This is a genomic window from Kitasatospora sp. NPDC024654, assembly GCF_055559155.1.
This window is the reverse complement of the sequence record NZ_JBVHLF010000041.1, coordinates 1-55,497: the sequence shown is the minus strand read 5'-3', so window position 1 is coordinate 55,497 and position 55,497 is coordinate 1. Positions and strand designations below refer to the sequence as shown.

53 protein-coding genes and 5 pseudogenes (1 of these 58 only partly in view) are annotated in these 55,497 nt (G+C 72.8%); 30 read left to right on the top strand and 28 right to left on the bottom strand.

Annotated elements, in window-relative coordinates:
- From ACZ38L_RS23435 to ACZ38L_RS23415, 5 genes and pseudogenes are all read left to right on the top strand, one after another.
- Positions 1-116 carry the end of an adenylosuccinate synthase gene (locus tag ACZ38L_RS23435; RefSeq protein WP_396557082.1) on the top strand. The gene continues 1,168 nt to the left of window position 1, outside the view, so only the last 116 of its 1,284 coding nucleotides appear in the window; its start codon lies off the left edge, out of view; the stop codon is at positions 114-116.
- Between the two features lie 125 nt (positions 117-241).
- Positions 242-853: a GNAT family N-acetyltransferase gene (locus ACZ38L_RS23430; protein WP_465696695.1), complete on the top strand. Its 612-nt coding sequence runs from the start codon at positions 242-244 to the stop codon at positions 851-853.
- Positions 854-977: 124 nt separating this feature from the next.
- Positions 978-1,844: pseudogene (locus ACZ38L_RS23425) on the top strand (helix-turn-helix domain-containing protein); the annotation flags it as partial.
- Between the two features lie 56 nt (positions 1,845-1,900).
- Entirely contained in the window at positions 1,901-2,029 is a 129-nt protein-coding gene (locus tag ACZ38L_RS23420; protein ID WP_465696693.1) for a hypothetical protein, read from the top strand.
- A gap of 69 nt (positions 2,030-2,098) precedes the next feature.
- The gene (locus tag ACZ38L_RS23415) at positions 2,099-3,925 is read left to right on the top strand and encodes an NHL domain-containing thioredoxin family protein (RefSeq protein WP_465696691.1); all 1,827 of its coding nucleotides are present in this window, start codon (positions 2,099-2,101) and stop codon (positions 3,923-3,925) included.
- Between the two features lie 44 nt (positions 3,926-3,969).
- On the opposite strand, the gene ACZ38L_RS23410 is transcribed toward ACZ38L_RS23415, so the two are convergent.
- Positions 3,970-5,274 (bottom strand): M18 family aminopeptidase, encoded by a 1,305-nt coding sequence (locus ACZ38L_RS23410; protein WP_465696689.1) that lies wholly within the window; start codon positions 5,272-5,274, stop codon positions 3,970-3,972.
- Between the two features lie 340 nt (positions 5,275-5,614).
- Positions 5,615-7,444 carry an acyl-CoA dehydrogenase gene (locus ACZ38L_RS23405; protein WP_465696687.1) on the bottom strand — a complete coding sequence of 610 codons (1,830 nt, stop codon included), beginning with the start codon at positions 7,442-7,444 and terminating at the stop codon, positions 5,615-5,617.
- Between the two features lie 405 nt (positions 7,445-7,849).
- Here ACZ38L_RS23405 and ACZ38L_RS23400 point away from each other — a divergent pair, with 405 nt between their 5' ends.
- Both ACZ38L_RS23400 and ACZ38L_RS23395 read left to right on the top strand, forming a co-directional pair.
- The gene (locus ACZ38L_RS23400; protein WP_465696685.1) at positions 7,850-8,389 is read left to right on the top strand and encodes an SseB family protein; all 540 of its coding nucleotides are present in this window, start codon (positions 7,850-7,852) and stop codon (positions 8,387-8,389) included.
- Positions 8,390-8,760: 371 nt separating this feature from the next.
- Positions 8,761-9,711, top strand: coding sequence for a pirin family protein (locus tag ACZ38L_RS23395; RefSeq protein WP_465696683.1), 951 nt, complete (start codon positions 8,761-8,763; stop codon positions 9,709-9,711).
- Positions 9,712-9,851: 140 nt separating this feature from the next.
- On the opposite strand, the gene ACZ38L_RS23390 is transcribed toward ACZ38L_RS23395, so the two are convergent.
- Positions 9,852-10,673 (bottom strand): protein phosphatase 2C domain-containing protein, encoded by an 822-nt coding sequence (locus ACZ38L_RS23390; RefSeq protein WP_465696681.1) that lies wholly within the window; start codon positions 10,671-10,673, stop codon positions 9,852-9,854.
- A gap of 376 nt (positions 10,674-11,049) precedes the next feature.
- On the opposite strand from ACZ38L_RS23390, the gene ACZ38L_RS23385 reads away from it, so the two are divergent.
- Positions 11,050-11,280 (top strand): DUF5302 domain-containing protein, encoded by a 231-nt coding sequence (locus ACZ38L_RS23385; RefSeq protein WP_465696679.1) that lies wholly within the window; start codon positions 11,050-11,052, stop codon positions 11,278-11,280.
- A gap of 46 nt (positions 11,281-11,326) precedes the next feature.
- On the opposite strand, the gene ACZ38L_RS23380 is transcribed toward ACZ38L_RS23385, so the two are convergent.
- Entirely contained in the window at positions 11,327-11,968 is a 642-nt protein-coding gene (locus tag ACZ38L_RS23380; protein ID WP_465696677.1) for a TetR family transcriptional regulator C-terminal domain-containing protein, read from the bottom strand.
- A 99-nt stretch (positions 11,969-12,067) separates the two neighbouring features.
- On the opposite strand from ACZ38L_RS23380, the gene ACZ38L_RS23375 reads away from it, so the two are divergent.
- Positions 12,068-13,255, top strand: a complete 1,188-nt coding sequence (locus tag ACZ38L_RS23375) for an acyl-CoA dehydrogenase family protein (protein ID WP_465696675.1) — start codon at positions 12,068-12,070, stop codon at positions 13,253-13,255.
- A gap of 50 nt (positions 13,256-13,305) precedes the next feature.
- Here the strand turns inward: ACZ38L_RS23375 and ACZ38L_RS23370 are convergent, their stop codons facing one another.
- From ACZ38L_RS23370 to ACZ38L_RS23360, 3 genes and pseudogenes are all read right to left on the bottom strand, one after another.
- Positions 13,306-13,554: a hypothetical protein gene (locus tag ACZ38L_RS23370; protein ID WP_465696673.1), complete on the bottom strand. Its 249-nt coding sequence runs from the start codon at positions 13,552-13,554 to the stop codon at positions 13,306-13,308.
- Positions 13,555-13,586: 32 nt separating this feature from the next.
- Positions 13,587-14,409 (bottom strand): annotated as a pseudogene (gene alc / locus ACZ38L_RS23365) (allantoicase); the annotation flags it as partial.
- Positions 14,410-14,417: 8 nt separating this feature from the next.
- Positions 14,418-15,071 (bottom strand): ATP-binding protein, encoded by a 654-nt coding sequence (locus ACZ38L_RS23360; RefSeq protein WP_465696671.1) that lies wholly within the window; start codon positions 15,069-15,071, stop codon positions 14,418-14,420.
- A gap of 244 nt (positions 15,072-15,315) precedes the next feature.
- On the opposite strand from ACZ38L_RS23360, the gene ACZ38L_RS23355 reads away from it, so the two are divergent.
- From ACZ38L_RS23355 to ACZ38L_RS23315, 9 genes are all read left to right on the top strand, one after another.
- Positions 15,316-16,107 (top strand): hypothetical protein, encoded by a 792-nt coding sequence (locus tag ACZ38L_RS23355; protein WP_465696669.1) that lies wholly within the window; start codon positions 15,316-15,318, stop codon positions 16,105-16,107.
- Positions 16,108-16,228: 121 nt separating this feature from the next.
- Positions 16,229-16,936 carry a YcnI family copper-binding membrane protein gene (locus tag ACZ38L_RS23350; protein ID WP_465696667.1) on the top strand — a complete coding sequence of 236 codons (708 nt, stop codon included), beginning with the start codon at positions 16,229-16,231 and terminating at the stop codon, positions 16,934-16,936.
- A 98-nt stretch (positions 16,937-17,034) separates the two neighbouring features.
- A complete protein-coding gene (locus ACZ38L_RS23345) occupies positions 17,035-17,700 on the top strand; it encodes an SCO family protein (RefSeq protein WP_465696665.1) in 666 nt (221 codons plus the stop codon).
- A complete protein-coding gene (locus tag ACZ38L_RS23340; protein ID WP_465696663.1) occupies positions 17,697-18,167 on the top strand; it encodes a copper chaperone PCu(A)C in 471 nt (156 codons plus the stop codon). Before ACZ38L_RS23345 ends, ACZ38L_RS23340 begins: the two co-directional genes overlap by 4 nt.
- 6 nt (positions 18,168-18,173) lie before the next feature.
- On the top strand, positions 18,174-20,120 hold the full coding sequence (locus ACZ38L_RS23335; protein WP_465696661.1) for a copper resistance protein CopC: 1,947 nt from the start codon (positions 18,174-18,176) through the stop codon (positions 20,118-20,120).
- A gap of 9 nt (positions 20,121-20,129) precedes the next feature.
- The gene (gene efeB / locus ACZ38L_RS23330; protein WP_465696658.1) at positions 20,130-21,353 is read left to right on the top strand and encodes an iron uptake transporter deferrochelatase/peroxidase subunit; all 1,224 of its coding nucleotides are present in this window, start codon (positions 20,130-20,132) and stop codon (positions 21,351-21,353) included.
- Positions 21,354-21,443: 90 nt separating this feature from the next.
- The gene (gene pheA, locus ACZ38L_RS23325) at positions 21,444-22,379 is read left to right on the top strand and encodes a prephenate dehydratase (RefSeq protein ID WP_396557041.1); all 936 of its coding nucleotides are present in this window, start codon (positions 21,444-21,446) and stop codon (positions 22,377-22,379) included.
- A 503-nt stretch (positions 22,380-22,882) separates the two neighbouring features.
- Entirely contained in the window at positions 22,883-24,157 is a 1,275-nt protein-coding gene (gene serS / locus ACZ38L_RS23320; RefSeq protein WP_465696655.1) for a serine--tRNA ligase, read from the top strand.
- Positions 24,154-24,960 (top strand): HAD family hydrolase, encoded by an 807-nt coding sequence (locus ACZ38L_RS23315; RefSeq protein ID WP_465696653.1) that lies wholly within the window; start codon positions 24,154-24,156, stop codon positions 24,958-24,960. Before serS ends, ACZ38L_RS23315 begins: the two co-directional genes overlap by 4 nt.
- 35 nt (positions 24,961-24,995) lie before the next feature.
- On the opposite strand, the gene ACZ38L_RS23310 is transcribed toward ACZ38L_RS23315, so the two are convergent.
- Both ACZ38L_RS23310 and ACZ38L_RS23305 read right to left on the bottom strand, forming a co-directional pair.
- Positions 24,996-26,618: an LCP family protein gene (locus tag ACZ38L_RS23310; RefSeq protein WP_465696651.1), complete on the bottom strand. Its 1,623-nt coding sequence runs from the start codon at positions 26,616-26,618 to the stop codon at positions 24,996-24,998.
- A gap of 194 nt (positions 26,619-26,812) precedes the next feature.
- Positions 26,813-27,646, bottom strand: coding sequence for a sulfurtransferase (locus ACZ38L_RS23305; protein ID WP_465696649.1), 834 nt, complete (start codon positions 27,644-27,646; stop codon positions 26,813-26,815).
- 160 nt (positions 27,647-27,806) lie between these two features.
- Between ACZ38L_RS23305 and ACZ38L_RS23300 the strand changes: the two genes are divergently transcribed.
- Both ACZ38L_RS23300 and ACZ38L_RS23295 read left to right on the top strand, forming a co-directional pair.
- On the top strand, positions 27,807-28,532 hold the full coding sequence (locus tag ACZ38L_RS23300; RefSeq protein ID WP_465696647.1) for a FadR/GntR family transcriptional regulator: 726 nt from the start codon (positions 27,807-27,809) through the stop codon (positions 28,530-28,532).
- Positions 28,533-28,590: 58 nt separating this feature from the next.
- A complete protein-coding gene (locus ACZ38L_RS23295; RefSeq protein ID WP_465696645.1) occupies positions 28,591-29,835 on the top strand; it encodes a CynX/NimT family MFS transporter in 1,245 nt (414 codons plus the stop codon).
- 71 nt (positions 29,836-29,906) lie between these two features.
- On the opposite strand, the gene ACZ38L_RS23290 is transcribed toward ACZ38L_RS23295, so the two are convergent.
- The 4 genes from ACZ38L_RS23290 to ACZ38L_RS23275 all read right to left on the bottom strand — a co-directional run bounded on the left by ACZ38L_RS23290 (position 29,907) and on the right by ACZ38L_RS23275 (position 33,503).
- On the bottom strand, positions 29,907-30,626 hold the full coding sequence (locus ACZ38L_RS23290) for an ABC transporter permease (RefSeq protein WP_465696724.1): 720 nt from the start codon (positions 30,624-30,626) through the stop codon (positions 29,907-29,909).
- A 77-nt stretch (positions 30,627-30,703) separates the two neighbouring features.
- A complete protein-coding gene (locus tag ACZ38L_RS23285; RefSeq protein WP_465696642.1) occupies positions 30,704-31,621 on the bottom strand; it encodes an ABC transporter ATP-binding protein in 918 nt (305 codons plus the stop codon).
- A 9-nt stretch (positions 31,622-31,630) separates the two neighbouring features.
- Positions 31,631-32,554 (bottom strand): ABC transporter permease, encoded by a 924-nt coding sequence (locus tag ACZ38L_RS23280; RefSeq protein ID WP_465696640.1) that lies wholly within the window; start codon positions 32,552-32,554, stop codon positions 31,631-31,633.
- A complete protein-coding gene (locus ACZ38L_RS23275; protein ID WP_465696638.1) occupies positions 32,538-33,503 on the bottom strand; it encodes an ABC transporter ATP-binding protein in 966 nt (321 codons plus the stop codon). The genes ACZ38L_RS23280 and ACZ38L_RS23275 overlap by 17 nt, the downstream gene beginning before the upstream one ends.
- A gap of 251 nt (positions 33,504-33,754) precedes the next feature.
- Between ACZ38L_RS23275 and ACZ38L_RS23270 the strand changes: the two genes are divergently transcribed.
- A complete protein-coding gene (locus ACZ38L_RS23270; protein ID WP_465696636.1) occupies positions 33,755-34,339 on the top strand; it encodes a hypothetical protein in 585 nt (194 codons plus the stop codon).
- Positions 34,340-34,537: 198 nt separating this feature from the next.
- Positions 34,538-34,774 (top strand): annotated as a pseudogene (locus ACZ38L_RS23265) (LLM class flavin-dependent oxidoreductase); the annotation flags it as partial.
- A gap of 50 nt (positions 34,775-34,824) precedes the next feature.
- Here ACZ38L_RS23265 and ACZ38L_RS23260 read toward each other — a convergent pair.
- Both ACZ38L_RS23260 and ACZ38L_RS23255 read right to left on the bottom strand, forming a co-directional pair.
- Positions 34,825-35,226: a DNA-binding protein gene (locus ACZ38L_RS23260; protein WP_465696634.1), complete on the bottom strand. Its 402-nt coding sequence runs from the start codon at positions 35,224-35,226 to the stop codon at positions 34,825-34,827.
- Positions 35,223-35,471, bottom strand: a complete 249-nt coding sequence (locus ACZ38L_RS23255; protein WP_465696632.1) for a hypothetical protein — start codon at positions 35,469-35,471, stop codon at positions 35,223-35,225. The genes ACZ38L_RS23260 and ACZ38L_RS23255 overlap by 4 nt, the downstream gene beginning before the upstream one ends.
- Here ACZ38L_RS23255 and ACZ38L_RS23250 point away from each other — a divergent pair.
- The gene (locus ACZ38L_RS23250; RefSeq protein ID WP_465696721.1) at positions 35,465-36,421 is read left to right on the top strand and encodes an LLM class flavin-dependent oxidoreductase; all 957 of its coding nucleotides are present in this window, start codon (positions 35,465-35,467) and stop codon (positions 36,419-36,421) included. The genes ACZ38L_RS23255 and ACZ38L_RS23250 overlap by 7 nt on opposite strands.
- Positions 36,422-36,583: 162 nt before the next feature.
- Positions 36,584-36,883 (top strand): hypothetical protein, encoded by a 300-nt coding sequence (locus ACZ38L_RS23245; RefSeq protein WP_465696719.1) that lies wholly within the window; start codon positions 36,584-36,586, stop codon positions 36,881-36,883.
- A 15-nt stretch (positions 36,884-36,898) separates the two neighbouring features.
- On the opposite strand, the gene ACZ38L_RS23240 is transcribed toward ACZ38L_RS23245, so the two are convergent.
- From ACZ38L_RS23240 to ACZ38L_RS23225, 4 genes are all read right to left on the bottom strand, one after another.
- Positions 36,899-37,510 carry a hypothetical protein gene (locus ACZ38L_RS23240; protein ID WP_465696629.1) on the bottom strand — a complete coding sequence of 204 codons (612 nt, stop codon included), beginning with the start codon at positions 37,508-37,510 and terminating at the stop codon, positions 36,899-36,901.
- Entirely contained in the window at positions 37,507-38,676 is a 1,170-nt protein-coding gene (locus tag ACZ38L_RS23235) for an MAB_1171c family putative transporter (protein WP_465696627.1), read from the bottom strand. The genes ACZ38L_RS23240 and ACZ38L_RS23235 overlap by 4 nt, the downstream gene beginning before the upstream one ends.
- Positions 38,673-39,299, bottom strand: a complete 627-nt coding sequence (locus tag ACZ38L_RS23230; RefSeq protein WP_465696625.1) for a hypothetical protein — start codon at positions 39,297-39,299, stop codon at positions 38,673-38,675. Before ACZ38L_RS23230 ends, ACZ38L_RS23235 begins: the two co-directional genes overlap by 4 nt.
- A gap of 143 nt (positions 39,300-39,442) precedes the next feature.
- Positions 39,443-40,078, bottom strand: coding sequence for a helix-turn-helix domain-containing protein (locus ACZ38L_RS23225; protein WP_465696623.1), 636 nt, complete (start codon positions 40,076-40,078; stop codon positions 39,443-39,445).
- Between the two features lie 291 nt (positions 40,079-40,369).
- On the opposite strand from ACZ38L_RS23225, the gene ACZ38L_RS23220 reads away from it, so the two are divergent.
- Positions 40,370-41,200: an HAD family hydrolase gene (locus ACZ38L_RS23220; RefSeq protein WP_465696621.1), complete on the top strand. Its 831-nt coding sequence runs from the start codon at positions 40,370-40,372 to the stop codon at positions 41,198-41,200.
- A gap of 73 nt (positions 41,201-41,273) precedes the next feature.
- On the opposite strand, the pseudogene ACZ38L_RS23215 reads toward ACZ38L_RS23220, so the two are convergent.
- From ACZ38L_RS23215 to ACZ38L_RS23190, 6 genes and pseudogenes are all read right to left on the bottom strand, one after another.
- Positions 41,274-42,056 (bottom strand): annotated as a pseudogene (locus ACZ38L_RS23215) (phosphate ABC transporter ATP-binding protein).
- Positions 42,041-42,232, bottom strand: coding sequence for a hypothetical protein (locus tag ACZ38L_RS23210; protein ID WP_465696726.1), 192 nt, complete (start codon positions 42,230-42,232; stop codon positions 42,041-42,043). Before ACZ38L_RS23210 ends, ACZ38L_RS23215 begins: the two are co-directional and overlap by 16 nt.
- Before the next feature lie 150 nt (positions 42,233-42,382).
- A complete protein-coding gene (locus tag ACZ38L_RS23205; RefSeq protein ID WP_465696619.1) occupies positions 42,383-42,658 on the bottom strand; it encodes a hypothetical protein in 276 nt (91 codons plus the stop codon).
- A gap of 146 nt (positions 42,659-42,804) precedes the next feature.
- A pseudogene (locus tag ACZ38L_RS23200) lies at positions 42,805-42,894 on the bottom strand (hypothetical protein); the annotation flags it as partial.
- A 312-nt stretch (positions 42,895-43,206) separates the two neighbouring features.
- Positions 43,207-44,349, bottom strand: a complete 1,143-nt coding sequence (pstA, locus tag ACZ38L_RS23195) for a phosphate ABC transporter permease PstA (RefSeq protein ID WP_465696617.1) — start codon at positions 44,347-44,349, stop codon at positions 43,207-43,209.
- A 124-nt stretch (positions 44,350-44,473) separates the two neighbouring features.
- Complete coding sequence (locus tag ACZ38L_RS23190; protein WP_465696615.1) at positions 44,474-44,794, bottom strand: hypothetical protein; 321 nt, start codon at positions 44,792-44,794, stop codon at positions 44,474-44,476.
- Between the two features lie 1,563 nt (positions 44,795-46,357).
- On the opposite strand from ACZ38L_RS23190, the gene ACZ38L_RS23185 reads away from it, so the two are divergent.
- A complete protein-coding gene (locus ACZ38L_RS23185; RefSeq protein WP_465696612.1) occupies positions 46,358-47,107 on the top strand; it encodes a class I SAM-dependent methyltransferase in 750 nt (249 codons plus the stop codon).
- A gap of 173 nt (positions 47,108-47,280) precedes the next feature.
- Here ACZ38L_RS23185 and ACZ38L_RS23180 read toward each other — a convergent pair whose 3' ends face one another.
- Positions 47,281-47,871: a hypothetical protein gene (locus ACZ38L_RS23180; RefSeq protein WP_465696610.1), complete on the bottom strand. Its 591-nt coding sequence runs from the start codon at positions 47,869-47,871 to the stop codon at positions 47,281-47,283.
- 1,305 nt (positions 47,872-49,176) lie between these two features.
- Between ACZ38L_RS23180 and ACZ38L_RS23175 the strand changes: the two genes are divergently transcribed.
- Positions 49,177-50,349, top strand: a complete 1,173-nt coding sequence (locus ACZ38L_RS23175) for a TolB family protein (protein WP_465696608.1) — start codon at positions 49,177-49,179, stop codon at positions 50,347-50,349.
- Between the two features lie 86 nt (positions 50,350-50,435).
- Here ACZ38L_RS23175 and ACZ38L_RS23170 read toward each other — a convergent pair whose 3' ends face one another.
- Positions 50,436-51,020, bottom strand: a complete 585-nt coding sequence (locus ACZ38L_RS23170) for a hypothetical protein (protein WP_465696606.1) — start codon at positions 51,018-51,020, stop codon at positions 50,436-50,438.
- A 209-nt stretch (positions 51,021-51,229) separates the two neighbouring features.
- On the opposite strand from ACZ38L_RS23170, the gene ACZ38L_RS23165 reads away from it, so the two are divergent.
- The 3 genes from ACZ38L_RS23165 (at position 51,230) to ACZ38L_RS23155 (ending at position 53,455) form a co-directional block, all read left to right on the top strand.
- The gene (locus tag ACZ38L_RS23165; RefSeq protein ID WP_465696604.1) at positions 51,230-51,658 is read left to right on the top strand and encodes a GntR family transcriptional regulator; all 429 of its coding nucleotides are present in this window, start codon (positions 51,230-51,232) and stop codon (positions 51,656-51,658) included.
- Positions 51,655-52,764 (top strand): DUF1648 domain-containing protein, encoded by a 1,110-nt coding sequence (locus ACZ38L_RS23160; RefSeq protein ID WP_465696601.1) that lies wholly within the window; start codon positions 51,655-51,657, stop codon positions 52,762-52,764. The genes ACZ38L_RS23165 and ACZ38L_RS23160 overlap by 4 nt, the downstream gene beginning before the upstream one ends.
- A gap of 175 nt (positions 52,765-52,939) precedes the next feature.
- Positions 52,940-53,455, top strand: coding sequence for a hypothetical protein (locus tag ACZ38L_RS23155; protein WP_465696599.1), 516 nt, complete (start codon positions 52,940-52,942; stop codon positions 53,453-53,455).
- Positions 53,456-53,501: 46 nt separating this feature from the next.
- Here ACZ38L_RS23155 and ACZ38L_RS23150 read toward each other — a convergent pair whose 3' ends face one another.
- Complete coding sequence (locus ACZ38L_RS23150; RefSeq protein ID WP_465696597.1) at positions 53,502-55,316, bottom strand: GAF domain-containing sensor histidine kinase; 1,815 nt, start codon at positions 55,314-55,316, stop codon at positions 53,502-53,504.
- Between the last annotated feature and the right edge of the window lie 181 nt (positions 55,317-55,497).

The window sequence follows — 55,497 nt, the reverse complement described above, 5'->3', positions numbered from 1 at the left end:
CGAAGAACGCCCAGGCCTACGTGAAGGCGCTGGAGGAGATGTCGGGCGCGCCGATCTCGGCGATCGGCGTCGGCCCGGGCCGGACCGAGACCATCCAGATCAACTCCTTCATCTGACAGCCGAGTTGAGGCACTGAAAGGGCCCCACCCGCTCGGGTGGGGCCCTTTCCCATGCCCTCTTCCATTTGCACTAGAACATAAAACACTTGCCACTAGTCCAATACACGGCTAGTTTTCCCGGCATGACCGCGAAGCAGCCCGTTCCCGTCGTACTCTCCGGCCGGCACGTCCGGCTGGAGCCGCTCTCCCGCGCCCACCTGGCCGACCTCTTCGCCGCCGGCGGCGGGGACGAGGAGGTCTGGCGCTGGATGCCGATACCCGCGCCGCGGACCGCCGAGGAGCTCGGCGCGGTGCTGGACGCCCGGCTGGCCGAGGTCGAGCGGGGCAGCGGCGTCGCCTTCGCCGTCATCCGGCTCGCCACCGGCCGCGCCGTCGGCTGGACCACGTACTACGACATCAGCACCACCGACGAGCGCCTGGAGATCGGCTGGACCTGGTACGGCCGCTCCGCCTGGCGCACCGAGGTCAACACCGAGGCCAAGTGGCTGCTGCTGGTCCACGCCTTCGAGGAGCTGGGCATGGGCCGGGTCTCCTGGCGCACCGACCACCTCAACGAGCGCTCGCAGAACGCCATCCGCCGCCTGGGCGCCCGGTACGAGGGCACCTTCCGCCGCCACCGCCGGCGCCCCGACGGCACCTGGCGGGACACCGTCTACTTCTCCCTACTGGCCGAGGAGTGGCCGGCCGCCAAGCAGCGCCTGACCGACCGCTTGGCGGCCAGGCCCGCCGCGTAGACGAGCACCCGCCGGAACCTCTCGTCCGGACTCATCGGTCAGCCCCCGTACGGCACCCCTGACAGCCCAGGCGTACGGATCGCGTCCCCGGTCGGCGTGCGCCGGGCGTACCGTCGGTGTCACGGCGAGCGAACACCTCGGCGACCGACTGGCGCGACTTCGCCGACTGGCCGACCTGACACAGGAAGGCCTCTCGGAAAAATCGGTCGTATCCGTTGACGTCGTACGGAAGTTGGAGCAGAAGCGCAAGCACTCAGCCCGCCTGCCGACGCTGCATGCGCTTGCCAAAGGCCTTGGCGTTGAGGTGACTTCACTGTTGGGCGACCCTCCGGCCGTGCCGTCCACCGGAGACAGCGAGCCACCGGAGCTGGTGGCCGTACGCCGGGCGATCATGCCGCCCCTGTTCGCTCCGCCACCGGTCACGGACGGGGCTGACAGGCTGTCCCTGCCGCTACTCCGCGCAGAGATCGCCGACGCCTGGACGCTGTACCACGCTGCGGAGTTCGGCCGGGTCATGGCACTGCTACCAGGGATCATCTCCGACGCACGGCCGGCTGCTGCCGTGGGCGGAGGGCAGGATCGTGCGGCCGGTCAGCACGCGCTCGGCAAGGCGCTACAACTGGGCGGTCACCTGGCTATCCGCTTGGGCAAGACAGACCTGGGATCGTCCAGCCTGGAACGCGCCACAGCCGCCGCCGATGCCTCAGAAGACCCCCTGCTGCCCGCCGTGATCTGTAACTCCGCGGCCTGGGCGTACCAGCGGCAGAACCGACTGAACGACGCGCAGGCGCTTGCCGTGCACGCCGCCGACGGCGTGGAGCGGCAGCACGCAACCAGCGCTGAGGGAATCCGCGTGTGGGGTGGGTTGCTCATGTCGGCAGCCACTAGCACGGCCCGGAGCGGGAACTACGACGGCGCATCCGACATGACGCTCACCGCCGAGAAGGCGACGGCCCGACTTTCCAACCTTCCCGCCCCGACGGACGGCCGGCCGTCGGTGAGACCGCCTACGACAGGCGCGGTGGCAGGGCCGTCAGGGTCATGGCCGTGCACTCGTTCGGAGTGTTCGTCCGACCGGTCAAGGGCGGCGGGGAGAGCATCACGAAGTTCCGCGACCTGATCCCGCCCGACGACGCCCCAGGCGGCTTCCAGGGCTGGCAGGCTTCGCGCGGTTGACGGGCGGGCTTGAGCTGCCCGCAGACCGTACCCGGAATGCGGAACCTGACCATGCGGTTGGATGTCCACATGGCTTCTCGTGCACGAGTTCGCGCCCCTGAGCTGGTCGGGGCGGGCGGTTGGTTGAACACCGGTGGCAAGGATCTCTCCCTGGCGGATTTCCGGGGCAAGATCGTCATCGCCGACTTCTGGACCTTCTGCTGCATCAACTGTCTCCATGTCCTCGACGAGCTACGGGAGTTGGAGGAGCGGCACCGCGACACCGTGGTGATCGTCGGGGTCCACTCGCCGAAGTTCGTGCACGAGGCGGACCACCAGGCCGTGGTGGACGCGGTTGCCCGGTACGAGGTGGCGCACCCGGTGCTGGACGACCCCGCGCTGGTGACCTGGAAGCAGTACGCGGTACGGGCCTGGCCGACCCTGGTGGTGATCGACCCCGAGGGGTACGTGGTCGCGCAGCACGCCGGGGAGGGGCACGCGCACGCGATCGAGCGGCTGGTCGAGGAGCTGGAGGCCGAGCACGAGGCCAAGGGCACGCTGCGGCGGGGCGACGGCCCGTACGTTCCGCCGGAGCCGGCGGCCGGGGTGCTGAAGTTCCCCGGCAAGGCGATCCGGCTGCCCGGCGGCGGCTTCCTGGTCGCGGACTCCGGCCACCACTCGCTGGTCGAGCTGGCCGAGGACGGCGAGACCGTGCTGCGGCGGATCGGCGACGGGGTGCGCGGGCTGGTGGACGGTGGGCCGGCCACCGCCCGGTTCAGCGAGCCGCAGGGGCTGACCCTGCTGCCGGCCGGGCTGGACCTGGACTACGACGTGGTGGTCGCCGACACGGTGAACCACGCGCTGCGCGGCGTGCGGCTGGCGGACGGCGCGGTCCGCACCCTGGCCGGCACCGGCACCCAGTGGTGGCAGGGTTCCGCCACCGAGGGCCCGGCCCGCGAGGTGGACCTCTCCTCGCCGTGGGACGTCGCCTGGTTCGACGACCGGGTCTGGATCGCGATGGCCGGCGTGCACCAGCTGTGGGCCTTCGACCCGCTGGCCGGGACGGTCGCGGTGAGCGCCGGGACCACCAACGAGGGCCTGGTGGACGGCCCGCTCGCCGAGGCCTGGTTCGCCCAGCCGTCCGGGCTGGCGGTCTCGGCGGACGGCGAGCGGCTCTGGGTGGCCGACTCCGAGACCTCCGCGCTGCGCTGGGTTTCACGTGAAACACGGCAGGTGCACACCGCGGTCGGCACCGGCCTCTTCGACTTCGGCCACCGCGACGGCGCCGCCGAGCAGGCGCTGCTCCAGCACCCGCTGGGCGTCATCGTGCTGCCGGACGGCTCGGTGGCCGTCGCCGACACCTACAACCACGCGCTGCGCCGCTTCGACCCGGCCACGGACGAGGTCAGCACGCTCGCCACCGACCTGCGGGAGCCCTCCGGCGCGGTGCTGGTGGACGACGACCTGGTGGTGGTGGAGTCCGCCCGGCACCGGTTGACCAGGCTGCGGCTGCCGGAGGAGGCGGTCCGGGTGGCGGCGGTGGCCCACCGCACCCAGAGGGCGGCGACCGAGGTGGCGCCGGGGACGCTCCGGCTCGACGTGGTCTTCTCGGCGCCCGCCGGGCAGAAGCTGGACGAGCGCTACGGCCCGTCCACCCGGCTGCTGGTCAGCTCGACCCCGCCCGAACTGCTGGTCTCCGGCGCCGGCGCGGACACCGCGCTCTCCCGCGAGCTGGTGCTCTCGGACCAGCTGACCGAGGGCGTGCTGCACGTCTCGGCGATGGCGGCGTCCTGCGACGACGACCCGGCGATCGAGTACCCGGCCTGCCACGTGCACCAGCAGGACTGGGGGGTACCGGTGAAGCTGGTGGCCGGCGGCGCGACCCGGCTGCCGCTGGTGCTGGCCGGGCTGGCGTAGCGAGCGGTCCGTGGGGCGCGGGCCGCGCCCCACGGACCGGGGGTTCAGTCCTCCAGGAACGCCTTGATCGCGGAGGCCAGCAGGTACGGGTCCTCCGCGCCGCACAGCTCGCGCGCCGAGTGCATGGAGAGCGCGGCGATGCCGCAGTCCACCGTGGTGATGCCGAGCCGGGCCGCGGTGATCGGGCCGATCGTGGTGCCGCAGGGCATCGCGTTGTTGGAGACGAAGCTCTGCCACGGCACCCCGGCCCGCTCGCAGGCGGCCGCGAAGACGGCCCGCCCGACGCCGTCGGTGGCGTACCGGTTGTTGACGTTGACCTTGAGGATCGGGCCGCCGTTGGGCAGCGGGTGGTGCCCCGGCTCGTGCCGCTCGGTGTAGTTGGGGTGCACCGCGTGGCCCATGTCGGAGGAGAGGCAGATGGTGCCGGCCAGCGCCCGGGCGCGGTCCTCGGCGCTGCCGCCGCGCGCGTGGATCGTACGGTCCAGCACGTTGCCGAGCAGCGGGCCCTGCGCGCCGGTGTCCGACTCGCTGCCGGTCTCCTCGTGGTCGAAGGCCGCCAGCACCGGGATGTGCCGCAGCTCGCCGTCGCCCGCCGTGACCGCGGCGGCCAGCGCGGCGGTGGCCGCGTGCACCGAGAGCAGGTTGTCCAGGCGCGGCCCGGCCAGCAGCTCGCGGTCCTTGCCGAGGTAGGACGGCGGCTGGACGTCATGGGTCATCAGATCCCAGCCCACCACCTCGGCGGCGTCCACTCCGGCACGCTCCGCGACGTAGGAGATGAGCGCGCCCTCGTCCACCTCGCCCAGGCCCCAGATCGGGGTCAGATGCCGCTGCCGGTCCAGCTTCAGTCCGTCGTTGACCTGCCGGTCGAGGTGGATCGCCAGCTGCGGGACGCGCAGCAGCGGCTCGTCCAGCTGCACCAGCCGCGTCGACCCGTCGCGCAGCACCAGCCGACCGGACAGCCCCAGGTCCCGGTCCAGCCAGGTGTTCAGCGGCACCCCGCCGTAGATCTCCACCGCCACCTGTCGCCAGCCGGCCGAGGCGGTGTCGGGGACCGGCTTCACCCGCAGGTTGGGCGAGTCGGTGTGGGTGCCGACCACCCGGAAGGGCGTCTCCGGGGCGGCCCCCTCCGGCACGTACCACGCGATCAGCGCGCCACCCCTGATGACGTATCGCCCGCCGGACGTGCCCTCCCACGCGTCGGTCTCGGCGACCTGGCGGAACCCTGCCTTCTCCAACCGCTCGGCCGCGCCCGCCACCGCGTGGTACGGCGAGGGGGACGCCGCCAGATAGGCGATCAGATCATCGGTGTGGGTCCGGTCGAAGTAGACCGAGTGGTCGGCGGTCGACATGCTGCTCCTGGGTTGAGGGTGGCGGAGAGCCCGGTGGGGAGGGACTTTCCACCTCGAGCATATGCCCGTACACCGACAGAACGGTCAAGACTTGGTATGGTCCTCGACCCCCACGGGCCCGCTACCAGTACCGTTCGCACACCTTCGTTTACTTGTGTTCACGAGATGAAAACCCGGGCGAAGACTCCACGATAAGGCCGCCCGACGAAGGGCACGCCCGGCGAAAAGCCCACCCGGCGAAAAGCCCGGAGGGGGCCGAGCGCGATGCGCAGGGCCCCCTCCGGGCTGAGGGTGGGTCAGGCGGTACGGGCCGGGCCGACCTCGGGGATCAGCTCGGGGATCAGAAGGCCTCCTCGGCCAGCTCCATGATCTCGTTGTCGATGCCCTCGGCGATCAGGCGCTGCGCGCTGATGGTCGGCAGCACGTTGCGGGCGAAGAAGCGGGCGCCGGCCACCTTGCCCTGGTAGAAGGCGACGTCCTTGCCGGTGGCGCCGGCCTCCAGCTTGGCCAGCGCGACCGCGGCCTGACGGAGCAGCAGCCAGCCGACCACCACGTCGCCGGAGACCAGCAGCAGGCGGGTGCTGTTGAGGCCGACCTTGTACATGTTCTTGACGTCCTGCTCGACCGAGGACAGGTCGGCGAGCAGCTTGCCGACGATGGCCTCCAGGTCGCCGGCCGCCTTGGCGAGCAGCTCACGCTCGGCCGCCAGGGCGTCGCCGCCCTCGTTCGCGGCGAGGAACTTCTGGATCTGCTCGGAGACCGCGGTGAGCGCCTGGCCGCCGTCCTTGACGATCTTCCGGAAGAAGAAGTCCAGGCCCTGGATCGCGGTGGTGCCCTCGTAGAGGGTGTCGATCTTGGCGTCCCGGATGTACTGCTCGATCGGGTACTCCTGCAGGTAGCCGGAGCCGCCGAAGGTCTGCAGCGACTGGGCCAGCTGCTCGTAGGACTTCTCCGAGCCGTAGCCCTTGACGATCGGCAGCAGCAGGTCGTTCAGGCGCTCCGCGGCCTCGTCGCGCTCGCCGCGCAGGCGGGCGGCCTGCATGTCGTCCTGGACCGACGCGGTGTACAGCACCAGCGCGCGCATGCCCTCGGCGTAGGCCTTCTGGGTGAGCAGCGAGCGGCGGACGTCCGGGTGGTTGGTGATGGTGACCCGGGGAGCGGTCTTGTCCAGGAACTGCGAGATGTCGGCGCCCTGCACGCGCTCCTTGGCGTACTCCAGCGCGTTCAGGTAACCGGTGGAGAGGGTGGCGATGGCCTTCGTGCCGACCATCATCCGGGCGAACTCGATGATCTTGAACATCTGGCGAATGCCGTCCACGGTCTCGCCGAGCAGCCAGCCCTTGGCCGGGTGCTTGGCACCGAAGGTCATCTCGCAGGTGTTGGAGGCCTTGAGGCCCATCTTGTGCTCGACGTTGGTGGCGTAGACACCGTTGCGCTCGCCGAGCTCGCCGGTCTCCCAGTCGAAGTCGAACTTCGGGACGATGTAGAGGCCCAGGCCCTTGGTGCCCGGCTTGCCGCCCTCGGGGCGGGCCAGCACCAGGTGGATGATGTTCTCGGACATGTCGTGCTCGCCCGAGGTGATGAAGCGCTTCACACCCTCGATGTGCCAGGAGCCGTCCTCCTGCTTGATCGCCTTGGTGCGGCCGGCGCCCACGTCGGAGCCCGCGTCGGGCTCGGTGAGCACCATGGTGGCGCCCCACAGGCGATCGGTCATCCGCTTGGCGACCTTCTGCTGCTCCTCGGTGCCCTCGTCGAAGACGACGCCGGCGAAGGCCGGGCCGGAGGAGTACATCCAGATGGCCGGGTTGGAGCCGAGGATCTGCTCGGCGTAGGCCCAGATCAGCGAGGACGGGGTGACCTGGCCGCCGATCTCCTCCGGGATGCCCAGACGCCACCACTCGGCGCCCATGTAGGCGTCGTAGCTCTTCTTGAAGGTGGCCGGGACCGGAGCGGTGTTGGTCTCCGGGTCGAAGACCGGCGGGTTGCGGTCGGCGTCGGCGAAGGAGGCGGCGAGCTCGTTCTCGGCCAGACGCGAGATCTCGCTCAGGATGTTCTTCGCGGTCTCGACGTCCATGTCGGCGAACGGACCGGTGCCGTACACCTGGTCGCGGCCGAGCACCTCGAAGAGGTTGAACTCCACGTCCCGCAGGTTGGACTTGTAGTGACCCATGACCGTTTCTCCGGTTCGTCGCTTCCGGGCGCGCCTTCCGATGCCGGACGCCCCTACCCGCCAGTAGACCCCATGATGCTACCGGTTAGTAACTTCTTCAAGCCCTCCACGGGCAACCGGACGGTAAATCCGACGTGAAGGTAGTCACGTCGGTCGGCACGGTCCGGTCGCCGCGGCTTGACCCTCGCCATGCGGCGGCCATCGCCTTCCGACTCCGGCCGTCACGTTCCACTGGTCACGGTCTCGGCGCCACGGTCTCGGCATCGCACCCTCGCCGTCCCGGTTTCGCCGTCGCACCCTCGCCGTCACGGTCTGTCGGTAGTCGCCTCCCGACAGCTCCATCCCAGTACGACTTGTCCGGATCAGCCGCCGCGGCAAGTGGGTCGGGACCGCTAGCCTGTCCGTGTGTACGGCTACGAGCAGAGCGCACCCGGCGCTGGCGGCTACCCCGGTGGCTCCTACCAGGCGGCGGGGCAGCAGGGCATGAACGGCATGTACGGCCAGCCCGGGTACGACGGCCAGGCCGGCGGTGCCGGGTACGGCGAGCAACCGCCGTCCGCAGGGCAGTCGCTCTACCCGGAGCCGTCCCCGCCGTCGCTGGCGGACGCCGTGCGGGCGTTCACCACCGGCTCGATGGTGGTGGAGGACTTCCAGGCCATCTTCATCACCTCGAAGGTCCACTGCCCGCGCGGCGAGCGCCCCGGGTTCCTGGCGCTGCACAACACGCCCACCCCGGTGATTCCGATGTTCAGCTCGCTCAAGGAGCTGCGCCGCTACGCGGGCAAGGAGTCCAAGTACTTCACGGTCTCCGGCGCCGAGGTGCTGGACCTGCTCCCGACCGGATACGGCTTCGCGCTGGACATGGAGGGCGAGCACCGGATGGTGTTCGACGCCAAGGCCGTGGAGCAGATGGTCGACTTCACGATGCGGCGGATGTACGGCTGATCCGTGCGGCTCCGCATGGGTCCATACGGCTGATCGCGGGTGCGGGCACGGGCAGCGCCGGCGCGAGAGCGGTGATCGCAGATGCGAGCACCGCTCTCTTTTATGTGCAGCGCTCTCGCTTCCGTTCGGTGCTCCCGCTTGTGTCCGGCGCTCTCGATTGCGTGCGCCGTCCACTCCAGGGCATGTCACCCCAGCCTGAGAGCAGCGCTCTCCTTTATGTGCGCCGTTCATGATTGAGAGCACTGCTCTCTAACAAGATCGGCACTCCCCTCTCCCTGTGGCAGCAAATGATTGAACATTCAACTTGCTTCTTGTTGAGGATTGAACTAATCTCGCAGACGTAGGCCAGAACACCCCCGAAGGAGGCCGACATGCCCGCCGTGACCGTCGACAACCCGCTGACCCTGCCGCGCGTCGCCACTCCCGACCCCGCCGTCACGGCGCCCCGGCCGGTCCTGGCGGTCGCCACCGCACCCGAGGGCTTCGAGGGCGAGGGATTCCCGGTCCGCCGGGCCTTCGCGAAGATCAACACCAAATACCTCGACCCGTTCATCATGATGGACCAGATGGGCGAGGTGGAGTACGCGGCCGGGGAGCCCAAGGGCACTCCCTGGCACCCGCACCGCGGCTTCGAGACCGTCACCTACCTGATCGACGGCGAGTTCATCCACAAGGACTCGCATGGCGGCGGCGGCCACCTCGGCGGCGGCGACACCCAGTGGATGACGGCCGGCTCGGGCATCCTGCACATCGAGACCCCGCCGGAGTCCCTGGTGCTCTCCGGTGGTCTGTTCCACGGCATCCAGCTGTGGGTGAACCTCCCGGCGACGGACAAGATGACCACCCCGCGCTACCAGGACATCCACGGCGGCCACGTCAAGCTGCTCACCAGCCCCGACGGCGGAGCGATCCTCCGGCTGATCGCCGGCGAGCTGGACGGCCACCGGGGACCGGGCAGCACGCACACCCCGATCACCCTGCTGCACGCCACCCTCACCCCCGGCGCGCGACTGACCGTCCCGTGGCGCAGGGACTTCAACGCCCTCGCGTACGCGCTGAACGGGGACGGCAGGGTCGGCGCCGAGGACCGGCCGTTCGGCACCGGGCAGGCCGTGGTGTTCGGCGAGGGCGACACGCTGACCATCTCCGCCGACCGCCAGCAGGAGTCGCGGCACCCCAACCTGGACGTGATCATCCTGGGCGGGCAGCCGATCCGCGAACCGGTCGCCTGGTACGGGCCGTTCGTGATGAACAGCCACCGTGAGCTGGAGCAGGCCATGACGGACTTCCAGTCCGGGAAGTTCGGCCACCCGCAGGACTGACCGACCGGACCGACCGGCCCCGGACCGAACCCGGATCAAACCGGCCCGGTCCGGTCCGGGCCGGACCGGACCGGACCGGACCGGACCGGACCGGACCGATCAGCAGTGAGAGCACGAACCACCCTGCCGCGGGCGGGCGTTCAGAACCGCGCGTAGAGCGCCGTGGCGTCGTCCCGGGCCTTCCCGCGCGGCCACCGCTCGCAGTAGGGGTCGCTCCGCTCCGCCTCGCGGACCCGGGCGATCAGCGCGCCCGGCCCGCTCTCCGCCATCAGGCGCAGCGCGTCCGACCAGTCGCCGAGCGCGTACCGCTCGGTGTACCGGCCGGCGCCGTCGGTGAGCGCCGCCAGCGCGCTCAGCGTGTCGAGCCGGACGAACCCGGTCTCGGCGTGCCCGGCCGCCTTCGGCGCGGCGGCGGCGATCCACGGCCCGCGCCCGGTGTTGCGGACCGCCCGCACCGCCAGCGCGTACCGCAGATGCAGCGCGGCCCGCTCGGCGCTGCCCGGCTCGCTCCGCCGGACCGCGTGCCGCAGTTCCTCCCCCTCCGTGAACGGCTGGTTGTCCCCGAGCACCCGGAGCGGCCCCTCCTTCGGCTCCAACACCAGCAGCGAGTCACCGAGCACCAGGTACTCCAGCGAGCCGCCGTGCTTGCGCGCCGCCACCACCATCGCGGCCGGGGTGTTGGGGTGGGCCAGGTCGCACCGGCCGCCGTGCAGCGCCGCGGTCTCCACGATGGCGTCGGCCAGGCACTCGGCGATGTCCCGGTCCGAGCGGTCGGTCAACCGGGCGAGCAGATGCACCCCCAGCCGGCGGACGAACCACGCCGTACCGTGCCGGCACCCCGACTCCATGCCGTCCGGTGAGCCGGACCCGTCGAGCAGCACCAGCGCCTCCGGTGTGGCGGTCGCGAAGTCCTCGCTCTCCCGACCCGGGCGCTGCGCTTCCCCCGCCAGTTGTACCTGCATGCCGCCAGTGTGCGGGCCCCGGAGCACTCCCGGACAGCCCTTGGCGCAGGTTCCCTCGTACGGGGTCCCGAGGGCGCCCCGGCGGACGCGGCGGGGCGTACAGGGGGTGCGCCGCGCGGTGGCAGGTCACCCGGATATCCCCTAGCGTCGCAGCTGGGGCGTACCGCGACAGAGTGCGAGGAGACCGGTCATGTGGTGGCAGTTCGTCCTGGTGGTGGTGGGCTCGATCGGCTTCCCGGTCGCCGCGCTGCTCTTCTTCATCGGCGGCCCGAACTACCACGGCCGGGCCTCCGATAACTGATGTCCCGTCCGGGCCGGGACGTGGCACAGTGTGCTCCAGCACGACCCACGTACCACCCGGCCCAGGAGGTCCCGCATGAGCAGCGACACAGGAGCGGACACAGCAGTGACGGAGAGCGCCGAGAACCCCGAGCCGGCGGAGACCCCCGCCGAGGAGGACGTGAAGGCCAAGTTCCGTGCCGCGCTGGCGCGCAAGCAGGGGGTCCACACCGACGGCGCCGGCGGCGGCCCGGGTGGCGACTCCAAGATCCACGGCGCGCACGCGGCGGCCGGCGGCAAGCGCACGTTCCGTCGCAAGAGCGGCTGAGCGAGGCCGAGACAGTAGCACGCCGGGGTCGACCCCGGCGTGCCGCTCACTCCGCCGGCAGCAGCGTCTCGTCCACCGCCTCCGAGCGCAACAGCAGCAGGACCGACCGCCGCGCCCGCCCGTACGGCGCCTCGTCGTCGTGCAGCAGCGACAGCGCGTTGGCGTACTCCAGGAAGCTCACCAGCTCGAACGCCAGCTGCTCCAGATCCGCGTCCGCCCGCAACTCCCCGGCGGTCCGGGCGGATTCCAGCATCCCCAGCAGCGTCCGGTGCCACTCCCGACCGCTCGCCGCGAGCGCGTCCCGCACCCGCCCCGGCTGCGCGTCGAACTCCGCGCCGACCGCGCAGAAGAAGCAGCCGCCCGCGAACACCCGGCCGCGCGAGTACTCCAGCCAGCGGATGCAGAGCTCCCAGAGCTGCCCGACCCCCGGCGGCCGTAGCAGCGCCGGCGCCACCACGACGTCCAGGTAGATCCGCTGCGCGGCCCGCACGGTGGCCAGTTGCAGCTCCTCCTTGGAGCCGAAGAGCGCGAACACCCCGCTCTTGCTCAACTCCAGCTCGGTGGCGAGCCGGCCGAGCGAGAGGCCACCGAGCCCCTCCACCGAAGCGATCCCGACCGCCCGACCGAGCACCAGGCGACGCGTCTCGTTGCCCTTCTGGACCCGGCCGTCCGTCGTGGCATCGCGCACTGCCCACCACCGTCTTCCGTGTGACTGCTTTCCGGTCAGCGTAAAGCCTGATACGGATGGTCCGGCACCGTGCCGACCCCTAATCCGTGGAGAACCCTGATGGCCAGCGCAGCCCGCCCCGGCGGCCCCGACCCGCTCGACCTGCTCGCGGTGGGCGAACTGCTCTCCGACGAGGAGCGGTTGGTCCGCGACACCGTGCGCCGCTTCGCCGACGACCGGATCCGCCCGCACCTTGCCGACTGGTTCGAGCAGGGCGTCTTCCCGGCCCGCGAACTCGCGCCGGAGCTGGGCGCGTTGGGCCTGCTCGGCATGCACCTGGACGGCTACGGCTGCGCCGGCGCCTCGGCCGTCGCGTACGGAGTGGCCTGCCTGGAGTTGGAGGCCGCCGACTCGGGCCTGCGCAGCTTCGTCTCGGTGCAGGGCTCGCTGGCGATGCGGGCGATCCACGCCTTCGGCGCCGAGGAGCAGAAGCAGCGCTGGCTACCGGAGTTGGCGGCCGGCCGGGCGATCGGCTGCTTCGCCCTGACCGAGCCGGACTTCGGCTCCGACCCGGCCAACATGCGCACCACCGCCCGTCGCAAGGGCGGCGACTGGGTGCTCTCCGGCAGCAAGATGTGGATCACCAACGGCAGTGTCTCGGACGTCGCGGTGGTCTGGGCGCAGACCGACGAGGGCGTCCGGGGCTTCCTGGTCCCGCGCGAGGCCCGCGGCTTCACCGCGCGCGACGTGCACGGCAAGCTCTCGCTGCGCGCCTCGGTCACCAGCGAGCTCTCCTTCGACGAGGTACTGCTGCCCGCCGACGCCGTGCTGCCGGGCGTCAGCGGGCTGCGCGGCCCGCTCTCCTGCCTGAACGAGGCCCGCTACGGGATCCTCTGGGGCGCGGTCGGCGCGGCCCGGGACTGCTACCAGAGCGCCCTGGAGTACGCGAAGAGCCGGGTGCAGTTCGACCGGCCGATCGCGGCCTTCCAGCTCACCCAGCAGAAGCTGGTCGAGATGGCGCTGGAGCTCGAGAAGGCCTACCTGGTCGCCTGGCGGGTCGGCCGGCTCAAGGAGGAGGGCAAGTCCCGCGCGGCGCACGTCAGTTTCGGCAAGCTGAACAACGTCCGCAGCGCGCTGGAGATCGCCCGCAGCGCCCGTACGGTGCTGGGCGCCAACGGCATCACCACCGCCTACCCGGTGCTGCGGCACGCCAACAACCTGGAGTCGGTGCTCACCTACGAGGGCACCAGCGAGATCCACACCCTGGTGCTCGGCGAGGCCATCACCGGCGAGTCCGCCTACCGCTGACCGCCGGCGGGCCGCCCCGGACCGGGCGGCCCGCACCGGGCGGCGGGGCGCTACGGCAGGTACGACGACCGGTCGTGCTCGTCGGCCAGGAACGGCACCGACTGGAACCACAGCACGCCGCACATCCGGCAGCAGCCCTCCTCGGTCGTCCCCCACTCGGTGGACGGGCGGGTGGCGGAGTCCACCGCCAGCTCCCGTCCGCACAGGCTCACGGTCTTCTCGTCCTGGACCATGTGCCACTGCTTCACCGGGCCGGTCGGGCCCGCTTCGCCGTACTCCGCGCGCATCATGTGCAACATACGTCAACTGTGCTCCCGGCCCGTCCCAAACGCTAGGCGAGCGAACCGTGCAGGCGCAGCCGGGCGACCCCGCCGTCCGGGAAGACGTCCAGCCGGGCGTGGGTGGCCGGACGCGGGCGCTCGACCGGGAACCGGTGCACGGCGTCCGGCTGCAGCCGGGTCCGCGGCACCAGCTCGAACCAGGCGTCCGGCCGCCGGGTCGCCGCCGGTGCTCGCGTCGAAGCCCAGCACGGCGGCCCAACCGGCGGCGTTGCCGACGTAGTTACCGGTGTCCAGCTCCACCGCGCCGACCAGCCCGCGACCGGCCAGCCGGAGCCGGACCCAGTCGTGGCCGCCGTCCCGCCGGCGGCGGTTCTCCCAGCCCTCGCCCATGCTGCCGGAGCGGCCCGGCAGGATCAGGTTGACCGGCGGCGAGAAGAACCGGTCGGAGGCGTCCTCGATGGCGCCGCCGTGCTCCAGCGCAGCCAGGTCGAAGCGGCCGAGCGCGGCCAGCCAGGCCTGGTCGGGCCGGGACTCGCCGCGCACCCGCAGTCGGGCGATCCCACCGTCGGGGTACTGCTTGAGCCGCAGGTGGGTCCAGCGGCGGCGGTCGGCCACCGGGAAGCCGTTGGCCGCGTGGCCGCGCACGGCGCCGCGCGGGACGATCTCCTGCCACTTCAGGTCCGGCGCGAGCAGTTCCTCGGGGCCGGGGGTGCCGGGCAGCTCGGTGGCCTCCAGGCTGATCTGCTGCGGATGGTTGCCGCGGAAGTGCGCGGTGTCCACCACCACGCCGTGCACCACGCCCGGCAGGCCGAGCCGGACCAGTACCCAGTCGTGGTCGTCGGCGGCCGGGTGCGGCTGGTCGTCGCCGCGCCGGGCGAGCCTCAGGAGGCCACCCGGAGCACCGACTCGCCACGCCGTTTGAGCACCTTGTCGAAGCTGACGATCGCACCGCGCAGCGGGTGGTTCCGCAGCTGGACGTGGTCGGTGAGGGCACGGATCAGGAAGAGACCGCGACCGCTCTCGGCGAACGGGTCGGGCGGCGTGTCCAGGTCGGCGAGCCGCGGGCCGGCCGGGAGCGGCCGACCGACCGGCAGCACGTGCGTGTCGTACGGCGCGGGCCGGTCGAAGCCGTGCAGCCGGCGGGCTCCCAGAGCCAGCGCGTGCGCCGGCAGCGAGGCCCGGCCACGGCGCCGGCGCAGGCCGCGGCCGGCCGGCCGGGTCGGCGCCGGCGCGTGCCTGGTCGGCACCAGCCGCGGCACCAGGTGCGGGGCGACCGCCAGACCGGGCCCGGAGTCGATGACCTCGATCCGCAGCAGGTCACCCTCCAGCGCGGCGGTGACCTGGAAGCACTCGTCCGGCCGCCCACCGCCGGCGTGCTCGACCGCGTTGGCGCACGCCTCGGTCAGCGCGACGCCCAGATCGTGGGCGATCTGCGGATCGACCCCGGCACTCTCCATGGTGCCGAGCAGGACGCGCCGGGCCAGCGGAACGCTGGCCAGGTCACGCTTGAGATGCAGAGTCCACCAGATGTCCACGACAGGTCCCTCCTGGCTGCGGCTCCACATACAACTAGGTATTGCCGACCGATCGGGTGGCGAACCGTCCGGCGAGTCCCGGTCCGCCCGTTCGGCGGATGGACTGGGACGGCACGCTGTGCCGAGCGGCGCGCGGGTCCACCCGCACGCCCCTGCGTCCGCGGGCCCCGCCCGGGGGGTGGGAGAGGGTCACCCGTGCCCCCGCCCCGGGCGGCGCGGACCCCGATGAGATGATGGCCCGGCCATGACTGACCGCCATCCCACCCCGCAGCCGGGCACCGCCGACCCGGTGCGCCGGGCCGCCGCGGCCGCCTGGGACCTGCGGCTGCTGCGCGCGGTGCCGTTCGCGCTGGTCTGCAGCGTGATCGCGGCGGCCGGGCACTGCCTGGCGGGCGGCGGCGGGATCGCCCTGAGCACCCTGGCCCTCGGCTTCGCCGCGGTCTGCGCGCTCGCCGCGCTGCTCAGCGGGCGGGAGCGCTCGCTGACCGGGATCGCCGGCTCGCTCGGGATCGGTCAGCTCGGTCTGCACCTGCTCTTCCACAGCACCGGCCAGGCGATGCCCGGCATGACGATGGAGCAGGTCGCGGGCGCCCTGGTCTGCAACGACCACGGGCACGGCGTGCCGCACACGCTGCCGCCCGGCGTCACGCCGCAGCAGCTGATCAGCGCCGCCGGGCTGAACCCGCAGGCCTACCACGCCGCCACCGGCATGCCCTGGTGGCAGTTCGGCCTGACCCCGGCGATGCTGGCCGGTCACCTGCTGGCCGCCGTGGTCGCCGGCTGGTGGCTGCGCCGCGGCGAGGCCGCGCTCTGGCGGCTGGTCCGGCTGGCCGGCACGGTCGCCCGGGCCGGGGCGGCCTCGGTGCGGACGGCGTTCCTGCTGCTCGCCGCGCTGCTGCGGGGCCTGCTCGGGGCGCCGGAGCCGACCGTCCGGGCGGCGCGCCCGGACGCGGGGAGCGCACGGCTGCCGGTGGCGGCCGCACTGCGGCACAGCGTGATCCGTCGGGGTCCGCCGATGGCGGCGTTCGCGCGCTGACCCGCCGTCGCCGAGCCGAGTGCCGGCGCCGGGAGCGGGGGCGCGCGACGCGCACGACGTCGTCATTCCCCCGTCTCCAGGGCACCCGTGTGCCCTGCTCCCGATGGAGATCACCGCACTCATGCGTTCGATTCCTGCCCGCCGCCTGGTCACCACCGCCGCGCTCGCCGCGGGCACCGTGCTGGCCGCCGCCGTCCCCGCCTTCGCGCACGTCACCGTGCAGCCGGGGACCGCGACCCAGGGCGGCTACACCGCCGTCGCCTTCCGGGTGCCGGACGAGAGCGACACCGCGAGCACCACCAAGCTGGAGGTCGACCTCCCCGCCGACCAGCCGATCGCCTCGGTGGCCACGCAGCCGGTGCCGGGCTGGACCGCCGCGCTGGAGAAGAGCCAGCTGTCGACCCCGATCAAGACCGACGACGGCAGCATCACCCAGGCCGTCACCAAGATCACCTGGACCGCCGACGCCGGCGGCGGGATCGCCCCCGGCCAGTTCCAGGAGTTCAAGGTCTCCCTCGGCCCGCTTCCGACCAGCACCGACAAGGTGGTCTTCAAGGCGCTGCAGACCTACAGCGACGGCACCGTGGTCCGCTGGATCGACGAGGCCAAGCCGGGCCAGCCGGAGCCGCAGCACCCGGCCCCGACGCTGACCCTCACCCCCAAGGCCGGCACCGCCTCGGCCGCCCCCGCCGCGCAGAACAGCGCCGCCCCCACGACGGCCAAGTCCACCGACGACACCGCCCGCGCCCTCGGCGTGGCGGGCCTGGTCGTCGGCCTGGCCGGCACCGCGCTCGGCGTGGTCGGCCTGCGCCGCAAGAACGCCTCCTGACCCCCGGCCGCCGGGGCCGTGCGGCGCTCCCGCCCGGCCCCGGCGGGCCTCCAGAGCCCCCAGAGCCCCCGAGCTTCGATCGGACCACCATGCACCTCATGACGTCACGTCGCCGGCCCGCCGTGGTCGCCGCGCTGGCCCTCACCGCCGCCCTCGCACTGTCCGCCTGCTCATCCGCCAACGCCAACAGCAGCGGCTCCGCCGTCGTCCAGCAGCAGGCGGTCAAGTCGCCGTACGAGGGCACCCCGCTGACCAACCCCTTCACCAAGCCCGACCTGGTGCTGCCCGACACCAGCGGCCAGCCGTTCGACCTGCGCCAGCGCACCGACGGGGTCACCACGCTGCTCTTCTTCGGCTACACCGACTGCCCCGACGTGTGCCCGACCACCATGGGCGACATCGGCGTGGCGATGCAGAAGCTGCCGCCGGACGAGCAGAAGAAGATCGACGTGGTCTTCGTCTCCACCGACCCGGCCCGCGACACCCCGACCGTGCTGCGCACCTGGCTGGACTCGTTCGACAAGAACTTCATCGGGCTGACCGGCAACCTGGACGAGGTCAAGGCGGCGGCCAAGTCGCTGGGCATCCTGGTCGAGGACCCGGTCGTCAACAAGGACGGCACGGTCACCTCCTCGCACGGCGCCCAGGTGCTGGCCTTCCTGCCCTCCGACAACAAGGCGCACGTGCTCTACCTGAGCAACAGCTCGATCGACGTCTTCAGCCACGACCTGCCGCTGCTCGCCAAGGGGGTGCCGGCGACGTGACCGGTTTCCGACGAGCCTCGCTGGGCGGAGCGGCGCTGGCCGCCGTACTGGCCGCCGGCGCGGTGGTGGTCGCCTGCGGCGGCTCCGGCCACCCGACCGCGGCCAAGCTCAGCGTCACCGACCCCTACATACCGCTGCCCGCCGGCGACGGCATGGCGGCCGGCTACCTGACGGTGGAGAACCAGGGCGGCAGCCCCGACACGCTGGTCAAGGTGACCAGCCCGGGGGCCAGTTCGATCACCCTGCACAGGTCCACCGACACCACCATGGAGGAGGTCAGCGACCTCCCGGTGCCCGCCAACGGCGAGTTGCAGCTGAGCCGCGGCGGGCTGCACCTCATGATCATGGGATGGCAGCGGAAGCCTGCTGTCGGAGACCAGCTGGAACTCGACCTCACCTTCGCGCACAGCGGCACGATCGCCGTCCAGGTGCCGGTGAAGCCCCTCACCTACCGACCCGGGAGCTGAGAGACCATGCGCAGAGCCAGGGCGGTACTGACCACCGTCGGCGCACTGTTGGTACTGCTGCTCGGCACGGCCGGTCCGGCCGCCGCGCACGCGGCGCTGCTGCAGACCGACCCCGCGCAGAACTCGGTGGTGGCGACCGCGCCGACCGAGGTGACGCTGACCTTCAGCGAGGGGGTCACCCTCTCCTCCGACTCGGTGCGGGTGCTCGACCCGTCCGGGAAGGCCGCGGACACCGGAAACCCGGGGCACGCCGGGGGGAGGGACGACACCGCCCAGGTCGGCCTGCGCGCCGGGCTCGCCAACGGCACCTACACGGTGGCCTGGCGCGTCGTCTCGGCCGACACCCACGTGGTCGGCGGGGCCTTCACCTTCTCGATCGGCGCGCCCTCGGACACCTCGGTCTCCGCCTCGCAGATCCAGGGCGCGCAGGCCGCGCCGGTGGTCTCGGCGCTGTACGGGACCGGACGCGCGGTGGCGTACGGCGCGTACGCACTGCTGGTCGGGGTGGCCGCGTTCGTGCTGCTCTGCTGGCCGCGCGGGGCGGGCGTGCGCGCGGTGCAACGGCTGCTGATGACCGGCTGGGTGGCGCTGCTGACCGCCACCGTCGCGGTGCTGCTGGCCCGCGGGCCGTACGAGAGCGGCGGCGGGCTCGGCAAGATGTTCGATCTGGCGCTGGTGCGCAGCAGCCTGGACGAGCGGCTGGGCACCGCGTTGGCCGCCCGGCTGCTGCTGCTCGCCGCGGCCGGCGTCTTCCTGTCGCTGCTGGTCGGGCAGTTGGGCCAGACCCCGGCCGCCGCGCCGCCGCTGGAGCCCACCGGGGATCCGGAGGAGGACGAACTGCGTCAGCTGGAGCGGCGCGCGGCGGAGCGCCCGCAGCGCGAGGCCCGGCTGGTGCTCGGCGTCGCGGGGCTGCTGCTGGCGCTGGCGCTCGGCGCCACCTGGTCCGCGGCGGACCACGCCGCGGTCGGCATCCAGGTCTGGCTCGCGCTGCCGTTCGACCTGCTGCACCTGCTGGCGATGGCCTGCTGGCTGGGCGGGCTGGTGACGCTGCTGGTCGGACTGCGGCACGGGGCCGGGTCGGCCGAGGTGGACCGCTTCTCCAAGGTGGCCTTCACGTCGGTGGCGGTGCTGGTGGCCACCGGGCTGTACCAGGCCTGGCGGGGGATCGGCTGGTCCTGGCACGCACTGGTGGACACCGAGTACGGGCAGCTGCTGCTGATCAAGGTCGGCTGCGTGGCGGTGATGCTGGCGGCGGCCGGGCTCTCCCGCCGCTGGGCCGCCCGGCTGCGGGCGGCGGGCGGGAGCGACCTGGTGGCGGCGGAGGGTGCCACGGATCCCGTGCCGATGCCGGCCGGCGCCGAGGCGTCCGAGGACCCGCGGCGGCGGGCCCAGTTGGAGCGCCAGCGCGCCGCGCTGGCCAGCGCCAAGGTGCGCCGGGCGCAGGACGGCTCGCCGGTCCGGGCCGGGCTGCGCCGCTCGGTGCTGGTGGAGACCGCGGTCGCCGTGGTGGTGCTGGTGGTGACCACGCTGCTGACCAACCAGGCGCCCGGCCGGGTGGCCGCCGAGGTGGCGGCGAGTTCCGCCCAGGCGCCGTCGGCCGGCTCCGGGCAGCCCGTGCGGCTGATCATCCCCTACAACACCGGCGGCACCGAGGCCGGCGCCAAGGGCACCGCGACGCTGACCCTGGACCCGGCCCGGACCGGCGCCAACCAGGTGGAGCTGGTGATCGCCGACTCCACCGGCAAGCCGGTGGACGTCCCCGAGGTGGACCTCTCCTTCACCCTCCCGGACCGCGACCTCGGTCCCCTGCCGGTGACCCTCAACAAGACCGGCACCGGCACCTGGACCGGGGACCCGCAGCTCCCGCTGACGGGCGAGTGGGTGGCCGCGGTGACGGTCCGCTCCTCGGCCATCGACAACGACATCGAGACCAAATCCGTCAAGATCGGCTGAAACAGGCTCATGACACCCTCCACCAGCGGCGGTTTCTCCCGCCGCGCACTGCTCGGCGGCGCCGGGGCGGGCCTGGTGGCCGGCGCGGCCGGCGGCGCGCTCGGCCATGCCGCGATCGTCCCCGCCCAGGCCAGCGCCCCCAGCCTGGGCGCCGGCCGGATCGACTTCCGGGGCCCACACCAGGCCGGCATCGTCGAGCCGGCGCAGGCCCACGTGCAGCTGGCCGCCTTCGACCTGACCCCCGGCGCGGGCGCGGCCGGCCTCCAGGCACTGCTCAAGCGCTGGTCCGCCACCATCGCCCTGCTGGCGGCGGGCGAGCCGGCCGGCGACGGCGAGAACCAGATCGCCCTGGACGCCGGCCCCTGCTCGCTCACCGTCACGGTCGGCTTCGGCAGCACGCTCTTCGACAGGACCGGGCTGCAGGCCAAGCGCCCCGCCGCGCTGGCCCCGCTGCCGGCCTTCCCCGAGGACGCCCTCGACCCGGCCCGCAGCGACGGCGACCTCTGGCTGCAGATCGGCGCGGACGACGGGCTGGTCGTCTACCACGCGCTGCGGGTGCTCCAGCACCAGGCCGCCGAAGTGGCCACCCCGCGCTGGCAGATGGCCGGCTTCAGCCGCACCCCGGGCGCCACCGCGCGGCCGCGGACCCCGCGCAACCTGATGGGCCAGGTGGACGGCACCAACAACCCCAAGTCCACCGACGCCGACTTCGCGGCGAAGGTCTTCAGCACCGGGCCCGGCTGGATGTCCGGCGGCAGCTACCTGGTGATGCGGCGGATCCGGATGCTGCTGGACGACTGGGACAACATCTCCACCGACCGCCAGGAACGGGTGATCGGGCGGCGCAAGTCGGACGGCGCGCCGCTCTCCGGCGGCACCGAGTTCACCCCGGTCGACCTGACCAAGCAGAACCCGGACGGCTCGCTGGCGATCCCCGCCGACGCGCACATCCGCTCCGCCGCGCCCGCGAGCAACGACGGGGCGGCGATGCTGCGCCGCGGCTTCTCGTACGCGGACGGGATCCGGCCGGACGGCGCGCCGGACGCCGGGCTGCTCTTCCTCGCCTTCCAGGCCGACCCGGCCCGCGGCTTCGTCCCGGTACAGCGCCAACTGTCCCGCGGGGACGGGCTCCAGCGGTTCCTGAAGCACGAGGCGAGCGGGCTGTACGCGGTGCCGCCGGGGGTGCCGGCGGGCGGCGACGGCTACCTCGGGCAGGCCCTGCTGGAGGGCTGACCACAGTCTGGACTCATCCCTCCGGTGGCGGGCCGGAGGGATAGGGTGGCGGGTCTGGCTCTGCTGTGTGGAATCGTCCGGAGGCACGAAATGTCGGCCACCCGCTACACCTACCTCGGGCCCGCGGGCACCTTCACGGAGGCTGCCCTGCACACTCTGCCCGAGGCGGCGACCCGCGAGCTGGTGCCGGTCGGCTCGGTGCCGGCCGCACTGGACGCGGTGCGGGCCGGCGAGGCCGCCGGGGCGTTCGTGCCGATCGAGAACTCGGTGGAGGGCGCGGTCACCGCGACCGCCGACGAACTGGCCACCGGGGCGCCGCTGATGATCTACCGCGAGGTGCTGCTGCCGATCGCCTTCGCGCTGCTGGTCCGGCCCGGCACCACGCTGGCCGACGTCAAGACCGTCACCAGCCACCCGGTGGCCCAGCCGCAGGTCCGCCGCTGGCTGGGCAAGCACCTGCCGGAGGCCCGCTGGGAGTCGGCGGCCTCCAACGCGGACGGCGCCCGACTGGTGCAGGAGGGGCGGTTCGACGGCGCCTTCGCGGGCGAGTTCGCGGCCGCGCTGTACGGGCTGGAGCCGCTGGTCACCGGGATCCACGACGCGGAGAACGCGGCCACCCGGTTCGTGCTGGTCGGCCGGCCGGGCCGGGTTTCCTCGCCGACCGGCGCGGACAAGACCTCGATGGTGGTCTGGCTGCGCGACGACCACCCGGGCGCGCTGCTGGAGCTGCTGCAGGAGTTCGCGGTGCGCGGGGTCAACCTGATGCGGATCGAGTCCCGGCCGACCGGGCAGGGGCTCGGCAACTACTGCTTCTCGTTCGACTGCGAGGGGCACCTGACCGAGCGGCGGGTCGGCGAGGCGTTGATGGGGCTGCGACGGATCTGCCCGCAGGTGCGGTTCCTCGGCTCCTATCCGCGAGCCGACCGCCGGGATCCGGCCGGCCGCCGGCCGGGGACCTCGGACCGGGATTTCGTCGACGCCGCCGACTGGCTGGCGCGCTGCCTGGACGGTCGCGGCGAAGTCTGAATGAAGCCCGAATACCGGCTCGCCTGAACGGACGGTGAACGGCGGCCGGCCATTCGGAATGCCGGTGCGCCCGCGGCCGACCGTCATCCACAGGCCGGGCGGTGAATCCCGTCATCCCCAGCAGGCCCGGTGGCCACGGGTTATCCACAGGCCTGGGGATGAGTCGACAAACCGGCATAGCTACTCACAGGTCCGATCCGATCAGCTGCAAGCCACCAAGAACGGACCAATCACACCAGAGTCACCCTTGTGCCATTAAGTCACCCGATCGAGCGAGAGAATTCGCTCGACTTTGTGGCCCAATCGAGGTTTGAAACCTCGGATTACCGATTTCACACCCAGTGACCGCTGATCACTCCGTCATCCACAGGCAGCCGGCGCGGCCTGTGGACAAGTCGCGGGCAGCACGAGCCGGCGGCAAGTTATCCACAGGACGGCAGTGGTTATCCCCAGGCGCTCAAAGCAGTACGGTCGGCCAGCCCTGCCCCGGTAGGCTGGGCCCCGTGATTGACCTTCGCCTGCTTCGTGAGGACCCTGACCGAGTGCGCGCCTCGCAGCGCGCCCGTGGCGAGGACGTCGACCTGGTCGACGCCCTGCTCGCCGCCGATGAGCGCCGCCGGTCCTCGGGCAGTCGCTTCGACGAACTGCGCAACGAGCAGAAGCTGCTCGGCAAGCAGGTCCCGAAGGCCCAGGGCGAGGAGAAGGCCGCCCTGCTGGAGCGGACCAAGTCGCTGGCCGCCGAGGTGAAGGCCGCCGACGCCGAGCAGACCGCCGCCAAGGAGGAGGCCGAGGCGCTGGTCCGCCGGCTGGCGAACCTGATCGACCCGGACGCCCCGGTCGGTGGCGAGGAGGACTTCGTCACCCTGGAGGAGATCGGCACCCCGCGCGACTTCGCGGCCGAGGGCTTCGAACCCCGGGACCACGTGGAGCTCGGCCAGCTGCTGGGCGCGATCGACACCGAGCGCGGCGCCAAGGTGGCCGGCTCGCGCTCCTACTACCTGACCGGCGTCGGCGCGCTGCTGGAGCTCGCCCTGGTCAACATGGCGATGGCGCAGGCCACCGCGGCCGGCTTCGTCCCGATGATCACGCCGACCCTGGTCAAGCCCGCCGCGATGGACGGCACCGGCTTCCTCGGCCAGGCCGCCGAGAACGTGTACTTCCTGGAGCAGGAGGAGCGCTACCTGGTCGGCACCAGCGAGGTGCCGCTGGCGGCGTACCACATGGACGAGATCCTGGAGGCCGAGCAGCTCCCGCTGCGCTACGCCGGCTTCTCGTCCTGCTTCCGCCGCGAGGCGGGCACCTACGGCAAGGACACCCGCGGCATCATCCGGGTGCACCAGTTCGACAAGGTCGAGATGTTCGTCTACACCACGCCGGAGGAGGCCCAGGCGGAGCACCGCCGGCTGCTCCAGTGGGAGAAGGACTTCCTCGACGCGCTGGAGCTCCCCTACCGGGTGATCGACGTCGCCTCCGGCGACCTCGGCTCCTCGGCCGCCCGCAAGTTCGACATCGAGGCCTGGATCCCGACCCAGGGCAAGTACCGCGAGGTCACCTCGACCTCCAACACCACCGAGTACCAGTCCCGCCGGCTCTCCATCCGGGTGCGCGAGGAGGGCAAGGTCCGCCCGCTGGCCACCCTGAACGGCACCCTGGTCGCCGTGCCGCGGACCATCGTGGCGATCCTGGAGAACCACCAGCAGGCCGACGGCTCGGTCGTCCTGCCGGAGGCGCTGCGTCCCTACCTCGGCGGCCGGACCACGCTGGACCCGGTCAAGTGACCGAGCCGGCGTACCGGCTGGTCGCGACCGACCTGGACGGCACGCTGCTCAGCTCCGCGGAGACGGTCTCCGACCGCACCCGGGCCGCCCTGGCCGCCGCCATGGCGGCCGGGGCGGTGCACATCGTGGTCACCGGCCGGTCGGCGCCCTGGGCCCGGCCGGTCTTCGACGCCATCGGCTACACGGGCCTGGCGGTCTGCGGCCAGGGCGCCCAGGTGTACGACGCCGGCGCGGACAGGCTGCTCACCTCGATGACGCTGGACCGCCGGACCGGCCGGCTGGCCCTGGAGAAGCTGACCGCCGAGCTGGGCCGGCTCGCGGTGGCGGCCAACCAGGACGGGCTGGAGGGCACCGTGCTGGCCCGGCCCGACTACCGGCTGACGGTCGGCGGCGAGCTGCCGGTGGCCCGGGTCGAGACCGAGGACGAGCTGTTCGCCGCACCGATCAGCAAGCTCTACCTCCAGCACCCCGAGTTGGACGACGACGCGCTGGCCGAGACCGCCCGGCGGGTGGTCGGCGGCCTGGTCGGGGTCACCGTGGCCGGCCCGGGCCTGGTCGAACTGCTGCCGCTCGGGCTCTCCAAGGCCACCGGGCTGGCCGTCGCGGCCCGCCGGCTCGGTCTGCGCGGGGCGGACACCATCGCCTTCGGCGACATGCCCAACGACCTGCCGATGTTCCGCTGGGCCCGGTACGCGGTCGCCATGGCGGGCGCGCACCAGGAGGTGCGCGCCGTCGCCGACGAGGTGACCGCGGGCAACGACGAGGACGGCGTGGCCGTGGTGCTGGAACGACTGTACGACTGACGCCCGGTGACGCCCCGTGATGTCCTGGTGGGCCGTCAGCCGCTGTAGCTGACGTTGGCGCACGGGTCGTCGTCCGCCGTCCGACCGCCGTCGGTGATGCTGCTCGGCAGCGGGCCGGGAGCGACGCTGGCGGCGGGCGCCGCACCGCCGTTGGCCGCGGCGAAGTCCTTGCCGAGGACCACGCTCAGGCCGGTCCCGGTGCTCTTCTCCAGCGTCGCGCCCGGGAAGAGCTGGGCCAGCGTCTGGGCGGCCTGCGCATTGCCACTGCCGTACTGGATCACCGTGGTGTCGTGCGTCTGCTCGGCCGCGTTGGCGGTGCCGACCACGGTGAAGTTCGCGTCCTTGAGCTTCGCCGAGGCGGTGACGGTCAGGCCCTTGGTGGTGGTGCCGTTGTAGACGGTCACCCGGGCGCCGGCACCGTTCACGCTGCCCGCGGCGGGCGGCGGGGTGGCCGATGCGGCCGCCGAACCGGACTGCTGGCCACCGCTGGCGTCCTGGCCGTCCAGCGTCTTGTCGGCCTTGAGCGCGGCCCACAGCTTGTCGACGTCCGGGTGCACCCAGGAGACCCGCGGGCCCTCGAACCGCCAGGGCACCGTGATGAACTTGATGTCGTGCAGGTCGATGGACTTCATCGAGAGCGCGAAGGACATCAGCTTGGCGGCCGAGTCCAGCCCCGGGTCGACGGTCAGCGACTTGGTGGCGGCGTCCGCGAGCGGCAGCAGGGTGGTCGGATCCATCCCCCCGCCCTTGACCTTCTTGATCATCGAGGAGAGGAAGGCCTGCTGCCGCTGCATCCGGCCGATGTCCGAGCCGTCGCCTATCCCGTGCCGGACCCGGACGTAGTCCAGCGCCTGCTGGCCGGAGACCTGCTGCACGCCCTGGGCGAAGATCTGCTTGCCCTTGTGGCCGAGGTTGGGGTTGAGGTCACCCTCGTAGACCGCCTTCGGCACGCAGACGTCGACGCCGCCGATCGCGCTGGTCATCGCGGAGAAGCCGGAGAAGTCGACCACCATGGTGTGGTCCACCCGCATCCCGGTGAGGTGCTCGACGGTGTTCTGCGTGCAGGCCGGGTTGCCCTGGTCGGTATTGCCCATCGCGAACGCCGAGTTGAACATCACATTGGTCTGCGTTTTGGTCCACTTGTTGTTGACCAGGCAGGGCGGGATCTCGACCAGCGAGTCGCGCGGGAACGAGATGCCCACAGCGTGCTTGTGATCGGCGTAGACGTGCAGCAGGATCGTGGTGTCCGAGCGGGCGCCGTCGTCACCGCCGCCGCCGAGGTCGACGTTGTTCCCGCCGCGCGAGTCCGAACCGATCAGCAGCACGTTGACCGGCTTGTTGCCGTTGGCGTCGGCGGTGGCCTCCGGCGGGCGGTTGGCACTGATCCCGGCCTTGTCGAAGCTCTTGATGTTGCCGTCGAGCTTGTAGTAGATCGCCCCGCCGCCGGCCGCGACCACCAGCACGACCGCCGCCGAGGTCCAGGCGAGCACCTTCCTGGCGTTGCGCTTCGGGCGCGCATTCCTGCCCTGGGCGCGTCGGGCCCGGGCCCGACCGCCGGGCCGCGGGCCGCCCTGGGCGGGCACGCCCCGCCGCGGGACGTCCCCCGCCCGCCGTCCCCCGGCGCTCTGGCCGGACGTCCCCGCCCTCTGGCCTGACATTCGTAAACCCTTCGCCGGCGGCAGACACGTATGAGCTTCTGCGGAGCATATAAAGAGACCAACACTTGAGTAGTGCGTGGGATCCGCTTTACCTGCCCGGCCGAGCAGTTCAGTGTTATGAGAACACCGCGAATCGACCCACGGTTCCGGTGGCCACCGCCGTAGTTATCAGGATCACAGCCGCCGACGGATGCTCAGCCCGTCACCACCGGCCGCTCGGACGGCAGTCCCCACTCGCTCCACGAGCCGTCGTAGACCGCCAGGTCGCGGTAGCCGGCCAGCTCGGCGCCGAGCGCCAGCACGCAGGCGGTGACCCCGGAGCCGCAGCTGACCACCAGCCGCTCGCGCCCGGCGACCAGGGCACCGAAGCGGGCCCGGAGTTCGTCCGGGGGGAGCATCCGGCCGTCCCGCTGGAGTTCACCGAACGGCAGGTTCACCGCCCCGGGCATGTGCCCACCGCGCAGCCCGGGCCGGGGCTCCGCGGCCTGCCCGGTGAAGCGCTCCCGGGTCCGGGCGTCGAGCACCACCGAGGCGTCGTCGGCCAGCGCCGCCGCCACCGCGCCGTGGTCCACGATCAGCCCCGGGCGCGGCCGGGCCGTGAAGTCGCCGGGGCGCGGCTGCCCGGCCGGGCCGGCGGGCCGCTCCGGCAGACCGGCGGCGAGCCACGCCGGCAGGCCGCCGTCCAGCACGGCGGCCCGGTCGAAGCCCATCGCCCGCAGCATCCACCAGGCTCGGGCACTGGAATAGACACCGGCGGCGTCGTAGGCCACCACCGTGCTGCGGTCGCCCACCCCGAGCGCCCGGAGCTCCCGAGTGAGGGCCTCCGGGTCGGGCATGGTGTGCGGCAGTGGGCTGGCCTGGTCGGAGAGCGCGCCGTCGAGGTCGAAGACCCGGGCCCCGGGGATCCGCCGCTCCGCCCCACGGTACGGACCCACGCTCGCGTCCAGCACCACCAGCTCGGGGTGGCCCAACCGCTCGGCCAGCCAGTCGACGGAAACCAACGGACCGGGGACGGACAGCGGACCCATCTCGCGCCTCTCTTCGGTGACCTGACGCGCCGTGTGACGGCCCAGGCCAGCGTACGGGGTGCGATCCCGGCCACACCGCCCCGAGTGCGGTCGGGTTGTCGGACAACCGGTTGTAGGATGACCGGGCAAGGGAGTCCCCGAACGGAGCGGAGGTGGCGTGATGACCAACGGGAACCTGCACGCCACCGGGCGCCGGTCGCTGGTCGACCTCGCCATCGAGCAGCTCCGCGAGCAGCTGGCCGCCGGGGCCTGGGCCGTCGGGGAACGGATCCCCACCGAGCACGAGCTGGCCGAACAGCTCCAGGTCGGCCGCAACACCGTCCGGGAGGCGATCCGGGTGCTGGTGCACGCCGGGATGCTGGTCTCCCGGCAGGGCGAGGGCACCTTCGTGCGCAGCACCAGCGACCCGGCCTCGGTGCTGCGCGGCGTCCAGCGCTCGGGCGTCCGGGACGTCCTGGAGGTCCGGGCCGCACTGGAGGCCGAGGCCGCCCGGCTGGCGGCCGTCCGGCACACCGCCGAGGACCTGGAGCGGATGCGCGCGGCGCTGGCCCGGGAGGCCGAGGTGATCGCCGCGCACAGCGAGCGGGTCGCCCGTGAGGCCACCGTCGAACACGACCTGGAGTTCCACACCGCCGTGGTCGAGGCCGCCCACAACCCGGCCCTGGCCGAGCTGTACCGCTACTTCAGCGCCTCCGTCCGGGAGGCCATGCACACCGCGTTCGGCGACCACGAGATGCCCGAGGTGGTCGTCGCCACCCACGAGGCCCTGGTCGACGCCATCGAGAGCGGCGACCCCGAGCGGGCCGAGGTGGCCTGTCGCGCCCTGCTGAACGGCCCGACGGCCGCGGTCGAGCAGCTGCTCGCCGAGTTCGCGGCCCGCAAGTAACGCCGGGCACCCCCTCCCCACGCCTCCTGCCGTCCCCCCGTACCGAGAAAGCACAACCATGCCCGTCACCCGTGCCCAGCGGCCGGTGGCCACTCCGGCCGTCCCCGTCCGCGACCGGCTCGCGCACCCTGCCCTGCTGCTCACCGGGATCGTCCTGGTCGCCCTGAACATGCGCGCCTGCCTCGCGGCCATCTCCCCGATGGTCGGCGAGATCCAGCGCACCTTCGGCCTCTCCACCACTGCGAGCGGGCTGATCACCACCGTGCCGGTGCTCTTCCAGGGCGTCGGCGCGCCGCTCACCCCGCGGCTCACCCGGCGGTTCGGCACCGAGCGGGTGGTGCTCGGAGCGGTGCTGGTGCTGGGCGCGGGCGTGCTGCTGCGGGTGCTGCCCTCGGTGGTCGCGCTCTACGCGGGCTGCGTGGTGATCGGCGTGGCGATCGCGGTGCTGAACGTCTCGATGCCCGGGCTGGTGAAGCGCGAGTTCCCGGACCGGGCCGCCACCATGACCGGCGTCTACTCGACCACCATGCTGGTCGGCGCGACCCTGGCGGCCGGCTCGTCGGTGCCGCTGGAGCACGCACTGGGCGGCGGCTGGCGAGCCTCGCTGGGCACCTGGTCGCTGCTCGCGCTGGTCGCGGCGATCGCGTGGCTGCCGCAGGTGCTCCGCGCCCGGCAGCCGCGGACGGCCGAGGCCGCTCCGGTGCGGCCGACGGCGGCCGTGGCGCGGCCGATCAACGGGATCTGGCGGCTCCCGCTCGCCTGGCAGATCAGCCTCTTCATGGGCATCTCCTCGCTGCTCGTCTACACCCTGGTGGCCTGGATGCCGACGATCCTGGCGGCCCACGGGATGAGCCGGGACGAGGCCGGCCTGGTCTTCGCCTTCAGCAACCTGGTGCAGGTGGCCGGGGCGTTCCTGGTACCGCTGCTGGCCGGCCGGCTGCGGCGGCAGAGCGGTCTGGCGCTGGCGATGGCGGTGCTGAACGCGGCCGGGATCACCGGGCTGCTGGTGGCACCGGTGTCGGGCGCCTGGCTGGTGGCGGCGGTGCTCGGGGTGGCCCAGGGCGGCTCGCTCGGGCTGGCGCTGGCGTTCATCGTGCTGCGCACCGACAGCGCGGCCGGCGCTGCCCAGCTGGGCGGGATGACCCAGGCGGTCGGCTACCTGATCGCCGCCGCCGGGCCGGTGGGCGCCGGGGCGCTGCACCAGCTGACCGGCGGCTGGACGGTGCCGCTGGTGCTGATGCTGGTCTTCGCGGGCATCGCGGCGGCGGCCGGGCTCGGCGCCGGGCGGGACCGCACGCTGTAACGACGGCAGAACGACGGACGGCACCCGGCCCATCGCCGGGTGCCGTCCGTCGTTCTGCCGTCGGTCCTCCGTCAGTCCCCGGCGGCCAGGGTGAGGCCGGCCAGCCGGGCCGCGGCCAGCCAGCCGGCCCCGACCGTGACCAGCACCAGCAACGGCACCGCCGCGCCGAGCCCGACGTTCGTGCTGATCCCCCCGTGCGGCGCCACCGCCCTGGCCACCGCGAGCCCCCACTGCTGCACCGAGAGGGTCCGGGCGCCCTCGACGAAGTTGCCGACCACGCTCTCCCAGATCAGCGCGTAGGCCAAGCCGGCCACCACGGCGTTCCGGGTCACCACGCCGAGCAGCAGGAAGAGCGAGCTGTAGGCGGTGCTGGCCACCAGGACGCCGACCGCGTAGCCGACCGCCAGTGCGTCCTTCGTGCCGTAGAGGACCAGCCCGGCCAGCAGGGTCGGCACGGCCGCCACCACCCAGCTGGTCAGCACCGCCACGATCAACTTGGTGGTGATGATCTGCCAGCGCGGCAGCGGCTTGGCGAGCAGGTAGACGATCGAGCCGTCGTCGATCTCGGTGGAGATCACGCCGGTACCGACCACCACGCCGAGCAGCGGGACCAGGGTGCCCAGGCCGAGCTGGCCGAGGATGGTGGCGGTCAGCTGCTGCTTGTCGGCGCTCGAGCCGCGGGCGATCACGGACATCAGCAGCAGCAGGCCCGGGACGACCAGCAGCAGGAGGCCGCGCCGGCTGCCGAGCAGGCCGCGGACGGTCAGCCGGGCCACGGTCGTCCGCAGGATGGGGTGCAGCACGGGGCCAGCCTTTCGAGTGCGTGCGGTGGGGTGGGGTGGGGTGGGGTGGGGTGGGGTGGGGGCCCTCAGGAGGCGACCAGGTAGGAGAAGACGCTCTCCAGCGACTCGTCCGCGGGGGAGACGGTGAGGAGCCGGATCCCGGCCGCCTGGGCGACCCGCGGCAGCAGCGTGGTGAAGCCCTGGAAGTCGATCGCCTGGACCCGCAGGCCGCCCTCCTTCCGGTCCAGCTCGATCCCGGCCGTCGAGCCGTCCGCGATCAGCGCGGCGGCGAGCCGGCGGTCGTCGCTGGAGCGGACCAGGTAGCGGTGCGGACGGTCGGTCATCAGCCGGCGGATCCGGCGGAAGTCGCCGGAGGCCGCGTGCCGGCCGGCCACCACCACCTCGATGTGCCGGGCCAGTTGCTCGACCTCCTCGAGGATGTGCGAGGAGAACAGCACCGTCCGGCCGTCCGCCCCGAACCGGCGCAGCAGCTCCATCAGCTGCAGCCGCTGGCGCGGGTCCATGCCGTTGAACGGTTCGTCGAGCAGGAGCACGGCCGGGTCGTGGACCAGCGCCGAGGCCATCTTGACCCGCTGCTTCATGCCCTTGGAGTAGGTGCCGGTCGGGCGCTCCCGAGCGTGCTCCATCTCGACCAGGGCGAGCGCCCGGCGGGCGGCGGCGCCCGGGTCCGGCAGCCCGTGCAGCTCTGCGTTGGCGAGCACGAACTCCCAGCCGGTCAGGTGGTCGTACATCGACTCCCGTTCCGGGACCAGGCCGATCGCCCGGTACACCTGCTGGTTGCGCCAGATCGGCGCGCCGTCCAGGGTGACCGAGCCCGTCGAGGGGGCCAGGAAGCCGCTCATCAGGTGGATGAGCGTGGACTTGCCCGCGCCGTTCGGCCCGAGCAGGCCGGTGACGCCCGGGCCGATGCTCATCGACACGTCGTTGACGGCGACCACGTTGCCGAACCAGCGGGAGACCCGGTCGATGCCGATGACAGCCATGACGCCCCCTCAGATGTTCCGGTAGCGGCGCAGCAGCAGCCCGTACGAGCCGGCCACCAGGCCGGCGATCGCCAGCCCGAAGACCGCCGCGCCGACCGCCCCGGCGGGGGTGCCCGGCGCGCCGCCCTGCCGGGCCAGGCCGCAGACCTGGTTGGTGAAGAGCTGCACCAGACTGCTCGGTGACAGCAGGTACGGCCAGCGCGAGGAGTCCCCCACGCGGTTGTCGAGCAACGCCGACAGGATGCTCGCGATCAGCTGGCTGACCACCAGCAGGCCCATGATCGCGGCCACTCCGAAGCCGCGGCGTGGGGTGGCCGCGGCGATCAGCAGGCCGACCGCCGAGAAGACCACGGCGTAGAGCAGCGCGGCCAGCAGGCCGAAGCCGAGGTGCGCGGTGTTGTGGCCGAGGTCCAGTCCGCCGAGCAGTGCGCCGACGTAGAGGATCAGCAGCGGCGACGCCATCACCACCAGCAGGGCGCAGACCATCGCCGCGGCCTTGGCGCGCACGTAGTCGGTGCGGGTGATCGGGCGGGAGAAGTACAGCGGCACGGTGTGGTTGCGCAGGTCGCGGGAGAGCAGCACCGGCGCCTGGGCGGCCACGAAGATCTCCGCGAAGAGCAGTCCGACGCCGTCCAGGTACTGCGGATAGTCCGTGACCAGGCGGGTGCCGTGCTGCAGCACGGTGATCGCCACCAGCGCCGCGGCCGGCAGCGCCATCGCCGCCACGATCAACATCGGCAGCACCTTGGACCGGCCGGCGCGGCCGAGGCCGAAGGCGCCGCGCAGGCCCTGGGTGAAGAGCGAGCGGGTGGCGTAGGAGCGGCCGAGCCGGGGGCCCTGGTAGCCGCGGTAGCCGATGTCGTGGATCACCCCGTCGGCACGGGGCCCGGTGGCCGCCGGTGGTAAGGCCGCGGCGTCAGGCGGTACGGTCATCGGCTGCCTCCCGGGCGAAGATCTCGGAGACCCGGTGCCGGCGCTGTTCCAGGCGGACCAGACCGAGCCCGAGGCCGGCGACGGTGTCGCGAACGATGTCGTAGGTCTGCTCGCCGGCCAGCTCCACCAGCAGGATCCGCGAGCCCTCGGCGCGGACGGTCAGCCCGGCGGCGGTGAGCCGCTCGCGGACCGCCCGGTCGGCGTCGAAGGCGGGCTGGTCGCCGACCGGGTCGGTGACCTCCACCGCCAGCAGCCGGGTCGCCTCGGTGAAGGAGGCGGTGGAGGAGGAACGCAGCAGCCGGCCGCCGTCGATCACCACCAGGTGGTCGCAGGTGCGCTCCAGCTCGCCGAGCAGGTGCGTGGTGACCAGCACGGAGATGCCGAACTCGTGGTGGACCCGGCGGATCAGCTCCAGCATGTCGTCCCGGCCGACCGGGTCGAGTCCGTTGGTCGGCTCGTCCAACAGCACCAGCCTCGGGTCGTGGACCAGCGCCTGGGCCAGCTTCACGCGCTGCTTCATGCCGGTCGAGTAGCCGCCCATCGGGCGGTAGCGCTCCTCGTACAGCCCGACGTGACGCAGCGTGTCGGCGGTCCGCTCGCGGGCCGCGGCGGCGGGCAGGCCGGCCATCCGGGCCATGTGCACCACGAACTCGGTGGCCGAGACGTCCGGCGGCAGGCAGTCGTGCTCGGGCATGTAGCCGACCCGCTCGCGGATCGCCGAGCCCTCGGTGGCGACGTCCAGCCCGAGCACCTCGCCGGTTCCGGAGGTGGCCGGGGAGAGGCCGAGCAGGATCTTGATGAGCGTGGACTTGCCCGCGCCGTTGGCCCCGACCAGGCCGACCACCCCCGGCCGCACCTCCACGGTCAGCTGGTCGAGGGCGGTGACCCGGGGGAACCGCTTGGTGAGGGCGTCCGTCCTGATGACGGGCGGTGCAGGGGCTGTGGACACCGCTCGAACCTATCGGGCGCCAACGGTTTCTGGCGTTAGCTCGAGTGACGAGGCGTCACTCCATCCGCGGGATGACGTGCCGAGCCCGGTCCCCTAGGGGGCACCCGTGCCGGTGCCCGGCGGCCGACTCGCCCATCCGGCCCAGCGCGCGGCCTCCTGATGACAACTCCACCGTTCCGGCCGAACATGGTTCTAAGGGAATTCTCACCCCAGCCCACCCTCCGCACTCGCGCTCCCTGGGGGGATCACCGATGCCCGCTCGTTCCAGCACCCGCCGCCGCACCCGCCTGCTGGCCGGAACCGCCGCCGCCCTGGCGATCGGCGCCGGCCTGCCGCTGCTCTCCGCCGCCGCGGCCCCGGCCGCCGCGCCCACCCCCGCGTGCCCCGGCACCGCGTCCACCGCGGGCCACCAGGGCACCGCGGCCAGCGCCTTCCTGCCCGACCAGCCGAGCAGCATCACGGCGGGCGGCAGACCGGTCGTCATCGGCCTGGAGATGGCCAACCTCACCGGCACCGACTATCCGCGGATCGCCCCCTCGCTGGTCCTCACCGGCGCCCGGGGCGCCGACGGCCTCCACCCCGGCGACCTCAGCGTCCAGGTGATGAGGAACGGCGCGTGGCAGCCGCTACCGGTGCTGCCGGGCTGCGACTCGGGCCTGGGCGCCGACACCTCGTCCCTCGCCCAGCGGCTCGCCAACGGCCACGCCGCGCGCTTCATGTTCCGCGTCGCCCTCTCCGCCAAGGCCCCCGCCCACCAGAACGCGGTCACGGTCACCTCCGGCACCGGCCTCAACGACCGCCCCAACCGGCTCACGCTCCACGTCCTGCGCCACTGACCGACCGGGACCGGGCGGGCGCGATCGTCGGACCGGCGCGACCGCGACGCGGCGGTGACGCGGCCGGCGCAGGTCCCGAGAGCACCGGGCACGACCGTGACGTCGCCGTGCCCCGGGTGCGGGACGGCGGCGAGCATCGCGTCGACGGCGTACTCGTGGCCGGGCGGTCCCTCGAAGGCGAGCAGTAGGGTCGGGAGCATGCGTCTGAGCACAGTGATCCTCCCGATACACCGGTGGAACGAGGGACAGAAGATCTGGCAGCGGGCCGAGGACCTCGGGTTCCACGTCGCGTACACCTACGACCACCTGTCCTGGCGGTCCTTCCGCGACGAGCCGTGGTTCGGGGCGATCCCGACCCTGACCGCCGCCGCGACGGCGACCGAGCGGCTGCGGCTCGGGACGCTGGTGACCTCGGTCAAGCCTCGTTCACCTATCGCAGCCTGAACTGCGGGAACGCTCGTCAGGAGCGTCCGGGCCTCGCTGGCTCAGATCGCGATGAGTCGGACACGAGTGCCGCAGAGCTTGGCCATGTCGTCGACGTCCGAGGTGAGCATGGCCACCGGTCCCGGCTGGCGCAGCGCCATCTCGGCGACGGTCGCGTCGATCGCGTACTTGTGGCCGTGCAGGCCGGCCTGCTTCAGCAACTCGGCCGAGGCTCGTGCGGCCTGTTCGGTGACCGCCTCGATCTTGACCTGCGAGAGCACCCAGTTCAGCCGAGGAGTGTTCACCCGTGCGTGCATGACCTCCACGATGGTGTTGGCGCAGACCACCAGATCGGCCGCCATGGAGTGGAAGGAGCGGATCATCGCAATCACGCTACGGTCCTGCGAGATCCAGGCGGACGCTCCTTGGGAGTCCAGTACGACGGTCTCGATGCGCTCGCTCACGCGGCGTCAGCCGTGTTCTCGGGCTCGGTCGAGCGGAAGATCCTCGCGTGTGCGGCGGCGAGCTCCTCCTCCGTGAACGCACCGTGCTCCTCTTCGTAGCGGCGCAGTTCCTCGCCGAGCAACTGGTGTCTGATCTGCCGGGCGACCGCCTCGGCGACGTAGCCGGAGACGTTGTCCGTGAGCTTCTTCAACTCGGCCACCTGCTCAGTGGGCAGGGTGACCGTGATCCGGGTGGTAGCTGCCATGGGGCAAGCATACTGCGGTATGTCTCGGCTTCGTCGGGCTTTCACGGCATAGGGTCGGCGGTATGCGTCTGAGTGCGGTGATCCTCCCCATCCACCGGTGGGCCGAGGGGCAGAAGATCTGGCGGCGGGCCGAAGAACTCGGCTTCCACGCTGCATACACGTACGACCACCTGTCGTGGCGGTCATTCCGGGACGCGCCGTGGTTCGGAGCCGTCCCCACGCTGACCGCCGCAGCGATGGCTACGGAGAGTATGCGTTTGGGTACCCTGGTGACCTCGCCGAACTTCCGGCACCCGGTGACCCTGGCCAAGGAGCTGATCACCCTCGACGACGTCTCCGGCGGCCGGCTGACGGTCGGGATCGGGGCCGGCGGCACCGGGTACGACGCGACCGCGATGGGCCAGCAGGCCTGGTCGCCGAAGGAGCGGGCGAACCGGTTCGGGGAGTTCCTGCCGCTGCTGGACGAGCTGCTCAGCCAGCCCGCGACCACCCGGGAGGGCGAGTACTACGAGGCCGTCGAGGCGCGGAACATCCCGGGCTGCGTGCAGCGGCCGCGGGTGCCGTTCTACGTGGCGGCGACCGGCCCGCGCGGGCTGCGGCTGGTGGCCGAGTACGGGCAGGGCTGGGTGACGTACGGCGACCCGCGCGGCCCGGCGGACGTGCCGGCCGACCAGGCGCCGGCCGTGGTCGCCGGGCAGCTGGCGAAGCTGCGGACCGCCTGCGAGCAGCGCGGCCGGGACGTCGCCGAGCTGGAGAAGGTCCTGCTGCAGGGCTCGACCGCGGAGCGGCCGCTGGCCTCGCTGGACGCCTTCGTCGACTGGGCCGGCACCTACCGGGAGCTCGGCATCACCGAACTGGTGATCCACTGGCCGGTCCCCGACTCGATCTTCGAGAACGACCTCGCGGTCTTCGAACGGATCGCCACCGAGGGCCTGGCCCAGCTGGGCTGAGCGCCCGCCGCCGTCCGCGGGCGACGACCGCCCGGTGGTCGCCCGCGGACGGGCCCTGGTTCCGCTCCGGGATGCCGCTCGTGTCGCGCGAACGGCCGGGCGCGCGACGCTGGAAGGAGCAGCCGGTTGCCGGACCGGCGGTGGATCTAGGAGGTGGCCGTGATGTACGCACGGTTGAGCACCTACCAGAGCGGCCCCATCCCCCCGCACGTCGATCTGGCCGAGGGCAGCGCGCCAGCGCTGCGCCAGGTGCGGCAGTTGCCCGGGTTCTGCGGCGCCTACTTCCTGACGGACCGGGCCAGCGGCCGGGAGATCGTGCTGAGCCTGTGGAAGGACGAGGAGTCCATGTGGGCCAGTGAGGCGAAGGCTGCCCAGATCCGTGCCGAGAGCGCGGCGCGCGAGCAGCAGCAGATCATCAGTGTCGATCACTTCGAGGTCGGCTTCGCGCACCTGGAGGACTGACCCCCGTCTCCGGGATCAGCGCAGGGCCACGAAGGTGGCCCCCGCCACGGCGGCCCCGAGCGCCGTGCCGACCAGGACCTGGCCGAGGGTGTGGTCCCGCAGCTTCACCCGGGACCAGCCGACCACCGCGACCAGCGGGTACAGCGCGAGCAGCCACGGCCCGTAACTCAGTGCCAGGATCACGACGGCGCCCGAGGAGACCGCCGTGTGCACGCTGACCTTCCAGAACGTGGTGATCGCCAGGATCGCGGCCAGCGCGGCCAGCATCGCGGCGACCAGCGCGACCAGTGCCGCAGGGGCGTGGCAGATCAGCATCAGCGACATCCCGCACAGCACCGAGGCCATGATCAGCGGTATCACCACCAGCCGGTCCTGCCGCCGCCGGACGTGCCGGTCACCCCAGTGCCCGCGCCGCTCGCCGGCCTTGATCAGCAGGATCGGGATCACCCCGGAGAACAGCGCGGCCTCGACGCCCCAGGCCACCCCTGGCAGCCGGCCCGCGTGCCAGCCCACCAGCAGGGTGACCGCGATGATCCAGTTCTTCGGCTCCAGACCGTCGGTGATCAGCCGGGCCGGCCGGGACTCGACGGCGACGGCGGGCGTGGGACGGGTGGGGGCGGTGGTCACGGGATGTCCTGGGGTTCGGCGTGAGCATGGGTGTGGGCGAAGGCGTCGGCGGTGGGCGAGCGGTAGGCCTCCGCGAGGCGGCACAGCCGGCGGGTCTCGGTCTCGAAGTCGAGTTCCGCGAACCCGCCCGCGGCCGGCTGCGCGGGCACGCCGACCGGCGCCCGGCCGGCCAGCCGGTCGGACCGGGCCGCTCGCAGCCAGAGCGCTTCGGTCATCGCGTCCAGCGGCTCACCGCTCAGCCCGGTCCGCGCTGCCGCTTGCCGGGCCCGCTCGCGCAGCCCGTCGGGGGCGTGCGGGGCGAGCACCAGCTCGGCGTCCCGGATCTCGATCACCAACCGGTGCAGCCGCACCCGCGGCCCGCGGCCGAGTTCCGCGGTCAGCACCACCTCGGGCACGGCTCCGGTGAGCGAGGTCCACAGCCCGCCGAGCCGCCGGGCGGTGCGCCGGTCGCGCAGCCCGCGCCACGCCACGCCGACCGCGGGGACCGAGTTGCCGACCACGATCAGCGCGATGGCCGACCACTCGATGCCGTAGAGGACGGCGGAGCCCACGAACATCGGCCGGTCGAAGAGGTGCAGCACCACCTGGCAGAGCCGCAGCACCGCGTAGACCACGCCGGCCGCGGTGCCGGCGCCCAGGATCCGCAGGCCGACGCCCAGCCAGCCGACCCCGGCCCTGGTCCCGTACGTCCAGAAGAGCCAGCTGGCGACCAGCATCGAGCCGCCCAGGTAGCCGGTGAAGATCAGCGCGTAGCAGGCGGCCGGGACGGAGCCTGGGTAGGCCAGGTAGAAGTCGGTGACCTCGGTCGGCTGGTGCAGCAGACTGAACGTTCCTGCCAGCCCCGCCGAGGCGACGAGCACGGCGGTCCGCAACGGTGCGCGCAGCCGGGCCGCCAGCTCGGGCCGGGAGATGTCGGCGACGAAGGTCAGCACCGCACCGCAGGCGATGATGCCGACCACGTGCTTGATCGGCACGGTCAGGTTGTGGACGTGGCTGACCCGGTCGATCCAGGCGGTCAGCGCGGGCAGGCCGAGGGTGATCGCGACCGTGAGCCCGGCGAACGCGGTCCACAGCGAGCGCTGGCGCGGGGTCCGGACGGCGGCGGGCAGGCGCCAGCAGGTGACCACCCAGAGCATGACGATGACGGCGAGCTTGGCGGGTGTCACGAGCTGCGCACCGGGTGCCCGAAGGCGTCGTCGAGGCGGGCCAGTACGTCGGCGGAGTCCCGGGCGTCCGGGTACGGGGCGGTGGCCCGGGTGACGCGCTCCAGGATCAGGGTGGCCAGCGCCTCGGCCTCGCTCTCCTGACGGCTGCTGTAGCCGTCGCGGGCGAGCAGGGCGAGCACCCGGTCGGTGGCCAGGCCGAGCTCCTGGTCGGCGACCCGGTCGGCGGCCACGGCCAGCGCGGCCTTCGGGTCGTGAGCGGGCGCAGTGGTTTCGGCAGGGGCGTCGGCAGGCGTCCCGGCGGCGTCGGGGGCCGGGGTGAGCGGGCCGACGTCGGGCGTCAGATGGCCGAGCAGCATGTGCGAGATCTCGTGCAGGACGATCTGGGTCTTCAGGATGGGTTCGGCCGCGGCGTCGTAGAACACCAGGTCGGCGCGGTCGGTGCCGAGCCAGAGCCCGCACGGCAGGTCCACCTCGCCGGGGTTGGCCACCGGCACCAGGTGCAGCGGGCGGCCACGCTGGTCGGCGATGTGGCGGCAGAACTCGGTGAGGTCGAAGGGACGCGGCACGGTCGGTCGGTCGGCCAAGGCGGCGAGGTCGGCGCGCGCCTGTCTTCGCCACTTCATGGAGGCCCTGTTCCTCTGGGAGTCGCCTGGTGCGCCGCGCCCGCACGGCCCGGCCGCGGGTGGACGGGAGTAGCCGGCGTGTCACGGATCGACGAGTAGCTTAGACGGCCGGTGCCACGGCCCCCACCCCGCTACTCACCGCGCTAGTCACCGCGCTGCTCGACCCGCTGGCGGCCACGCCGGGCCAGGTTCACCTCGGGCAGACCCTCGATCTTGCGGACCTGGTCGACGATGGTGCGCAGGCCCTGGAGCGCTCGCGGCGAGAGGCCGGCCAATCGGAAGGCGACGGCACGGATGTTGCTGTCGGCCAGCATGTCGGCCAGCTCGTCGGTGGGAGCCGCGGAGGCCGCTGGGGCGACCGTGGGGGCGGCCGGGGGGACGGCCGTCGGGGGGACCACCGCCATCGCGGCGGGCATGGCGCCCGGAATCCGCGCGGGATCGGCGGCCCGGAGGTCCGCCTTGAGCTCGCAGAGCCGCTCGTCCACCCGCTCGGCGACCGTGTCGTCCAGGAAGTAGGCCGCCGGGACGCCGAAGAAGGCCGCGATCGCCTCCAGGGTGTTGACCGTGGGGTTGGTCTTGGCCCCGGTCCGGATCTGCTGGAGCGTGCCGTGCGAGACCGTGGGGCCGCCGGGCGCGGCCTGCTGCTTGATCGCCTGCGCGACCTCGTGGTAGCTGAACGGTCCGCGGTGCGCCGGGTGGATCTCCCGGAAGAGGTGGTCGAGCTTCTCCGCGAGGGTGCGTCGGCCGGGTGCGGGCCGGATGCCCATCGACTCAGCCATCGGAATCACCGTTCCTCGTCCGCGAAGCTCCAGGGGGTTCTGTTCGAATCATCCCAGTATCCACTCAAATGGATGTCGGATCTGACTGAACCGCCTTGTTTCATCCACGGTTGACAGCCCCCGGTGGGGTCAGCGTATGTTCAAGCGCACCGTCCAACAAAATAGACGGCAGCCGGCGGCACACGGTCACACGGGGGTTGACCGCGTGCCGCCGGCGCTGTTTCCGGGCCTGTTTCCGGGCCCGCTTCCGGGCCTGTCCACCTGGCCGACCGCACCTGCGAGGATGGATGGGTGACCCAGGCTGCCCCGCGCCCCCGACTGATCGCCACCGACCTCGACGGCACCCTGCTGTGCCGCGACGGCATGGTGTCCGAACGGACCGCCGCCGCACTCGGCGCGGCCGAGGAGACCGGGCTGCAGGTCGTCTTCGTGACCGGCCGGCCACCGCGCTGGATGCAGCACCTCGGCCCGCACATCGGTGACCACGGGGTGGCGATCTGCTCCAACGGCAGCGTGGTCTTCGACGTCCAGCGTCGAGTGGCGCTGGAGAGCTTCCCACTGCCGGTCGCGGAGGCTCGCAAGGTGATCGGGCTGCTGCGCGAGCGGCTGCCCGGCACGGCGTTCGCCTTCGAGTGCCCACTCGGGTTCGCCCGGGAGCCGGAGTACCAGGTGCCGATGTGGGGAGCCGAGGAGGACCACCCGGTCGGGCCCGCCGAGGAGCTGCTGACCGACGGCCGGGTGCAGGACACCTACAAGGTGCTGGCCAAGCACCCCGATCTGGATCCCGACCGCTTCCTCGGCGAGGCCCGTGCCGCGGCCGGCCCGCTGGCCGAGATCACCCGTTCCAGTCCGATATCCCTGCTGGAGATCAGCGCGCCGGGTGTCACCAAGGCCAGCACGCTGGCCCGGTGGTGCGCCGAGCAGGGCATCGACCGCAGTGCGGTGGTCGCCTTCGGCGACATGCCCAACGACCTGGAGATGCTGGCCTGGGCCGGTACCGGGTACGCCGTCGCCAACGCCCACCCCGAGGTCCTCGCCGCGGTCGCCCAGCACACCGTCAGCAACGACGACGACGGCGTGGCCCGGGTGATCGAGGATCTGATCGGCCGCCGGGCCGGCTGAGCGCCTCCGCCACCTACTGTCCTTCTACCCTCCTCACACTTCCCTCCTCCTCACGCCTCCCGACCCAACCCCGTCAGCCGAAGCGGCCGTTGACGTAGTCGGCGGTGCGGTGGTCGACCGGGTCGGTGAAGAGCCGCTCGGTCGGACCGGCCTCGACGATCCGGCCCGGCGTGTCGTGACTCGCCAGGAAGAACGCGCAGGACTGTTAAACCCGCTGTGCCTGCCGTATGTTGTGGGTGACGATGACCACGGTGAGCCGCCCGCGCAGCTCGGCGATGGTCTCCTCCATCCGGCGGGTCGAGGTCGGATCCAGCGCCGAACAGGGCTCATCCATCAGCAGCACGTCCGGCGAGACGGCCAACGAGCGGGCGATGCACAGCCGTTGCTGCTGACCGCCGGAGAGCGCGCCACCGGGGGTGTGCAGCCGGCCACTGACCTCGTGCCACAGACCCGCGCGCCGCAGGCTGCTCTCCACCAGGTGCTCGCGGTGCTCGCGGTGCTCGCGGGAGACCCGGATCCCGGCCAGCTTGAGGCCGCTGGCCACGTTGTCCGCGACCGACATCGCGGGGAACGGGTTGGGCCGTTGGCAGACCATCCCGATCCGGCGCCGCACCTCGGCCGGGCGGCGGCCGTGCGCGTAGACGTCCTCCCCGTCCAGCAGGACCTCACCGGCGAGTTGGGCGCCGCGCACCATCTCGTGCATCCGGTTCAGGGTCCACAGGAAGGTGGACTTGCCGCAGCCGGACGGCCCGATCAGCGCGGTCACCTCACCGGCCGCCATGGTGAGCGAGACCCGGTCGAGCACCTTGCGGGCGCCGAACCACGCGGAGACGTCCCGGGTCACCAGGCCGGCCAGCCGGGCGGCCCCCGGATCGCTCGCCCCGGCTGCCCCAACCTCCCGGCCGCGGGGTCCGCGGCGGTCGGCTGGACCGGCAGCGGCAGCGGCAGCGGCAGCGGCAGGGTGACGGTGCTGGCAGCGGGGACCTCGGGCTCGTCGGCGGCGGCGGGCTGGTCGTGCGGGTGGCTGGTCATCGGCGGTCCTTCCGGGCACTGGTACGGGCGGTGCGGGCGCGGCGGCATCGGCGGGCCGGCATGCGAGCGGGCGGGCGGGCGGGCATCCAAGCGGACGGCCCGCCATGCGAACGAACGGACCCACGAGGGGGCGGACGTCGACAGCGGACGTCAATAGAGGTTCGGCAGCAGCGCGGCGGCGTTCTCGTAGACCGCCCAGAGCAGCGCGGCGACCACCGGGACCGACGCCAAGTACGCCGCCCGTCGCTGCCGACTACGGGCCGCGACCGTCGCCGCCAGCACCGCGCCGAACAGCGCGAGCGCCCAGAGCTCGAGCGCGGCCAGCGCGCCGGCGTCCACCGCCAACGCGTGGTCGGCCGGGAGCAGGGCCGGCCGGCCGTACGGGTTGTCCTGGGCCGGGCCGTCCAGCCGCGCGCCGACCAGCACGTGCCGGTGGGGATCCAGCCCGAGTCGCTGGTGGTCAGCACCAGCCGGGCCGGAGCCGCCGGGTCACGGATCGGATGGCTCCCGTCCCCGTACGCGTTGACGGTGTAACTGAACCTGCCCTGGCCGGTGGTGGCGTAGATCTTGTCGCCCAACCACAGCGCGGCGAGCCGCCCGAACGGCGCGCCGAACGCCGTGCCACGCCCGAACAGCACCGCTGTCCCCTGCTGACCGGGCAGCGCGGTGTCCCTGCGGTGGCCGGGGCCACGCGGCGGCCGAGCCGATCGGACGGAAGTCGATCTGGATGCCCTGGGTCGAGACGTCGGTGCGCCACTTGTCGAGCGCCGGTCCCGCCCACGACGAACCGTCGGCGCTCAGCGAGGTGTCCGCGACCGCCTGCGGCCCGGCCAGCAGCAGGACCGGAAAGGCCAGCAGCAGGACGAGGGCACGCAGGGCCCGGCGACGGCGGGCGGGGGCCCAGGGCATGGCGGTTCCTCCGATACGAGGGGCGGGTGGCGGCGTTGCCGCGGACGTGAGCGGGCCGGCGGGTCTCATCTGCCGCCCTCCTGCCGGCTGATCGCGCGACGCTGGCGCCGGGTCAACTCGCCCGGCCGGCGGCCACCGAGCAGCCGGGCGGCCACGAAGAGGACCAGCACCAGCGCCATCAGGGTCAGCCCGGCGGCGGAACCACGCGCGATCACGTCCGGGTAGGGCTGCCGGACGTAGTTCCAGACGTAGCGCGGCAGACTGACCTGGTGACCAGTGAACGGGTCGGCGTTCAACCGGGCGGTGAAGCCGGCCGTGAGCAGCACCGGCGAGGTCTCGCCGACCCCGCGCGCCACGCCCAGGATCACCGCGGTCGCCAGCCCCGGGCGGGCGGTGGGCAGCACGACGTTCCAGACCGTGCGCCACTGACTGCCGCCGAGCGCGTAGGAGGCCTCCCGCAGCGTTCCCGGAACCAGCCGGATCACCACCTCGGCGGCGCGGGTGACGATCGGCGTCATCATCACGGTGAGCGCCAGCGAGGCGGCGAAGCCGCTCGACTCGACGCCCAGGGTCAGGATCACCACCCCGAGCACGAAGAGCCCGGCCACCATGGACGGCAGCGCGGTCATCGCCTCCACCAGGGTCCGGACCGGGCGGGCCGTCCGGCCGCCGACCTCGGAGAGGAAGACCGCCGTGGCGATCCCCAGCGGCACCGCGAACAGGGTGGCCAGGCCGGGCTGTTCGAGCGAGCCGACCACGGCGTGCAGCACCCCACCGGAGGGGGTCGGCGAGAGCGCCGAGGTGTGCTTCATGGTCTGGGTGAAGAAGTTGCCGTGGGTGACGGCGGGCAGCCCGCGCATCGTCACGAAGACGAGCTGCTCGACGATCAGCACGACCAGCAGCAACCCGGCGCTCCAGGCCACTACTGTGACCAGCCGCTCCCGCACGGTCAGCCGGTCCCACTGCAGGCTGCCGAGCGCGTAGCAGAAGGCCAGGAAGAGCAGGTACCAGCAGAACAGGAAGCCCTGCGCGCCGCTGAGCGGCAGCAGCCGCTCGTAGAGCAGCCAGTCCAACGCCAGCGAGCCGACCGCCGCGCCGACCAGGATGGCGACCTCCGGGCCGGTGACACCGCCGAGGCGCCGGCGGTGCTCCGGTGGCGCGGCCGGGCCCAGCGCCGGCACCGCCGCGGGCAGGTCCAGGGTGGTCATCGGGGCTTCCCTTCGGAGTCGGACCAGCGGGGTGGTGATGCGGAGGGGCCGGGCGCGGGTTGCGCGGCGGGGGCTGACGGGTTGGCCGGCATGGGAGGGGCGGTCATGGTCGGTCCGGTCATGGTCAGTCCGCCGTCGCGGCGCCGGAGCGGGAGCGGCCGACCACCACGCCCGCCAGCACGTTCACCAGCAGGGTGAGCCCGAAGAGCACCAGGCCGGCGGCCATCAGCGCGGAGAGCGAGAGGCCGTCCGACGCACTGAAGCGCAGCGCGATCAGGGCGGAGATCGAGTTGGCGCCGTTCTCCAGCACATGACCGGTGATCCTGAAGGCCGGAGAGATGATCACCGCGACGGCGATGGTCTCCCCCATCGCCCGCCCGAAACCCAGCATCACCGCGCCGATCATCCCGCCCCGGCTGAACGGCAGCACCACCGTGCGGACCATCCCCCACCTGGTGCCGCCCAGCGCGTACGCCCCTCGCGCTCGCCCTGCGGCGCCTGGAGAACACCTCACGGCTGAGCGAGGTGATGATCGGCGTGATCATCAGGGCCACCACCAGCCCGGCGATGAAGGTCGAGGAGGTGTAGGAGGTCCCGATGTCACCGGTGGTCACCTTGAAGAACGGGACGACACCGCCCAGGTGGAGCGCCAACCAGCTGACCAGGCCGACGATTCGCGGTTGCAGGAAGAAGAACCCCCACAGCCCGTACACGATGCTCGGGATCGCGGCCATCAGGTCCACCAGGGAGACCAGCGGCCCACGCAATCGGGCCGGCGCGTACTCCGAGATGAAGACCGCCGCGGTGAGCGAGACCGGCACGGCGAAGCAGCGCGCGACCACCGCGATCAGCACACCGTCCGGAAGCACCGCGGCGATGCCGAAGGTGCGCGCCTCGGTGCGCCAGCGCTGCTCGGTGAGGAACGACCACCGGGTGACCCGTAGTGCCTCGATACCGCGGAGCAGCAGGAAGAAGGCGATCAGACCCGTGATCGCGAAGACCGAGAGTCCGGCCGCCCGCAACAGCCCGCGGAAGACCCGGTCACCGGCGGTGGCGGGTGCGGTGAGGGTTCGCGGGCGGTCGCTGTCAGCGTCGGTGTCACCGTCGGTTCGGCCGAGGTGGGAGCCGGGCCCGGCGTCGGGAGCGGCGGTCGCGGGAGCGCCTGCCGCATCCCGCACCGGGATGCGGACGGTGTCGGCCGTGGGGTCCACCGCGGTGCTGGTGGCAGGAAAGATCCCGGCGAGAAGGGAACCCCCCTCCGGTACGGAGGGTTCGGAACCAGGACCGGGCAGACGTCCGGGTCCAGGGTCGGCTCCGGCTCCGGGCTCGGCGGGCGGCACAGGCTGCTCAGGTTTCATGGGTGATCGGCTCTCCGGCTCGGACGGGGTGGGCTTCTCCTGTGGCGCGGGGGCAGCGGCCGGGGCGCGGCCATCGCGCCGCGCGCGGGGCGTTCAGCCGCCGCCGACCGTCCTGCGCAGGCGGGCCACCAGCCGACCTCCGGCAGCCGGACCGCTCAGCAGGAGCACAGCCGGACCGCCGAACGAGCGAATGGTGGGGTGACGGTCGCGCGAATGGATCCACGGATTCCCGTGACCCCATTCGTCCATGAGCACATGACCTCTGACGGCCAGCCAGGTGTACGAGGCCCCAACCGGGCCCCGCCGGGGAGTGCGGCCCAAGCGACCGATCCCCACTCGCGTTCGGCGAGCCGCGCGCCGGTCGGCCGCACGGACGACCGGCCGGGAGTGCGGCGCCGCCGCCACCCGCCGAACGCCGCCGCGGCCTTCCGCCGGTACTCATGTCGGCACCGTAGACGGGTCAGCCGTAGTCGAACCACCCAGCGAGGTCCCGTCTTTGGGGTGGAGCCAACACCACTACGAAGACGGGCCCCTGGGGGAATGACCAGCCGACCCGGCGGGCCGATGCTGGTGTTCGTCAGTGGAGCACCAGCAGCTCCAGATCAGCTCGCTGACTGGTAGTCAGCAATGATTTCGAGGGCGGACTCACCATGAACGCTCGACACGCTCTGCACAGCCCCGGCCTCCGCCGTGGCCTGGCCGCCACCGCCCTCGGCGCGGCGGCCTGGTCCTGGTGGGCGCTGGACTCGGCGCCCTATCCGTACGCGCAGCGCCGCCTGCTCGACCTGCGGCTGCCGTTCCTCACCCAGCAGCGCCTGGAGTGCCTGCTGGAACTCCGTCCCGGTCAGCGGGTGTTGGAGATCGGCCCGGGTACGGGACTGCAGTCGCTCCGGATCGCTCCCCGGCTGGGCCCGGGCGGGCGGCTCGACATCGTGGACATCCAGCAGGAGATGCTGGACCACGTGATGCTCCGAGCCGGGCGGCTGGGGATCGACACCATCGTGCCGACCTGCGCGGACGCGCACGCGTTGCCCTTCCCGGACGAGGTCTTCGATGCCGCCTACCTGGTGACCGCGCTGGGCGAGATCCCCGATCCCGGGGTGGCACTGGCCGAGCTGCGCCGGGTGGTGCGCCCCGAGGGACGAGTGGTGGTGGGTGAGTTCTTCGACCGGCACCAGATCAGGCGCAGCACGCTGGCGCGTCGGGCGAACGCCGCGGGGATGCATGTCACGCGCCTGCTGGGCCCGCCCTTCGCCTACTACGCGCTGCTCCGCCCCTGCGGCTCCACGCACGGGGGATCACCCCCCGAGGCCACCGGGCCCCCCGCAACGAGGTCATTTGCGGCGCTGGAGGCCTTTTCCGGCAGGGGAGTTGGGACACCCAGCGGGGCGCCGGGGTGACGACACACGGTTCACCGGTCGGCCTGCGAAGTCGGCGACCAGCGAGCGGGAAGCAGCGTACCGGGTCTGGGTGACCGAGCACTCGGCGGCCGGTACGCGGCGAAACGCGACCGGGCCCACTCAGATGGTGGGCCCGGGGTGGGGCAGCTGGTCCCGGTAGGGCCGGGCCGGGGTCAGCTGCCGGCGGTGAAGGTCAGCGAAGCGGTCCCGGCGTGCTGGCCGGCCACGAGGAAGGAGGTGTTCAGCTGAGCGTCGGCGTACTGCGCGCCTTGCGGGTCCACCTCCAGGTCGGAGGCCTGCATGGTCTGGGTCTTCCCACTGACCGCGATGTTGATGTTGCCGACCGGGTCCAGCAGGTTCACCGGAGTCGTCCCACCCAGCGGCACACCGGTGATCGCCCAGTTGTCGACACTGAAGGCCAGCTTGGCGAACACCACGGTCCGCCCGGTCCTGGCACTCACCAGCAGGAGGTTTCCCCCCACCTGGATGTTTCCGTAGTACCCGGGGACGTCCGCCGAGCCGCCGGTCACCGGGAAGCTCGCGGAGAAGCCGGTGCTGCTGCTGTAGCCCGTGGTCGCACCAGGAAGCGCGATCGCGACGATGCCGGCCGAGAGTGACTGCTGGAGGAAGGCGCCATCCTCCTGCAGCACCAGACTGCCGGTCGGCGCAGTGGTGGTGGTAGCAGTCGAAGCCGAAACGGCGGCGAAGGCCGTGCCACCGAGACCGGGGACGGCGAGGGCGGCGGCTATCACGACGGCGGACACGGCGAGACTCGTCGATCGCCGGGCCCGGCCGGGTGCTACGCGGGGGGAGGTAGGCGGACCAGCGCCAGGTACGGCCCTGATCCTGGCTCAGCGTGTAACGGAGGGACCCCCGTTCGATCAGCAACTCACGGAGTGCGGCGACCAGTTCGAGTTCGCCGCGACAGAACCGCGCGGAGACCGCAAGCCGGCGGCCGTCGCCGGCCGCGAGCGACCAGCCGACCTTGCGGTCCGCCCCCTGGACGGCGAGCAACCGGGGCCCGCGCTGCGGCGCGCGTGGGTCAGACATCGTCGGACGTTCTCAGTGAGGAGGCTCCAGCCGGCCCGGCGGGGGTGGCAGGACCGACGTCCGGCGGGGCGGTGGTGGGGCTGGGCGCGGAGATGGGAGAGGGCGGCTGGGAGAGGGAAGGGGAAGGGACGGCAAGGGGAGCATGGCGAGTGGCGGGCCACCGTTGACCGCGACCGTCGGGGTCGTGTTCCGGCTGGCGCCCCAAGAGGGCGACGAAGCGACGGAAGGCGTTCTGGCAGGTCGCGTACCGCTCGTAGGCGCGGTTGGAGCGGGCGTCGGGCAGCCCGCGTGGGCCCGGGACCACCCAGATCCAGCCGATGCCGTCTCGGACGTGGGTGATCCGTGCCGTCAACTCAGCTGCCGAACGGCGCAATTCGTCAAAGCTGCGGGCGGCCTCGGTCGACGCTCGTAGACCGCCGAGGAGACCGCGACAATCCGGCCGTTCGGCGCCTTGAGCTGCCACTGGTAGCGCCCGTTGGCCGCCCGTTCGGTCTGGAACCCGCCACGAATGCCGTCGGCGCCCGCTTGCCCCCGGCCATTCGGCCCACTGCCGTCTCCCGTCCGATTCCACGCGGCGTCGCACGGCGAGGGACCCGTGACCACCGCGTAGAGATCCTGTGCTCGCGTTCCAACGGCCCCACGCTAGGTGGCCGGAGCCGGACACCGATAGGGCCGATACCGGCGTGGGAGGTCTGTTGGCCCGGAAGTTCTCTCCCGTTAGCGTCGATTGATGGTTCAACTTCTGTGGGGGCCAGGCGAGATGACGGAACAGGGCAGGTAGCGCCGGTGACCACGGCACTGCCGGGGCGGCTGGCCGATAGCGCCCCGAGGGGACGGCCTCCGGGGCCGGTTACACCGTCGTGACGCCAGACGAACAGATTACGGATCTCATGCTGACAGGCTTCTCTCATCGCACAGAGCGGCAGGCAGCCAGAACGGGCGCACCGAACCGGGGGACGGCAGGGCGGCTCGCAGCGAGCACATTCGAATCAGGTCCGCCACATCCGGGGGAAAGACTCATGGCCATCCGTCGCCGCCGCAACACCGCAACCGCCATCGCACTCACCGCTGCACTGACCACCGGCACCGCCCTGCTGCTGACCGCCTGCGGTCCGGACACCCCGACCGCCTCGGCCGGCGCCGGCAGCAGCGCCTCGGCCGTCCCGTCCGGCGCGCCGAGCGCCGCCGCCAGCACCGCTCCGGTGCCGGTGTCCGCCCAGCCCTCCACCGTGCCGACCGCCCCGGCCCAGCCGACCGGCGCTCCCAGCAGCGCCGGCACCAAGCCGACCGGTAACGGCTCCTCGGGCGGCGCCTCCGGCGGCAAGCCGAGCAGCACGCCCACCTCCTCCGCCCCCGCGCCCAGCACGCCCGCGAACGGCACCGGGGGCAGCTCACTGACCATCAGCAACGGCACCCAGTACGTGCTGATGAACGGCACCTCGGTGAACTTCGGCACCATCGTCCGTGACCTGGCCTGGTCGCCGGACGGCAGCAAGGCGGCCTTCATCGACGGCTCGGGCAACCTGGACATCGCCAACCCGAACGGCAGCGGCCGGGTGACCGTGGCCAAGAACCCCGGCGGTCAGGCCTGGTCCCACCCGACCTGGCAGGTCGCGCCGGCCGACTCGTCGGACCGCCTGCCCGCCAAGAACAACATCTTCTTCGTGTCCGGCCAGGGCGCGGCCGCCGTCCTGATGACCGTGCCGGCCACCAGTGTCAACGCCGGCCCGACCCAGCTGCCGCTGGGCGCGTACTCCTCCGACGTCCCGGAGCCGAACCCGGTCAACGGGAACTCCTGGGTGAACGGCGGCGGCGAGGCGGCCGAGGGCAGCAGCGTCTACCAGAACACCAACGGCGACGTCTACATCCGGGACGACTACCTGCGCCAGCAGGGCGGTGTGCTGACCCCGGGCTCCGAGCCCGCGCTGTCGCCCGACGGCAGCGAGGTCGTCTTCGTCCGTTCCGTCGATGGCCACGACCACCTCTTCGAGCAGGGCCTGCACAGCTCGGGGCAGGCCGCCAAGGACCTCACCCCGAACGCGACCACGGACTACACTGAGCCGGCCTGGTCCCCCGACGGCAAGACGATCGCCGTCCGGACCCCGCACGGCATCTCGACCCTCCCGGCCAACGGCTCCGCCGCGCCGACCCAGGTCTCGACCTCCACCGGCCTGCCCGCCTACCGGGGCTGATCCGGCGGACACCGGACCAGCGGCCAGCGGCCAGCGGCCAGCTGGCCGGACGGACAGCACACCGAGCGGCTCGGCCGGGCGCACCGTCAGTCGGCAGACTGACCGGGCGCCCGGCCGAGCCGCTCGAGTTCGGCCCGCAGTTCGTCCAGGTGCGCGTACGCCGTGTCGTGCGGCAGGAACTCCACCACGTCGAGGAACCGGAACAGCACCCGGGTGTCGGTGACCGCGAACTCGTAGTCGCCGAAGCCCACCACCGCGCCCAGCGCACCGCGGACCGCGCCCCGGGCCACGTGCGCGGTCAGCTCGTCCGGCTGCGCGGCCGACATCCCGCGCCGGGCGTTCGGCCGGGCCAGGTAGGGGCACACCATCGAGGCGTAGAGCATGCAAGCCCGGTGGCCCGGCCCCTCCAGGGTCGGCGCGAGGTTGCGGTAGGGCCGCCCGGCAGCCAGCGCCTCGCCGATCGCGGTGCTCTCGGCCGCACCCACCACCCGCCACACCGGCCCCTTGGGCATCAAGGTGTTGCAGACAGAGCAGAGTCTCCCCCGCGCGCAGTCGGCGCTCCGCCCGTAATCAGTGAGCGCGAACCGCGGCTCACCCTCCTCCCACGGGGTGATCGCGGGCACGGGGTAGCCACGCGGGTCGCGGGGCCTGCTCTGGATGGTCGTCGGCATCGGGACAGCGTCGAATCGCACACCCCATCCCTATCAGGCGGCGCCCCGAACGCATCCCCCGGCGGCAGGTCCCACGGACGGCGAGGTGGTGGGCGGACTCGGAGCAGGCGAGGTGGCGGGCGGACTCGACGCCGGGGCGGCGGGAGTTCTTGCCAGTGCCCACCTGTCTGTTCTATAAGTAATAGAGCAGACAGACAGTAGGAGCCGCCGTGATCCTCAGCCTCGACCTGACCAGCCAGGTCCCGATCTACCAGCAGATCCGGGACCGGGTCGTGGAGGCGATCGCCACGGGGGTGCTCGCCGAGGGCAGTCCGCTGCCGTCCACCCGGCAGCTCGCCGGGGACCTCGGCATCAACTTCCACACCGTCAACAAGGCCTACGACCTGTTGCGCCAGGAAGGGCTCCTGCTGCTCAACCGCAAGAGCGGGGCGGTGGTCCAGCGCGCCCCCGCCTCCGGGCCACCGGGACCGGGGTTCGCCGACGAGTGGTCGGCCCGCCTGCGCACCCTGCTGGCCGAGGCGACGGCCCAGGGCCTCGATGCCAAGGCCGTCCTGACGGCCTGCCAGGGAACGGTCGACTCGTTCGGAGTGCGGCCGCCCGACCGGGAAGTGCGAGACCGAGGGGGAGAACCGGCATGACGACCGGGCTGTTACTGATCAATGGAGTGCTTCCACTGCTGGTCCTGCTGCCTGCCTGGCTGGCGCCCTCGCTCAGCGGGCCGACCCTGGCGTTCGGGGTCCGGGTGCCGGCCGCCCACGCGGCGGCGCCGGTGATCGCCGAGCAGCGTCGGGCGTACCGCCGATGGGTGACGCTCGGCGGCGCCGCGCTGGTGCCGCTCGCGCTGGCGCTGTCCGCCGTGGCCACCGGCACCGTGCTGCGCACGGTGGGGCCGCTCGCCGCGGTCGCGGTCTGCCTCGCCGGCTACCTACGGGCCAACCGGGCGATCCGCGCGGTGAAGCAGCGGGAGGACTGGTACCGCGGGCTGCGGCAGGCCGTGGTCACGGACACCACGCTGCGCACCCGCCCGGAGCCCTTCCCGTGGCCCTGGGCGGCACCGGCCGCACTCGTCCTGGCGATCGGCACGGCGCTCGGGATCGCCCGCTACCCCTCGCTGCCGGACCGCCTGCCGATGCACTTCAACGGCCCCGGTCACGCCGACCGCTTCGCCGCGACGTCGGTCGGTACGGCCTTCGCGCCGGTCTTCGCCCAGGCCGCGACGCTCGGGCTGCTGCTGGCGGTGACCTGGTTCGCGTTCCGGTCCCGCGCCGACCTGGACCCGGCCCGCCCCGGCATCACCGCCCACCAGCACCGCGGCTTCATCCGGCGGACGGCGATCTCGGTGCTGCTGCTCACCGCCTGCGCCAACCTGTCGTTCCTGGCCGCGGCCTGGCAGATCTGGAACGGCGACCGGACGCTCACCCTGCTCCCGGTGCTCGCACCCGTGACGGTCGGCCTGACCCTGGTGATCGGCGTCGCGGTCCGGACCGGCCGGAACGGCAGCCGGCTCCCGGCCCGCCCGACCCCGGGGACCACGGAGCCGAAGGAGAGCGACGAGGTGCACCAGGACGACGACCGCCTCTGGCGGGCCGGCGGGCTCTTCTACGTCAACCGTCAGGACGGCGCGGTCTTCGTGCCCAAGCGGTTCGGGGTCGGCTGGACGGTCAACTTCGGCAACCCGCGCTCGGCCGGGTTGGCCGTGCTGCTCATCGCGTTCGTGGTCCTCATGTCCCTGATCGGCCGCTGATCGCGCGGCCGCGGTCACGCCCGCGCATCCGCCCGACGCCCGGAGCCGTCCGCCCCTGGCCGCGACTCCGGGCGCCGGGCCACCCTCGTCGGGAAGACCGCCAGGACCACCCAATGCTGCCCAACAACCCATCAGCAAAGGCGAGTTGGGCAACCAACCGGAGCGGGAGGAAGCGATGCGCGAGGAAGACGAACCGGACGGCAGACCGGACGGCGACCCGGACGGCGGCAGCGGCCTCGAGGGCCTCTGGACCCCGACCGACCTGCCGACGCTCGGTCTCCCCGGCTGGCCGGGCCGGCGGGGCATGATGATCTTCTCCGGCGCCGGCTTCGCCTCCGACCGGCAGTCGCAGAGCGTGCTGCACTCCTACCTGCCCGGCACCCGGCGCCCCGGCCGCCGGCGGCGGGTCCCACCGGTCATCGTGCTCCCCCAGACCCGGGCCCCCGACCACCGTGACACCGCCCTGCTGCGGCTGCTCGCCCACGGCGACCGCCCCGAACAGGTGCGCCGGGTCGCCGAGTTCACCGAAACCGTGCTGATCGGCGGCACCCCGGTGACCGCGCTGCGGCACCACTGGAGCGATCCGCGGGTCGCCGACGCCCAATTCGGCTGGGCCGACTGCACGGTGGTCGCCGCCTCCTGGCAACACCCGCTGGACGCCGCCTTCTTCGCCGCGCTGGCCCGCCTCTGACGCCCGGGCCGGAAGAGCTCAACCGCTCACGGAAGGGCTCGACCGCTCACAACCGGGCCGACCAGTGGACCCGGGTCCCACGCCGGCCGGGCCCCGGCTCGTGCCAGGCGGCGCCGCCGAGGTTCTCGGCCCGGCGGCGCAGGTTGGCCAGCCCGCTGCGCCGCCCGCCGGCCGGCATGCCCACGCCGTCGTCGGTGACGGTCAGCAGTACCCCCGGCCGCCCGCCCCGCTCCGGCGGCTCCGGGTCGTCCGGCGACACCTCCGAGCCCGACGGCACACCCGACACCGGGTACCCCCGGTCGTCCAGGTGCACCGTGGCGTCGACCTCCACCCCGACCCGGGAGGCCCGCGCGTGCCGGGCCGTGTTGGCGAGCATCTCCCGCAGTGCGGCCAGCAGTTGACGAGCGGTGGCATCGCCGACCAGGTTCTCCACCGGCCCCACGAAGCTCATCGACGGCTTGAAGCCGAGCGCGGCCGCCGCCTGGCTGCCCTCGCGCAACACCCTGGTCCGCAGGGTGTCCGGCTCGTCGCCGTGGTCGTCGTGCTGGAGCGCGTAGATGGTGGTGCGAACCTCCTGGATGGTGGCGTCCAGCTCGTCCACCGCCGTGCCGATCCGCGCCACCACCTCGGGCTTCTCGGACCGCCGGGCCGCGCCCTCCATGAGCATCCCGGTCGCGAAGAGCCGCTGGATCACCAGGTCGTGCAGGTCCCGGGCGATCCGGTCGCGATCCTGGAAGACCGCCAGCCGCTGCTGGTCGCGCTGGCCCTCGGCGAGTCGCAGGGCCAGCGCCGCCTGCGCGGCGAAGGCCTGCGCGAGCTGCTTCTCCGTCTCGCTGAACGGCTGTGCCCCGCGCCGGCGCCAGACCGTGAGCCCGCCCAATACCCGGCCGGACGCCACCATCGGCACCGCCATCGACGGGCCGAAACTCCGCGCCTGCCGCATCACCAGCGCCGGATCGGCGGACAGGTCGTCGATGAAGACGCTCTCGCCCCCGCGCAGCCGGGCCGCGTAGCCGGTGCCGGGGATCAGCTCGCCGGTGACGTACTCGGCCGCCTCGCCCGAGGCGTGCGAGACCCGCAGGCCGCCGTCGGCGGTGGGCAGCATGATCATCCCGAGCGCCGCGTCCGCCAGCTCGCGAACCTGCTCGGCCGCCACCGCGAGCGCGCTCTGCGCGTCGTCGGTGGAGAGCAGCGCGGTGGTCAGCGCCGCCGCACCCGCGATCCAGCGTTCCCGGCGGCGGCCCTCCTCGTAGAGCCGGGCGTTCTCGATGGCGACCCCGGCCGCCGCCGCCAGCGCGTGCACCACCTGGGCGTCCTCGGGCGTGAAGCCGCCGCCGCCCTGCTTCTCGGTCAGGTAGAGGTTGCCGAAGACCTCGTCGCGGACCCGGATCGGCTCACCGAGGAAGGAGCTCATCGGCGGGTGGTGCGGCGGGAAACCGGTCGAGCGCGGGTCCTCGGCCAGGTCGGCCAGCCGGAGCGGTTCGGGGCGGTCGATCAGCGCGCCGAGGATGCCGCGCCCGGACGGCAGGTCCCCGATCTCGGCGGCCGTCCCGTCGTCGATGCCGACGTGGATGAAGTCGGCCAGGCCCTGCCGACCCGGCGCTATCACGCCGAGCGCCGCGTAGCGGGCGTCCACCAGCTCGGCGGCGCCGGAGGCGATCCGGTGCAGCGTCGCGTGCAGGTCGAGCCCGGCGCCGATCGAGACCACGGTCGCCAGCAACCGCTGCATCCGCTCGGTGACCACGGCGGCCGACTGCAGCCGCTCGGCGACCTCGGTGACCAGGGTGTCCAGGCCCAGCGAGGAGATCTCGGGCACCCGGTGCGGCACGGGTCCGACGGACGGATCGGGCGTGGTCTCCATGGGCGCGAGCCTAGTTTGATCCGTTTTGATACGAAAGTTCGCCCACCATCGGACTACCGTCCGGCGGCCCGGAGGTGCGGGCCGGGAGCGGGGGGGGGGGGGGGGGGGGGGGGGGGGGGGGGGGGGGGGGGGGGGGGGGGGGGGGGGGGGGGGGGGGGGGGGGGGGGGGGGGGGGGGGGGG

Coding starts and splice junctions, on each gene's coding strand:
- ACZ38L_RS23430 (WP_465696695.1), top strand. CDS start 242: ATGACCGCGAAGCAGCCCGTTCCCGTCGTACTCTCCGGCCGGCACGTC.
- ACZ38L_RS23415 (WP_465696691.1), top strand. CDS start 2,099: ATGGCTTCTCGTGCACGAGTTCGCGCCCCTGAGCTGGTCGGGGCGGGC.
- ACZ38L_RS23410 (WP_465696689.1), bottom strand. CDS start 5,274: ATGTCGACCGCCGACCACTCGGTCTACTTCGACCGGACCCACACCGAT.
- ACZ38L_RS23405 (WP_465696687.1), bottom strand. CDS start 7,444: ATGGGTCACTACAAGTCCAACCTGCGGGACGTGGAGTTCAACCTCTTC.
- ACZ38L_RS23395 (WP_465696683.1), top strand. CDS start 8,761: ATGCCCGCCGTGACCGTCGACAACCCGCTGACCCTGCCGCGCGTCGCC.
- ACZ38L_RS23390 (WP_465696681.1), bottom strand. CDS start 10,673: ATGCAGGTACAACTGGCGGGGGAAGCGCAGCGCCCGGGTCGGGAGAGC.
- ACZ38L_RS23385 (WP_465696679.1), top strand. CDS start 11,050: ATGAGCAGCGACACAGGAGCGGACACAGCAGTGACGGAGAGCGCCGAG.
- ACZ38L_RS23375 (WP_465696675.1), top strand. CDS start 12,068: ATGGCCAGCGCAGCCCGCCCCGGCGGCCCCGACCCGCTCGACCTGCTC.
- ACZ38L_RS23370 (WP_465696673.1), bottom strand. CDS start 13,554: ATGTTGCACATGATGCGCGCGGAGTACGGCGAAGCGGGCCCGACCGGC.
- ACZ38L_RS23355 (WP_465696669.1), top strand. CDS start 15,316: ATGACTGACCGCCATCCCACCCCGCAGCCGGGCACCGCCGACCCGGTG.
- ACZ38L_RS23350 (WP_465696667.1), top strand. CDS start 16,229: ATGCGTTCGATTCCTGCCCGCCGCCTGGTCACCACCGCCGCGCTCGCC.
- ACZ38L_RS23345 (WP_465696665.1), top strand. CDS start 17,035: ATGACGTCACGTCGCCGGCCCGCCGTGGTCGCCGCGCTGGCCCTCACC.
- ACZ38L_RS23335 (WP_465696661.1), top strand. CDS start 18,174: ATGCGCAGAGCCAGGGCGGTACTGACCACCGTCGGCGCACTGTTGGTA.
- efeB (WP_465696658.1), top strand. CDS start 20,130: ATGACACCCTCCACCAGCGGCGGTTTCTCCCGCCGCGCACTGCTCGGC.
- pheA (WP_396557041.1), top strand. CDS start 21,444: ATGTCGGCCACCCGCTACACCTACCTCGGGCCCGCGGGCACCTTCACG.
- ACZ38L_RS23310 (WP_465696651.1), bottom strand. CDS start 26,618: ATGTCAGGCCAGAGGGCGGGGACGTCCGGCCAGAGCGCCGGGGGACGG.
- ACZ38L_RS23305 (WP_465696649.1), bottom strand. CDS start 27,646: ATGGGTCCGCTGTCCGTCCCCGGTCCGTTGGTTTCCGTCGACTGGCTG.
- ACZ38L_RS23300 (WP_465696647.1), top strand. CDS start 27,807: ATGACCAACGGGAACCTGCACGCCACCGGGCGCCGGTCGCTGGTCGAC.
- ACZ38L_RS23295 (WP_465696645.1), top strand. CDS start 28,591: ATGCCCGTCACCCGTGCCCAGCGGCCGGTGGCCACTCCGGCCGTCCCC.
- ACZ38L_RS23285 (WP_465696642.1), bottom strand. CDS start 31,621: ATGGCTGTCATCGGCATCGACCGGGTCTCCCGCTGGTTCGGCAACGTG.
- ACZ38L_RS23280 (WP_465696640.1), bottom strand. CDS start 32,554: ATGACCGTACCGCCTGACGCCGCGGCCTTACCACCGGCGGCCACCGGG.
- ACZ38L_RS23270 (WP_465696636.1), top strand. CDS start 33,755: ATGCCCGCTCGTTCCAGCACCCGCCGCCGCACCCGCCTGCTGGCCGGA.
- ACZ38L_RS23255 (WP_465696632.1), bottom strand. CDS start 35,471: ATGGCAGCTACCACCCGGATCACGGTCACCCTGCCCACTGAGCAGGTG.
- ACZ38L_RS23245 (WP_465696719.1), top strand. CDS start 36,584: ATGTACGCACGGTTGAGCACCTACCAGAGCGGCCCCATCCCCCCGCAC.
- ACZ38L_RS23230 (WP_465696625.1), bottom strand. CDS start 39,299: ATGAAGTGGCGAAGACAGGCGCGCGCCGACCTCGCCGCCTTGGCCGAC.
- ACZ38L_RS23225 (WP_465696623.1), bottom strand. CDS start 40,078: ATGGCTGAGTCGATGGGCATCCGGCCCGCACCCGGCCGACGCACCCTC.
- ACZ38L_RS23210 (WP_465696726.1), bottom strand. CDS start 42,232: ATGACCAGCCACCCGCACGACCAGCCCGCCGCCGCCGACGAGCCCGAG.
- pstA (WP_465696617.1), bottom strand. CDS start 44,349: ATGACCACCCTGGACCTGCCCGCGGCGGTGCCGGCGCTGGGCCCGGCC.
- ACZ38L_RS23190 (WP_465696615.1), bottom strand. CDS start 44,794: ATGGTCCGCACGGTGGTGCTGCCGTTCAGCCGGGGCGGGATGATCGGC.
- ACZ38L_RS23185 (WP_465696612.1), top strand. CDS start 46,358: ATGAACGCTCGACACGCTCTGCACAGCCCCGGCCTCCGCCGTGGCCTG.
- ACZ38L_RS23175 (WP_465696608.1), top strand. CDS start 49,177: ATGGCCATCCGTCGCCGCCGCAACACCGCAACCGCCATCGCACTCACC.
- ACZ38L_RS23170 (WP_465696606.1), bottom strand. CDS start 51,020: ATGCCGACGACCATCCAGAGCAGGCCCCGCGACCCGCGTGGCTACCCC.
- ACZ38L_RS23160 (WP_465696601.1), top strand. CDS start 51,655: ATGACGACCGGGCTGTTACTGATCAATGGAGTGCTTCCACTGCTGGTC.
- ACZ38L_RS23155 (WP_465696599.1), top strand. CDS start 52,940: ATGCGCGAGGAAGACGAACCGGACGGCAGACCGGACGGCGACCCGGAC.
- ACZ38L_RS23150 (WP_465696597.1), bottom strand. CDS start 55,316: ATGGAGACCACGCCCGATCCGTCCGTCGGACCCGTGCCGCACCGGGTG.